The sequence below is a fragment of the Streptomyces sp. NPDC029956 genome (genome assembly GCF_055574655.1).
This window is the reverse complement of the sequence record NZ_JBVHZJ010000066.1, coordinates 1-47,084: the sequence shown is the minus strand read 5'-3', so window position 1 is coordinate 47,084 and position 47,084 is coordinate 1. Positions and strand designations below refer to the sequence as shown.

Annotated in this window: 38 protein-coding genes; 14 read left to right on the top strand and 24 right to left on the bottom strand. The window is 73.1% G+C overall.

All coding sequences use genetic code 11. The features are described from left to right. From ACZ4XX_RS34845 to ACZ4XX_RS34820, 6 genes are all read right to left on the bottom strand, one after another. A partial coding sequence (locus ACZ4XX_RS34845) for a lantibiotic dehydratase C-terminal domain-containing protein (protein WP_468511859.1) occupies positions 1-440 on the bottom strand: 440 nt, incomplete at its 3' end. A gap of 12 nt (positions 441-452) precedes the next feature. Continuing rightward, entirely contained in the window at positions 453-2,012 is a 1,560-nt protein-coding gene (locus ACZ4XX_RS34840; protein ID WP_468511858.1) for a hypothetical protein, read from the bottom strand. Then, positions 2,009-3,949, bottom strand: a complete 1,941-nt coding sequence (locus ACZ4XX_RS34835) for a TOMM precursor leader peptide-binding protein (protein ID WP_468511857.1) — start codon at positions 3,947-3,949, stop codon at positions 2,009-2,011. The genes ACZ4XX_RS34840 and ACZ4XX_RS34835 overlap by 4 nt, the downstream gene beginning before the upstream one ends. After that, positions 3,939-5,714 (bottom strand): hypothetical protein, encoded by a 1,776-nt coding sequence (locus tag ACZ4XX_RS34830; protein WP_468511856.1) that lies wholly within the window; start codon positions 5,712-5,714, stop codon positions 3,939-3,941. The genes ACZ4XX_RS34835 and ACZ4XX_RS34830 overlap by 11 nt, the downstream gene beginning before the upstream one ends. Then, entirely contained in the window at positions 5,711-8,413 is a 2,703-nt protein-coding gene (locus tag ACZ4XX_RS34825; protein ID WP_468511855.1) for a lantibiotic dehydratase, read from the bottom strand. Before ACZ4XX_RS34825 ends, ACZ4XX_RS34830 begins: the two co-directional genes overlap by 4 nt. Next, positions 8,410-9,648 (bottom strand): hypothetical protein, encoded by a 1,239-nt coding sequence (locus ACZ4XX_RS34820; protein ID WP_468511854.1) that lies wholly within the window; start codon positions 9,646-9,648, stop codon positions 8,410-8,412. Before ACZ4XX_RS34820 ends, ACZ4XX_RS34825 begins: the two co-directional genes overlap by 4 nt. Positions 9,649-9,882: 234 nt before the next feature. On the opposite strand from ACZ4XX_RS34820, the gene ACZ4XX_RS34815 reads away from it, so the two are divergent. Continuing rightward, the gene (locus ACZ4XX_RS34815) at positions 9,883-10,446 is read left to right on the top strand and encodes a DUF7010 family protein (RefSeq protein ID WP_468511853.1); all 564 of its coding nucleotides are present in this window, start codon (positions 9,883-9,885) and stop codon (positions 10,444-10,446) included. A 129-nt stretch (positions 10,447-10,575) separates the two neighbouring features. Here ACZ4XX_RS34815 and ACZ4XX_RS34810 read toward each other — a convergent pair whose 3' ends face one another. From ACZ4XX_RS34810 to ACZ4XX_RS34800, 3 genes are all read right to left on the bottom strand, one after another. After that, entirely contained in the window at positions 10,576-10,746 is a 171-nt protein-coding gene (locus tag ACZ4XX_RS34810) for a thiazolylpeptide-type bacteriocin (RefSeq protein WP_015036315.1), read from the bottom strand. 36 nt (positions 10,747-10,782) lie between these two features. Continuing rightward, positions 10,783-10,959 (bottom strand): thiazolylpeptide-type bacteriocin, encoded by a 177-nt coding sequence (locus ACZ4XX_RS34805; protein WP_073912617.1) that lies wholly within the window; start codon positions 10,957-10,959, stop codon positions 10,783-10,785. A gap of 142 nt (positions 10,960-11,101) precedes the next feature. After that, the gene (locus tag ACZ4XX_RS34800) at positions 11,102-12,640 is read right to left on the bottom strand and encodes a SagB/ThcOx family dehydrogenase (RefSeq protein ID WP_468511852.1); all 1,539 of its coding nucleotides are present in this window, start codon (positions 12,638-12,640) and stop codon (positions 11,102-11,104) included. A 524-nt stretch (positions 12,641-13,164) separates the two neighbouring features. Between ACZ4XX_RS34800 and ACZ4XX_RS34795 the strand changes: the two genes are divergently transcribed. Genes ACZ4XX_RS34795 through ACZ4XX_RS34780 form a run of 4 tightly spaced genes read left to right on the top strand, consistent with a single transcriptional unit; the run spans position 13,165 to position 18,540 of the window. Then, positions 13,165-14,625, top strand: a complete 1,461-nt coding sequence (locus ACZ4XX_RS34795; RefSeq protein WP_468511851.1) for a multicopper oxidase family protein — start codon at positions 13,165-13,167, stop codon at positions 14,623-14,625. A 54-nt stretch (positions 14,626-14,679) separates the two neighbouring features. After that, positions 14,680-16,467: a class I adenylate-forming enzyme family protein gene (locus ACZ4XX_RS34790; RefSeq protein WP_468511850.1), complete on the top strand. Its 1,788-nt coding sequence runs from the start codon at positions 14,680-14,682 to the stop codon at positions 16,465-16,467. After that, the gene (locus ACZ4XX_RS34785) at positions 16,464-17,453 is read left to right on the top strand and encodes a 2-amino-3,7-dideoxy-D-threo-hept-6-ulosonate synthase (RefSeq protein WP_468511849.1); all 990 of its coding nucleotides are present in this window, start codon (positions 16,464-16,466) and stop codon (positions 17,451-17,453) included. The genes ACZ4XX_RS34790 and ACZ4XX_RS34785 overlap by 4 nt, the downstream gene beginning before the upstream one ends. Further along, complete coding sequence (locus ACZ4XX_RS34780; RefSeq protein ID WP_468511848.1) at positions 17,425-18,540, top strand: 3-dehydroquinate synthase II family protein; 1,116 nt, start codon at positions 17,425-17,427, stop codon at positions 18,538-18,540. Before ACZ4XX_RS34785 ends, ACZ4XX_RS34780 begins: the two co-directional genes overlap by 29 nt. Before the next feature lie 95 nt (positions 18,541-18,635). Here ACZ4XX_RS34780 and ACZ4XX_RS34775 read toward each other — a convergent pair whose 3' ends face one another. Both ACZ4XX_RS34775 and ACZ4XX_RS34770 read right to left on the bottom strand, forming a co-directional pair. Further along, entirely contained in the window at positions 18,636-19,241 is a 606-nt protein-coding gene (locus ACZ4XX_RS34775) for a response regulator transcription factor (protein WP_030320420.1), read from the bottom strand. Positions 19,242-19,390: 149 nt separating this feature from the next. Continuing rightward, the gene (locus ACZ4XX_RS34770; protein WP_468511847.1) at positions 19,391-19,918 is read right to left on the bottom strand and encodes an SDR family NAD(P)-dependent oxidoreductase; all 528 of its coding nucleotides are present in this window, start codon (positions 19,916-19,918) and stop codon (positions 19,391-19,393) included. Positions 19,919-20,067: 149 nt separating this feature from the next. Between ACZ4XX_RS34770 and ACZ4XX_RS34765 the strand changes: the two genes are divergently transcribed. After that, positions 20,068-21,051, top strand: a complete 984-nt coding sequence (locus ACZ4XX_RS34765; RefSeq protein ID WP_468511846.1) for a helix-turn-helix transcriptional regulator — start codon at positions 20,068-20,070, stop codon at positions 21,049-21,051. A 61-nt stretch (positions 21,052-21,112) separates the two neighbouring features. On the opposite strand, the gene ACZ4XX_RS34760 is transcribed toward ACZ4XX_RS34765, so the two are convergent. Next, positions 21,113-21,373 carry a hypothetical protein gene (locus ACZ4XX_RS34760; protein ID WP_468511845.1) on the bottom strand — a complete coding sequence of 87 codons (261 nt, stop codon included), beginning with the start codon at positions 21,371-21,373 and terminating at the stop codon, positions 21,113-21,115. A gap of 687 nt (positions 21,374-22,060) precedes the next feature. Next, positions 22,061-22,276: an EF-hand domain-containing protein gene (locus ACZ4XX_RS34755; protein ID WP_468511844.1), complete on the bottom strand. Its 216-nt coding sequence runs from the start codon at positions 22,274-22,276 to the stop codon at positions 22,061-22,063. 73 nt (positions 22,277-22,349) lie between these two features. On the opposite strand from ACZ4XX_RS34755, the gene ACZ4XX_RS34750 reads away from it, so the two are divergent. Then, positions 22,350-22,988, top strand: a complete 639-nt coding sequence (locus tag ACZ4XX_RS34750) for a GNAT family N-acetyltransferase (protein WP_468511843.1) — start codon at positions 22,350-22,352, stop codon at positions 22,986-22,988. A gap of 18 nt (positions 22,989-23,006) precedes the next feature. On the opposite strand, the gene ACZ4XX_RS34745 is transcribed toward ACZ4XX_RS34750, so the two are convergent. The 6 genes from ACZ4XX_RS34745 to ACZ4XX_RS34720 form a co-directional block, all read right to left on the bottom strand. Next, positions 23,007-24,290, bottom strand: a complete 1,284-nt coding sequence (locus ACZ4XX_RS34745; protein WP_468511842.1) for a YncE family protein — start codon at positions 24,288-24,290, stop codon at positions 23,007-23,009. Further along, the gene (locus tag ACZ4XX_RS34740) at positions 24,290-25,054 is read right to left on the bottom strand and encodes a polysaccharide deacetylase family protein (protein ID WP_468511841.1); all 765 of its coding nucleotides are present in this window, start codon (positions 25,052-25,054) and stop codon (positions 24,290-24,292) included. Before ACZ4XX_RS34740 ends, ACZ4XX_RS34745 begins: the two co-directional genes overlap by 1 nt. Positions 25,055-25,537: 483 nt before the next feature. Continuing rightward, the gene (locus tag ACZ4XX_RS34735) at positions 25,538-26,044 is read right to left on the bottom strand and encodes an ATP-binding protein (protein ID WP_468511840.1); all 507 of its coding nucleotides are present in this window, start codon (positions 26,042-26,044) and stop codon (positions 25,538-25,540) included. 80 nt (positions 26,045-26,124) lie between these two features. Further along, positions 26,125-26,892 carry an enoyl-CoA hydratase/isomerase family protein gene (locus ACZ4XX_RS34730; RefSeq protein WP_467718165.1) on the bottom strand — a complete coding sequence of 256 codons (768 nt, stop codon included), beginning with the start codon at positions 26,890-26,892 and terminating at the stop codon, positions 26,125-26,127. A gap of 85 nt (positions 26,893-26,977) precedes the next feature. Then, positions 26,978-28,240, bottom strand: coding sequence for a L,D-transpeptidase (locus ACZ4XX_RS34725; protein WP_468511839.1), 1,263 nt, complete (start codon positions 28,238-28,240; stop codon positions 26,978-26,980). A gap of 195 nt (positions 28,241-28,435) precedes the next feature. Beyond that, a complete protein-coding gene (locus tag ACZ4XX_RS34720) occupies positions 28,436-29,674 on the bottom strand; it encodes a L,D-transpeptidase (protein ID WP_468511838.1) in 1,239 nt (412 codons plus the stop codon). A 143-nt stretch (positions 29,675-29,817) separates the two neighbouring features. Between ACZ4XX_RS34720 and glgX the strand changes: the two genes are divergently transcribed. Next, the gene (glgX, locus tag ACZ4XX_RS34715; RefSeq protein WP_468511837.1) at positions 29,818-32,019 is read left to right on the top strand and encodes a glycogen debranching protein GlgX; all 2,202 of its coding nucleotides are present in this window, start codon (positions 29,818-29,820) and stop codon (positions 32,017-32,019) included. Between the two features lie 106 nt (positions 32,020-32,125). Here glgX and ACZ4XX_RS34710 read toward each other — a convergent pair whose 3' ends face one another. Genes ACZ4XX_RS34710 through ACZ4XX_RS34695 form a run of 4 tightly spaced genes read right to left on the bottom strand, consistent with a single transcriptional unit; the run spans position 32,126 to position 35,728 of the window. Beyond that, the gene (locus ACZ4XX_RS34710; RefSeq protein ID WP_468511836.1) at positions 32,126-32,767 is read right to left on the bottom strand and encodes a response regulator; all 642 of its coding nucleotides are present in this window, start codon (positions 32,765-32,767) and stop codon (positions 32,126-32,128) included. Further along, complete coding sequence (locus ACZ4XX_RS34705) at positions 32,764-34,062, bottom strand: sensor histidine kinase (protein WP_468511835.1); 1,299 nt, start codon at positions 34,060-34,062, stop codon at positions 32,764-32,766. The genes ACZ4XX_RS34710 and ACZ4XX_RS34705 overlap by 4 nt, the downstream gene beginning before the upstream one ends. Before the next feature lie 14 nt (positions 34,063-34,076). Beyond that, positions 34,077-34,826: an ABC transporter permease gene (locus tag ACZ4XX_RS34700; protein ID WP_468511834.1), complete on the bottom strand. Its 750-nt coding sequence runs from the start codon at positions 34,824-34,826 to the stop codon at positions 34,077-34,079. After that, positions 34,823-35,728, bottom strand: coding sequence for an ABC transporter ATP-binding protein (locus ACZ4XX_RS34695; RefSeq protein ID WP_468511833.1), 906 nt, complete (start codon positions 35,726-35,728; stop codon positions 34,823-34,825). Before ACZ4XX_RS34695 ends, ACZ4XX_RS34700 begins: the two co-directional genes overlap by 4 nt. A 230-nt stretch (positions 35,729-35,958) precedes the next feature. Between ACZ4XX_RS34695 and ACZ4XX_RS34690 the strand changes: the two genes are divergently transcribed. Then, positions 35,959-37,830, top strand: coding sequence for an ABC transporter ATP-binding protein (locus ACZ4XX_RS34690; protein WP_468511832.1), 1,872 nt, complete (start codon positions 35,959-35,961; stop codon positions 37,828-37,830). Next, positions 37,827-39,734, top strand: coding sequence for an ABC transporter ATP-binding protein (locus ACZ4XX_RS34685; protein ID WP_468511831.1), 1,908 nt, complete (start codon positions 37,827-37,829; stop codon positions 39,732-39,734). The genes ACZ4XX_RS34690 and ACZ4XX_RS34685 overlap by 4 nt, the downstream gene beginning before the upstream one ends. A gap of 171 nt (positions 39,735-39,905) precedes the next feature. On the opposite strand, the gene ACZ4XX_RS34680 is transcribed toward ACZ4XX_RS34685, so the two are convergent. After that, complete coding sequence (locus ACZ4XX_RS34680) at positions 39,906-41,399, bottom strand: MFS transporter (protein WP_468511830.1); 1,494 nt, start codon at positions 41,397-41,399, stop codon at positions 39,906-39,908. Between the two features lie 125 nt (positions 41,400-41,524). Here ACZ4XX_RS34680 and ACZ4XX_RS34675 point away from each other — a divergent pair, with 125 nt between their 5' ends. The 4 genes from ACZ4XX_RS34675 to ACZ4XX_RS34660 all read left to right on the top strand — a co-directional run bounded on the left by ACZ4XX_RS34675 (position 41,525) and on the right by ACZ4XX_RS34660 (position 46,995). Continuing rightward, positions 41,525-42,439, top strand: coding sequence for a TetR/AcrR family transcriptional regulator C-terminal domain-containing protein (locus ACZ4XX_RS34675; protein WP_468511829.1), 915 nt, complete (start codon positions 41,525-41,527; stop codon positions 42,437-42,439). 204 nt (positions 42,440-42,643) lie between these two features. Further along, entirely contained in the window at positions 42,644-44,674 is a 2,031-nt protein-coding gene (locus ACZ4XX_RS34670; RefSeq protein ID WP_468511828.1) for a M4 family metallopeptidase, read from the top strand. 127 nt (positions 44,675-44,801) lie between these two features. After that, the gene (locus tag ACZ4XX_RS34665) at positions 44,802-45,458 is read left to right on the top strand and encodes a response regulator transcription factor (protein ID WP_468511827.1); all 657 of its coding nucleotides are present in this window, start codon (positions 44,802-44,804) and stop codon (positions 45,456-45,458) included. Further along, positions 45,451-46,995, top strand: a complete 1,545-nt coding sequence (locus ACZ4XX_RS34660; RefSeq protein WP_468511826.1) for a sensor histidine kinase — start codon at positions 45,451-45,453, stop codon at positions 46,993-46,995. The genes ACZ4XX_RS34665 and ACZ4XX_RS34660 overlap by 8 nt, the downstream gene beginning before the upstream one ends. The last annotated feature ends 89 nt before the right edge of the window (positions 46,996-47,084 follow it).

Sequence of the window (47,084 nt, the reverse complement as noted above, 5' to 3'; positions counted from 1 at the left end):
GCCCCTGGGGGGGAGCTGGCAGGTGGACGGCGGGGGGGCGTAGGGCCTTCAGCGGGGTTTTTCTCTCCTGCCCCCCTTGCGGCGCCGCTCCTCCCGCCCCTGTGGTGGGAGGCGGCGGGGTCGAGCGGCTCCTCGCCCGGGGCGGGCGCGCCGGCGACGGCCAGGCGCTCGGCGAGGGCGGCTTCCACGTGCGCGCGTGCGGCGGTGTCGAGGTCGCCCACGCGGAGCCGCAGATGCGGGCCGGACTGCCAGTACCGGATGAAGAACCACGGCGTGCCGGGGGCGAGTTCGCGGATCGTGGGGCCGATGACATCGGTGACGACCCGGTCGTGTGCCGACCGGGCCGTCGTACCGAGGTGGAGGTGCCAGGCGGTCCATTCGGTCGCCCGCGCCGTGGGGGGCGGGGTCGTGGTCGCCGTCTGCGTCGGGGTCGGGGTCACGGGGACGCTCCTTCAGAGTCTGAGGTCGAGCAGCGCGCCGCCGGTGTCCTGCGGTACTCCCACGACCACGGACAGGACGATCATCTCGTCGGGGTCCAGGCCGAGGACGCGCTGGGTGGGAATCTCCTTGAAGGCCCGCACGGGGCGGGCGAAGAGGCCGGAGGCGGCGGCGGACAGGCAGAGCCCGTGCGCGGCCCAGCCGGCGGCATGCTGGACGGCGCCCCAGCCGGCGGTCCCGAGGCGCTCGAAGAGCTCCCGGGTCCGCACCGACAGGAACACGGTGAGCGGGGCGTCGCGGATGCCGCAGCCGTTGACGGGCGAGACGCCGTAGCCGTACTGCTCCTCCAGGCGTTCGGGGGCGGTCGCGTCGGCGCGCAGGAGACGCGTGGCGCCGTCCCGGAGCCGGTGGACGCCGTCGGTCCGCCCTTCGACGCCCTGCACGACGGCGGTGACGTTCAACGCCTCGAAGGCGGTGGCGAGTTCGGGTCCTGGCGGTGGCACGGAGAGCCAGCGGGCCGCGTCGTCGAGCGCCTCGGCGGGGACGTTCCGGCGCCGGCCGCTCATGCCGTGCAGGGCGCGCGGCATGCGTCCGGAGTGGCGCCGCCACAGCAGTTCCGCCCAGTCCGGCACGGTCGCGGAGGGGCCGAGGCCCGCCGGGACGGCCGTGGTGAGCGGGACGGGGGCGCCGGCGTACGTCTGCTCCCGGTTGACGCGGATCAGCTCGACGAGGGCGGGGTCGGTGCGGGCGAGGTGGGCCGGCGGCCCGGCGACGGAGTCCGCGTGCCCTGCCGGCGCCTCCCCTCCGTCCAGTTCCACGACGAGCGGCAGGGACCACGCCCAGGCGTCGTCCAGACCCAGGGCGGGCAGCAGCTCGTGGGCGTCCGGGCCCGGAAGCCGGAGCCGCGCGGGCACGTCGAAGAGTTCGAGTCCGAGGCTCAGCGCCCGCAGTACGAAACCGAGTTCGATGGCGATGAGCGAGCCGCGGAACCACTGGTAGGCGGGCGGCACGGTCGTGTACCGGCCGGTGAGCACGACGTTCCGGGCGGGGGTCGCCGGGTCGCCGGTGAGGGCGTGCCGGTCCGGTTCGAGCAGGCGCCACGGCATGCCCGCGCCCCCGTCCACGAAGGCGTGGACGGGGAAGAGGCAGCGCGGCGAGGCGTACGGCCGGTGGTCGTTGTAGGGGTTCTCGGGCTCTCTGCGCTGCGGTCCGAAAGCGGTGACGAGGGCGCGGCCGAGCCGGTCCTCGACCGGTTCGGCCGCGCCCCGGCCTCGCGCGCCGCCCGGTGGCGGCGCCGGGTAGGGCAGCGCCGCGAGCCGGTCGTGGGTGCCGAGCGGCAGGGCCCTGCGCGGGCCGCCCCCGCGCGGTGGCGGGGGCGGTACGTGCGTGTCGGGCGGCGGTTGCGGCACCCAGGTCCACGGGGGCGCCTCCGGCGCGTCGTCCCCGGCCCCGTACGCGTACCAGAGGGGCTCGCGGGCGATGCTGTTGTCGCCCTCGGGGCCGGGCAGGTCGACCGGGCCGCGCCGGGGCGGGGCGCCGGCGTCCGCCGCGCGCGGGGCGGCCGGGGCCGTCACGGGAACGGGTGGGGGTCGAGGGGGAACGCCCGGTGCTCCTGCCCGGTGCCGCGCAGGGCGGCGGTGAGCCGGGGCAGTCCGGCCAGCCGCTGCTGCGCGTGGCCGAAGCACATCGGGACGATGCCGGGGACGACCGCGCGGGCCACGTGGATGCCCGCGTCGGCGTGCTCGCGGCTGGTCTGGTCGACGAGCACGATCCGGTCGAGCCCGGCGTCGGCGAACAGTCCGCGGACGAAGTCCAGGGCGCCGCGTACGTCCCCGCGGGAGCCGCGCTCCATCCGGCCCGGCCAGTCGGGGAAGGCCTCGTCGAGCGTGACCCGGGGGCCGCCGAGCGCCGCGGTGGCGCGGACGGCGGTCTCGGGCAGCGAGGAGAAGCGGACGTGGTCCTCCAGCTCCTGGACCAGCCACGGGTCCTCGACCATCGGCTCGACGGTCTCGCGGGTCCAGTCGACCGGGTTGGTGACGAGCTGGGCGACCTCGCGCAGGGCGCCGCGGATCGCGGACTGCGGGTCGGCGCCGGAGCCGGCCGAGGAGAAGGTGGCGGGGAAGGGGGCGAGCCGGTTCACGGCGAGCACCCAGACGACGGGGAGGCCGATGTCCTGGGTGGCGACGAGGAGGTGCACGTCGAAGCCGCGCGACTCCATCAACTCGATCATGGCGCGGCTGGTGGGGTCGGTGAGGGAGGAGTTCGGGATGGTCGGCAGCGGCGCGGCCCGGTGCCAGGACAGCAGGAACGCGTCCCGCTCCGCCAGCTCGAACAGCGAGTGCAGGGCGGCCTCTTCGAGGTTGGCGCCGACGGCGCAGCCGCTGGACGACTCGTAGAAGTAGTGCTTGCGGCCGGGCGTCCCGGCGGCGCGGGCGGCCCTGCGGTCGCGGCGGTGGTTGTACTCGTACTGGTAGAAGGCGTGGTCGGCGGGGACGAGCAGGGCGCGCCCGTCGTCGAGGTCGTGGCCCCACACCCAGTCCATCGGGGTGTCCGCGTCGAACGGTGTGGCCCTGCTGGTCGGGTGGGCGAGCTGCTCGGCCGTGTACTGCCCGAGACCGGCCGGGTCGACGGCGTGCTCCGCGACCTCGGCGTACGAGCGGTGGGTGAGGACGGGGATGTCGTACGGGAAGCCCGCGAGGCGTTCGTACGCCTCCAGGATCGCCACGGGTCCGGTCTCGGCGAAGGTCCGGGCGCGGCCGTGGCCCATCGCCGGGGCGTCCGGCACCACGGCCATGCTCATCGCGAACGGGGCGCGGGACTCGCGCAGGAGCGCGCGGACGGGGCCGAAGCGGTCGTCGACCAGGCGGTCCTGGAGCACCCCGCGTTCGACGAGCCGGCTCGCGGCGGTGCGGGTGCAGTCGTCCGGGAAGGCGGGCCGGTCGGCCGGGGTGAGCGGCGGCGGGGTCCCGGTGCCGTCGAGCCGTTCGTCCGCCGGTCCGCAGAGCGGGCAGTGGAAGCTGCGGGCGATCCGGTGCCGGCGCAGGCCGCGCGGCGAGACGGAGAAGAGTTCGCCGGGCCCGAGCGGCCGCCTCACCAGGTGCTCCAGGGTCGCCCGGAGCAGTTCGGGGAGGAGCGGCGCGCCCGGCGCGGGGGCGGCGGTCGCGTGCCGCAGGTCGCCGACGAGCGGGTGGTCGGGGACGGTGCGGTCGCGGACCTCGGCGCAGCCGGCGCAGCCCGCGTCGGTGCCGGGCCGCCAGAGCGGCCCGACGAGGACCTCGTCGCCCAGGAGGCGTACGGAGAGGTGGGCCCGGCCGGCGGCGACGGCCTCGTCGAACCGTGCCCGCTCCCAGTCGAGGTGCCAGCCGCGGTCGACCGCGACGGTTCCCTCGGGGAGGAGGTCCGCGAGGACGTCGAGCGCGGAACGCCAGGCCTCGTCGGCGGGGTGGGCGTCGAGCCCGGGGCCCCGGGCGAGGGCCGGGGCGGGGACGGGGGTGAGCGTGTCAGTGGGCATCGTGGGCCTCCACGGGGCCGTACCAGAGGGGGAGCTCGCCGAGCACGGGGTCGTGGCGGAGGGCCTCGCCCCGGTACGTGGTGCCGGTGCGGGCGGCCAGTCGGGCGCGGAGGGCGTCCAGGGCGGCCCGGTCGGCGAAGAGCAGGGCGTCGGTGGAGAGCGGGTCGACGCTGCCGGGGCCGTCCACGGTCTGGAGGTGGGCGAGCGCGGTGCACAGGGCGTTCCGGGCGGCCTCCGCCGCGTCGGCGCCCCAGGCGCGGCCGAGGGTGGCGCCGTCGGCGGTCACCTCGGCGAGCCGCCAGTCGAGGCCGGGCACGCCGTGGAGCCGTACCTCCGGCTCGTGCGGCAGGAGGGCGCGGAGTCCGGCGAGGATCCGCAGGCCCTCCGCGTCGAGGACCTCGCACGCCACGCCGCCCGCGGCCACGGCGGGAGCGCCCGCCGGGAGGGCCGCGGGCGGCACGTGCGGGGTGGCGGTCTTCGCCGGAAGGGGTGTGGTCTCCTCGGCGAGCAGGCGCAACGCGCCGTCGAGGAGCCAGTGTTCCCTGGTGAGCCCTGCCGCCGGGGTGGGAGCCCCGGGGATGTGGGCGTGCGGGCCGGCCGCCGGGGTGGGCGCCCCGGGGATGAGGGCCCGCAGGGCCTGCAGGGTGGCCGCCACGGTGGCGGTCTCCTGATGGGCGGCCCAGGCGAGGACCGTGGTCGTGGGGCGGCCGGCGGCGCGGAGCTCGGCGGCGCGCAGGGCGAGCGGCATCTGGGGCAGGTCGGCGCCCTCGGTGAGGGCGAGCGGTCCGGTCCAGCGCGCGGCGAGCGGGGTCGCCGTCTCGCGTGCCTCGTCCGGTTCGGGCCGGGGGTCGGCGGGTGCGGTGCCGAGGGTGAACGGGCCCTCGGGGAGGGAGCCCGGTCGGCCGGTCGCGGCCGCCTGGTGGGCTCCCTCGACGGTGACCCGGTCGGAGACCAGGTCCGTCCCGTGCACGACATGGGCCTCGCCCGTGTCCGCCGTACCGGTGAGGGTGTCGATGAGGAGTTGCGCCCCGAGGGCGCCGGCGAGCGCGTCCGCCATGGGGCGGGGCGCGGGCGCGGTGGACTCGGCTGCGGCCCAGGCGCGGGCCCGGTCGTGGAACGCGGCCCGGACGGCCGCCTGTCCGGGGCCGGTGAGGGCGGGTCCGACGAGGGTGACGCCGGTGCCGCCGAGGAGGACGGGGACGACGAGCGGCGCGTCGGCCGTCGTGCCGGACGCCCCGTCGTCCTCGCGGATGTCGAGCACCGCGTCCGGGGTGGCGGCCGCCTCGTCCGTACCGGTGAGGACCGTGCCGACCCCCGCCCGGCGCAGACCGCGCACGGCCGGGCCGGTGGCGGTCGCCGGGCCGGTGACCAGGACCGTCGCGGCGCCGAGCCGGGCGAACGCCCCGTACGGGTCGTCGAGGAGGCCTTCGAGGCGGGCGAGGGACTCGGCGTGCCGCTGCCGTACGCCGACGGGCGGTTCGGGCGCCGTGTGCGCGGCCGGGTCGAGGAGCAGTCCGTTCTCGCGGAGCTTGTCGACGAGGAGGCGGACGGCGGGGCGGGCGCGTTCGGTGCCGATCTCGGCGACGAGCGCGTCCTCGTCGGTGCCGTCCTCCAGGAGCGGGACGCAGCCCTGGGCGACGGCGTGCAGGACCTCGGAGCCGCGCAGCACGAACTGGGCGCGGGCGCCGCTGAAGTAGACCCCGCCGGGGACGGGAGCGTAGTGCAGGTCGGGTCGCGTCCTGAGCGGCGCCGTGGGCGTCGTCATCGCTCCTCCCCCTCGGTCGTCGGGTGGTAGGTGAAGCGGCCGCCGGCGGTCCGGCCGACCTCGACGACCCACTCGGTGGCGTGGGTGCCGTCGACGACGCCGGGCAGCGCCTCCTCCAGGTAGCTGCCGCCGCTGTCGGCGCCGCGGCGCTCCAGCATCCGGGGCAGGACGCGGGCGCCGAGCGCGCTGCTCAGGTCCACGTACTGGGGCTTCTGCTGGAGGCGCTTGGACTGGATGTCGGGGGCGCCGACGGAGAGCGGACCCTCGTCCTCGGGGACGGTCTTGATGACGACCTCCTCGGGGACGCCGTACTTGGCGCGCCAGGCGTTGAGGGCGAGGAGCCGCTCGTGCTCCTCGGGTCCGGCGGCCAGGGCGGTGCCCAGTTCCTCTCCCCCGTACCAGCGGCGGCGGCCGATGAGGACGTCGCCGACGGCCATCCGGGGTGCGATCCGGGTGGTGGCCCGGTCCCAGGGGGTGGCGGCGTGCCAGCTGTTGGGGAGGGCGTTGAAGAGGCGGCCGCTGATGGCGAGGCCGGAGGCGACGGAGAGCGGCGGCGGGAAGAGGCCGGGGTGGCCGGTGCCGAGCGGCAGGACGCGCAGTGGGGCGCCTTCGGCGTCCTCGACGCGCAGGGAGTCGGTCTCGGGGTCGTGGGCGAGCCGCAGTCCGAACCAGTCGTCGGGGGTGAGGCCGCCGGGCAGGATCGGGGTGTGGGCGTTGACGTTGAGGCGGTGCAGGCCCAGGTCCTCGGTGACGCGGGCGCCGTCGTGTCCGTACACCCGGCGTACGTGGTCGGCGAGGCGGGGCAGCGCGCGGCCGCCGAGGCGCCGGTCGGCCTCCAGGAAGCGGGCGTAGAGCATGCCGTGGCCCGGCAGGCCGTCGTTGAGGACGAGGTGGCCGTCTCCGCGCTGGAGCAGGATGCCGTAGATCAGCGGGTCGCGGCGGAAGCGTTCCGGCAGGTCGCCGGTGAGGCCGGCGACCTGGTCCGGGCTGATGCGGAGGGTGTCGTCACCGCGGTCGACGGCCTGGCCGATGAGGGCGTGGAGCGCCTCGGTGACCTCGCGGCGCAGCTCGTAGATGCGCTCGAGGGAGCCGTCGGCGGGGCCGATGCCCTTGAGCGCGGTCGGGTCGCCGGGGCCGTCGGGGCCGTACACGGCGGCCATGGCGGCGGCACGGCGCGACACCTCGCCGACGACGAAGGGGGCGTTGGCGGCGAGGGGGACGTTCGCCCCGGGGCCGAAGCGCTCGACGAACGCGGCGGTCATGAGGACGCGCACGTCGTGCAGCCAGTCGAAGACGGTGAGGAGTTCGACGGCCGGGCCGAGGTCCCTGAGCGACTCCTTCCAGGGTTCCGTGGCCACCTTGAGCGGCGGCATCACGTAGTCCTCCTCGACCGTGACGTGCGCGGGGCGGCCGGCGGCGTGGCTGAGTTCGCCGAGGGCGCCGCGCAGCTCGGCGAGGGCGTCGCCGCGTGCGGCGGCGGGCGCGGCGGTGAAGGCGGGCAGGCCGGCCCTGACGCGGTCGGTGAGCCGCTTCGTCACCGGGCGGGGGTCGTCGGGGGTGAGCAGGACGTCGTAGTCGGTGGAGCCGTCCTCGGCCTCGTGGAAGGTGCAGAGGAGGCCCTGGGCGACGGCGCCGCGGACCTTCTGGTCGGCGTCCTCGGCGGCGATGCCGGAGCGTTCGGCGACATGGGCGACGACGGACGGGAAGGGGCGGGGGCCCATGGAGACCGCGTCGAGGAGGTCTCCGGCGGGTCCGTCGAGGGAGACGGCGGCGCGGCGCATCCCCTCGGGGGCGGGCTTCAGGAAGAACAGCTTCCCGGCCGCGGGGTCGGGCGCGGAGGTCGGCGGAAGGCCGATCCACATGTCCTCGATCGCCCGGTCGGCGGGGTCGGGCAGTCCGCCGAGCACGTAGTTGAGCATCACGCGGTCGAGGCCGGGGAAGGCGGTCGCGCCGCCGAAGCCCGCCTCGTCGGGGCCGGGGGCGGCCGGGTCGGGCTCCGCGATGCCGACGGCCGTGAACCGGGCGAGCGGGCTCGTACGGACCATGGCGCGGGTGACGTACTGGATGAGGCCGCGCTCGGACTTGCGGGACTTGGCGGGGACCTTGCCGGGGGCGCGGACGGCGGCGCGGTAGCGCTCGGCCTCCTGGTGGACCTCGGGTGCGACGAGGGCGAGCGAGCGCAGCAGGTCGGCGTCGCCGAGGAGTTCGGCGAGGACTCCGCGCTCGCGCTCGGCCGCGTCGGGGTAGCCGGCGACGAGCTCCTCGCGGATCCGCTCGCGCTCCCGGCGGGCCTCGAGCCAGGCGTCGATCACGGGGGTCGAGGGCTCGGGTGTCTTCTTCGGGGCCTTGCCGCTGTTCACGGAACGGCGCAGGGCGATCAGTTCACGCCGTTCGGCGTCGTCGGTCGCGGCGCCGATCCGCTCGTACAGCTCGTCGGACGCGGCGGCGGACGCCTCGGCGAGGGTCTGCTCGGCGGCGGTGACGAGGACGAGCTGCCGGCGCAGTCCGGCGTCGGCGAGCCGGGCCCGGCGCAGCGGGTTGACCCGCAGGAACCAGAGGGGCTCGGGGGCGGGTGCCGCGTGCGCGGGCGTCGGTACGTCCACGGGCGCGGGCGTCGGGCCGGGCGTCGGTGCGGTCACCGGCTCGGACGGCGTGTCCCCCCGCGGGTCCGCGGGGATGCCGATCACGGGGGCGGTCATCGAAGGGCTCCCTCGGAGGCGGTGCCCGGAGCGGCGCTCGGGGCGGGGGCGGCGGAACTCGTGTTCCCGGCGGGGGCGTTCGCGGCGATGCGCTCGCGCCAGGTGACGCCGAGGACCTCGTCGACCGTCTCGGCGACGGCGAAGCAGGTGTAGTAGCGCTGCATCGGCGAGACGGTGAGCAGCGGCAGCTGCTCGTAGAAGAGGTTCGTGAGGAGGCGGAAGGAGGCGAACCACGGGGACGGGGCCGAGGTCACGCCGGCCTCGCCGACGGTCCGGTGGAAGTCGCTGTCGGGCTGCTCGCCCTGCGGGACGACGGTGGTGGCGCCGGGCGGCCCCATCTCGGAGCGGTCGAGCCCGGCGGTGGCGCCGTCGAGCAGGTCGAGGGTGAGGGTGCCGGCGGCGACCGCGCTCTCCAGCGCCCCGGCGCCGTAGGCGAGTCCGGTGCGCCAGGCGGCGGCGGTGGCGGAGACCTCGCCGCTCAGCCGCTGCTCGACGACCCGGCGGAGCGCGGGCGCGTCCTGGGCGAGGCGCTGCTGGAAGACGGGGCGTACGTCCTTGGTGGGCGCGGCCCAGGCGAGGAAGGCCTCGACGTGGGAGCGGGGCGAGAAGACCCCGTATCCGAGGCCGAGGGTGTGGGTGTCGGCGAGTGCGACGAAGGCCTCGGCGAGCCGGAGCGTGCCGGAGCCGGGCTCGCCGGCGAGGTCGTCGATCGTCCGCAGCAGCGCGGGGGTCAGGGCCCCGTGCACGACGGTACGGAAGCGGTCGAGGCGCGGGTCGCGGGCGGCGGCACCGGAGGATCCGCCGGGCTGTCCGCCGTCCCGGCCGGCAGGCTCGATCCGCTCGACGGCGCCGTGCTCGCGCAGCGGCAGGTAGGGCGGCTGGACGGCCTCCAGGCGTCCGAACTCGCGGGCCTGGTCGAGGTAGGTCTCCTCGGTGAGGGCCCGGGGCGGGTCGAGCGGGCCGGCGTCCAGGGCCCGGGCGACGCCCTCCCAGTCGGGGCCGCCGCCCGGGACGCCGGTGGCGTCGCGGGCGAGGATGTCGATGTGCGGCCCGTGGAGCCACCCGCGGCGCAGCTGGACGGCGGGAGCGCCCGCCTCGTTCAGCGCGCGGGCGACCGGTACGACGTACCGGGCGAGCCAGGCCGGTGTGACCGGCATCCGTGTGTGCAGCCGCACTCCCGTCAGGCCGTCGGAATCCGGCTTCACGGCAGTGCGCTCCAGCGCATCAACCCCCATGACTTCGCACCTTCCGAGAATTCGAGAACAACGTCCTGGGCTTTCTTTCACTTCCGGCCGCAATCATGTGACGGGGAATTGCGGGGCGATAGGGGGAAGGGATTCGGGCTGACATGTGTCACCCTTTCCGTGACGCTCGGGCCATGACTTGGTTCGAGACGGGTCCGAGTCCGACTGGCTGAAAATAGACAACCCGGTCGGATCATCGCGGAGCGTCGTTGTAAGGTCCGCGCCATGACTACGGAAACCACCGACGCCGAGTGCCTGGCACTCACGCGTAATCTGCGCCGTCGCGGCGCGATCGTCCTCGCCGTCTTCGCCCTCGTATGGGCCTTCGCGGGCGGTTCGGGAATAGCGGCGGTGCCCGTTTCCGTCGCGGTCGGCGTCGTCGCCGCGGTCGTGACCGCCGGCGCGGTGGTGTTCGCCTTCCGGGGCACCGCGGGTCCGGTGACCCGCATGGTCCGCCTGCCGGAGAAGTGGAACCGGGGGGTCGGCCTGGTCAACATGGCCGAGCTGGTGGCGATCTTCGCGGTCATCGCCGCGTCGAACGCCTCAGGTCACCCCGAGTTCATCCCGGTCGGGATCTGCCTGGTCGTGGGCCTGCACTTCTTCCCGCTCGCCCGCCTCTTCGACCAGGGCCAGTACACGTGGACCGCGATCTTCCTGACGGTCGTCGCGGTCGTGGGGCTCGTCGTCCTGGCGGCCGGCACCACCGCGGAGACGATCCGCACGGTGGTGGGTCTGGGCGCCGCGATCGTGCTGTGGGCCTCGTCCTTCCACGTGGCCCTGCGCGGCTGACGGCCCGAAGTCCCCTCAGCGGCGGCGAAGCACACCGGACGCACCGGAACGCACGCGAGGATGCGCCACCCGGCCTGAGCCGGGCGGTCGCATCCTTCGTGCGTCGTGCGTTCAGCCTCGGTTACTCGGTCAGCAGGCCGAGCAGGTGGAGGAGGACGACGACGAGGTGCCGATCGAGCCGCTGGAGGCACCCATCTCCGGGAGGGCCACGCCCTGGGCGACCTCGAGGGTCTCCAGCTCCGCGACGTCGAAGTTGTCGAAGGCCGCGTCATCGCCGTTCTTGATGTCGTCGATGCTCATGGTGTGTTTCCTTTCAGCGTTTCGGTTGGGGGATGTTCAGCAGGCGGAGCAGGTGGAGGAGCTGGAGGACGAGGTGCCGATCGAGCCGCTGGAGGCACCCATCTCCGGGAGGGCCACGCCCTGGGCGACCTCGAGGGTCTCCAGCTCGTCGACGTCGAAGTTCTCGAACGCCTTGTCCGCGTCCTGGCCCTGCTTGATGTCGTCGATGCTCATTCTGAATTCCTTTCCGAATTCTTCTCGGCAACCGTTCGGCTGCAACACCAATAATGCTGACCGACCATCTCCCGCACCAGTCTTTCCGAGCTCCGCCTGACGTTTATCACGCCCGGAATAACCGGCGTCATGTCGGAAGGGCTCAGGGGTTACCGGGAAGGGACCACTCGGGGCTGTTGAGCATCCGCCACCCTTCCCCCGGCTCACCTGCGACGGAGTCGTCCGGGCGCCGGCTGCCGAGCAGGAAGTCGCCCACCGAGGACTCCTGGAGGTAGTCCAGGCCGAGCACCCGCGCGGACATGTCGGCATCGCCGTTGCCCAGCGCGCACGGGGCCAGGCCGAGGGCCGTCGCGACCAGGTACATCGTCTGGTAGAGCACGCCCGTGTGCCGGAGCGTGGTCGCGTAGGCGATGGCCCGGTACTTCCACGACATGCGCTGGAAGCGGGCCGTGACGGTGAGGAGGACGTCGGGGCGCGCCTCCATACCGGTGGCCCGGGAGGCCACGTGGAAGAGGGACTCGCGGTCGGCCTCCTCCTCGTTCCGCAGGACGAGCCGGTGGCCGACGGGGTCGTAGTAGTAGATGCCGGGTGCCAGGCCCTCGCAGCGCCGCACGGTGACGTACAGCTCCAGCTCGTACCCCTGGCCGCCGCTCGGGTAGGGGCGGGAGACGACCTCGTCGCGGTCGCCGCCGGGCTCCGGCGTGTAGTGGGCGCGCACGCGGGCGACGCGGTAGAGGAACTCGCCGAGCTGGCGGGCGGTCATCTCCTGCTCGCCGTAGCCCCGGATGGAACGCCGCGTCTCGATCGCCGTGGTGAGGGACGGGTCCTGTGCGGCGATCTCCTCCCGGGTCGGCCGGTGGAGGGGCACGGAGGGGCCCTCGGGAACGGGACGTACGGCCGGCCGGGGCTCGATGACGCCCCGGTGGGGGTAGACGGCGCCGAACACGTCGTCGTAGCGGCCGGAGCGGATGCGCGAGTGGAAGAGGAGGTCGTGGAAGTCCCACTGGCGCAGGACGGGTTCGCCGTCCGAGGCGAAGACCCCTTCCTCGTCGGCGAGTTCGGCGAACCCGGCGCCGACGAGATGACCGAGGACATCGGCCGTGCCGGCCTCGTCGAGACCGGCGTCCGCGCCGAGGCGGGCGGGGGTGCCGGGCTCGCCGAGCGCGGCGGCCAGGGTCCGGGCGGCGGGGTCGGTGAGCACCGCCCGGAACTTGACCAGCGGCGACTCCAGGACGAGGGCGCCTTCGCGGCTGCGGCAGAACGCGAAGCGGGAGAGCCGTACGGTCGCGTCGACGGGGACGGGGACCGGCTCGTGGGCGGCGTCGCGTGCCACCGGCTCCAGCCGGAGGAGCTCGCGGCTCCCGCCCCGGGCCAGCACGGCGTGGGCCACCAGGTGGCGGGCGCGGTCGAGGACCCGCTCGAACTGCACTCGCTCGGCGGGGCGGAGCCCCTCGTACAGCTCCTCGACGGGCAGGGGCCCTTCGGCGAGGCGCTCCAGGGCGGTCCGGACGCCGTCCCGGACGGGGCGGAGGGCGAGCGAGGTGGCGGGCCCGGCGAGGGTGGCGACATCGCCGTCCGCCGAGGCGAAGAGGACGCGCACGCCTCCGGTGAACGCCGGTACGGAGAGGGCGGGTTCGAGGGGTAGCGGGCCGGTGCCCGAGGGTGTCTGCGTGGTCTGCACGGTGCCTCCGTGGGCGCGAGGAAGACGGTCCGGCGCCGGGGCCGTGCGGCCCCGGGGGCCGGCGGACGGGAAGGCGCCGTACGCAGGGCAGACGCCGGGCACCACTCTCGCGCGGGGAATCGGACCCCGACCGGCGCCCGCCGACATCGGTGACATTTCCCGGGCAGGGCGTGACGGACGGCATTCCGCGGCGTGACTCCCGTCATCCCGGAGTGCCTGATTCCCTGACCCACCGGCGGAAATGACCGAGGTCATCGATCGCGTGACACATGCAAGAAACGGCGCGAACCCGCTCGGAGTTCCGGCCGTTCGCGCCCATGCTCGGAGAGCGAATTCATCACCGTTCCGAAGCCTCACCGTTCCGAGGCACCACTGCTCGGAATCATCACCGCTCCGGAGCATCACCGTTCCGAGGCACCACTGCTCGGAATCATCACCGTTCCGAAGCCTCACCGTTCCGGAGCCCCGGCCGAAGCACCGCCCGAACCACCGTTCCCGGAAAACCGTCACGTTAGGAATCCGCTGTGTTCTCTCGCCGCAACGCGATACGACTCGGACTCACCGCCGGTGCCGTCGGCGCTGTCGGCGCGGCCGGCGGGGTGTTCCAGAGCCTCACCTCCGGTACGCAGGCGGTGGCCGCCGAGCCGCCCGCCGGCCCGCCCGCGGTCACCCCGTTCACCGTGCCGCTGCCCCGGCCCCGGGTTCTCGCCCCGTACCGGCGGACCCGGTCGGCCGACTACTACGCGGTCACCATGCGCAGGGCGCGGGTCGAGATCCTGCCCGGGCTGCGGACCGAGGTCCTGACGTACAACGGCACCTTCCCCGGGCCCACCATCCGGGCCCGCAGCGGGCGCACGGCCGTGGTGAAGCAGATCAACCTGCTCTCCGCGCCGACCTCGGTCCACCTGCACGGCGGGAACAACCCGCAGGACCAGGACGGCGGGATGATGGACCTGATCCAGCCGGGCCGGTCGAAGACCTACGTGTACGCCAACCGCCAGGTGGGCGCCACGCTGTGGACGCACGACCACGCCCACCACCTGGAGTCCGAGCACGTCTACCGGGGCCTCTCCGGGCTCTACCTCCTCGGCGACGAGGCCGAGGACGCGCTCGGACTGCCCTCGGGCCCGTACGAGGTGCCTCTGGTCCTCCGGGACGCGCACTTCGACGCGACGGGGCAGATGCTCTACACGATGGACGACGCGCTCAACCGCACGACCATCCTGGTCAACGGGGCCCCGTGGCCGTACATGAAGGTCAAGGCCCGCAAGTACCGCTTCCGGATGGTCAACTCCTGCAACCTGCGCATCTTCGTGATGGCGCTCTCCGACGGCAGCCCCATCATCCACGTCGGCTCGGACGGCGGGCTGCTGCCGGCGCCGGCGCCCTCGCCGGTGATCGTCCTCTCCCCCGGCGAGCGCGCCGACTTCGTCGTCGACTTCTCGCGGTACGCGCCGGGCACCCAGGTCACCCTGGCGAACATGCTGGGCCCCGGACCGACCGAGCTCGTCGGGCAGATCATGCGCTTCGACGTCGAGGAGAAGGTGACCGACACCAGCCGGGTGCCGGACGTCCTCACCACCCTGCCGCCGCTGCCCACGCCGACCGTGGAGCGGAACTTCGAGCTGCGGATGGACGAGCCGGGCACGGGCCATCTCGCGTACATCAACGAGAAGACCTTCGACCACGACCGGATCGACACCGAGATCGCCTGGGGCTCCACCGAGGTGTGGACGGTCAAGAACACCAGCACGACCGTTCCGCACAACTTCCACACCCACCTGGTGCAGTTCCGGATTCTCGAACGGGACGGAATGCCGGTCTATCCGGCGGAGGCCGGCCTCAAGGACACCGTCCTCCTCTTCCCGGGGCAGACCGCGAAACTCCAGCTGACCTTCGACACCCACCGCGGGGTATTTCCCTATCACTGCCACATGATCGACCACAGCGCCATGGGAATGATGGCGCAGATGCGCATCTCCTGAAGGTCGCCGAATCCTTCCGCACCACCGAACTCCCCCTTTCGGAAAGGAGGAACCATGTACGTACGCCGCATTCTCGACGCTCTCGGAAAGGACCCCGGGCGCGTGGTGATACACCGCGCCGACGAGGCCGTCACCGCCGACCGGCTCGCCGGCGCGGTGCGGGCCACCACGGCCCTGCTGCACTCCCGCGGCGTCCGCCCCGGTGACACCGTCGCCGTGCTGACCGGCCCCAACCGGCCGTCGATGCTCGGCGCCCGGTACGCCGTCCATCTCCTGGGCGCCACCTCCGTGTACGTACGGTCGATGAATCCGCGTACCGACACGGAGACCTTCTCGGTCGCCACCCAGGCCCAACTCCTGGAGGACCTGCGGGTGTCGGTGCTGCTCGTCGACGACGAGAGCGCCGAGCGCGGCGACTGGCTCACCCGCCGCGTCCCGGCCGTCACCGCGCTGCCCCTCCCCTGGGGGGCGGCGGCCGGACCCGCCGGACCGCTGCCGGCGCGACTCCCCGAGCCGCGCCCGGACGACCTCGCGACCGTCGAGTTCACCAGCGGGAGCACCGGACGGCCGAAGATGGTCGCCCAGCGGTACGACACACGTGAGGAGCTCGTCAGCCGCCTCGCCCATGGCCTCGATCCCCGGGGACCCGCGACGCTGCTGTCCGTCACGCCGATCAGCCACACGACCGCGCCGATGGCCGACGCGGTGCTGGCGAGCGGCGGACGGGTCGTGCTGCACGACGAGTTCGAGGCGGGCGACGTCCTGGACGCCTTCGAGCGCCACGGGGTCACCGACGTCTATCTCGCCGTCCCGCACCTCTACCGGCTCCTGGACCATCCGGCCGCCCCGCTCACCGACCTGTCGTCGCTGCGCCGCATCACCTACAGCGGCACCCCGGCCGCGCCGGCACGGGTGGCACGGGCCGTCGAGCTCTTCGGCGACGTGCTCATCCAGGTGTACGGGACGACCGAGGCGGGTGGCATCAGCAGCCTCAACCCGCTGGACCACCGCGAGCCGGAGCTGCTCGGCTCGGCGGGTCGTCCGTTCCCGTGGGTGCGGGTGGAGATCCGCGGCACGGGCGGCGGCCCCCAGGTGGAGCGGGGGGTGTCGGGCGAGATCTGGATCAGTTCGCCGACGGTCACGGCCGGCTACCTCGGCGACGAGGAACGCACCGGGACGGTCTTCCGCGACGGCTGGCTGTGCACCGGCGACCTGGGGCACTGGGACCGGTACGGCTACCTCCGGCTCGACGGCAGGGTGGGCGACGTGATCAAGCACGGCGGGCTCAAGCTGGACCCGGCGGCCATCGAGGAGGCGCTGATGCGCCATCCGCAGGTGCGCCAGGCCACGGTGTTCGGGGTGCGGGACCGCGACTGGGTGGAGCAGGTGCACGCGGCCGTCGAGCTGCACTCCGGGGCCGGACAGACCTCCTGCGACCTGCGGGGATATGTCGCCGCGGCGCTGACTCCGGAGCACACTCCGGTACGCGTCTCGGTCTGGCCGCGGCTGCCGCTCACCCCCTCGGGCAAACCGGACCGCGCCTACCTGCGCTCCGTCTCGCCGCCGGACCCGGCCGCGTCGACCGCCCACGCCGCCGCAGGAGGCGCGCGGAACGGTACCGCCGGTGGCGCCCGGAGCGGCACCGCCGCACGCGCTCCGGCCGTCTCCGGCGCAGGCGCTCCGACCGCCACCGCCCTCCGCGGCGCCGGCGCCCCGCGCGCCGGCGGGCCGGCCCTCAGCTCCCCGCGCGGAGCCACCGCGCGGGACGACCCCGTCCGCGTGAGCGGCGCGGGTCACCAGCCCGATCACGCCTCCTCGCGAACCAGAAAGGGCGTTCCATGACCGGTTTCGGCCACTTCGCCCGGTCGCTGCGGCTACGGCGGCTCTACCGCCACAGCACGGCCGGCCTGATGATCACCCCTCTCGACCATTCGATCCACGACGGTCCCGTGGTGCCGAAGGGCACCACGCTCGACCAGCTCGCCGCCCGGATCGCGGCCGGCGGCGCCGACGCCGTCGTCGTGCACAAGGGCAGCGTCCGGCACATCAGCCCGGAGCGGTTCGCCGCGATGTCGCTGATCATCCACCTCAACGCGAGCACCAGCCAGGCGCTCGACCCCAACGCCAAGTACGTCGTCGCCGGCGTCGAGGAGGCCCTGCGCCTCGGCGCGGACGCGGTCAGCGTCCACGTCAACCTCGGCTCCGACGACGAGCGGCAGCAGATCGGCGACCTCGGCAGGATCGCCGACGCCTGCGACCGCTGGAACCTGCCGCTGCTCGCGATGGTGTACCCGCGCGGGCCGCGGATCAGCGACCCCCGGGACCCCGCGGTCGTCGCGCACGCCGTGACGATCGCCGCGGACCTGGGCGCGGACCTGGTCAAGACCGTCTTCCTCGGATCCACCGCGGAGATGCTCGACCTGACCGCGGCCTGCCCGGTGCCGGTGCTCGTCGCCGGCGGACCCGCCCTGGAGAAGGAGGAGGACGTCCTGGCGTACGTCAGGGACGCCATCGCCGGAGGGGCGGGCGGGGTGGCCATGGGCCGCAACATCTTCCAGGCCAAGGACCCGCGCGCACTGGCGGCCAAGGTCGCCAGGATCGTGCACCACTTCCCCGAACAGCACTTCACCACCGGCCCGTTCAGCGAGTCGGGCGGCCGGGAGCGGCTTCACAGCGAACGCCTCACCCCCGACCACCTCGACGGCACACCGCTCGACGACCAGCACCACGACGACACCCACCTCGGCGGCCCGTCGCTCGACGGCCCGTCTCTCGACCATCTGACAGGAGGTCCGCATCATGACGGACGCCAAACTGTGCTGGCTTGACATCCGTGAGGCCGGCGCCGCCACCGCCGCCGTCCTCGAGGAGGCCCTGCACCAGAAGATCGACGGCATCGTCGCCGCCGACCCGGCCGTCTTCGTCGGCCTGCCGCCCACCCTCCGCAAGGTCCTGCTCTTCGAGGACGGCGCCGCCACCGTGCCCGCCGACCTGGGCGACGCCGACGTCGTGATCGTCCCCGGTCCGAAGGACGGCCGCGCCGAGCTCGAAGCGGCCCACCCGGACGTGCAGTTCGGGCGGTACGTGGAGATCGTCGACGCCGACACCCTGGAGGACGCCTGCCTGGCGGCGCGTCTCGAGGTGTGGAGCGTCCTCGACTTCCGCGACCCGACGAAGATCCCGCTGGAGATCGTCATCGCGGCCGCCTCGGGCGCGCCCGGTTCGATCGTGACGACGGCCGCCGACACCGAGGAGGCCGAGATCCTGTACGGCGTCCTGGAGCACGGCTCGGACGGGGTGCTGATGCGGGGCCGTACGGTCGGCGACGCGACGGCCCTGCGGACCGCGGCGACCGCGCACGGCGGGGAGATCTCCCTGGTCGAGCTGGAGGTCACGGCGACCACGCACATCGGCATGGGCGAGCGTGCCTGCGTCGACACCACGACCCACTTCCGCAAGGACGAGGGCATCCTGGTGGGGTCCCACTCCAAGGGCATGGTCCTGTGCGTCAGCGAGACCCACCCGCTGCCGTACATGCCGACCCGTCCGTTCCGCGTCAACGCGGGTGCCCTGCACTCCTACACCGTGGGGCAGAACGGCCGCACCCACTACCTGAGCGAGCTGCACGCCGGCAGTTCCGTTCTGGCGGTCGACGTCGACGGCCGTACGCGGCCCGTCAGCGTCGGCCGGGTGAAGATCGAGACGCGTCCGCTGATCTCCATCGACGCGGTCGCGCCCAGCGGTCAGACGGTCAACCTGATCCTCCAGGACGACTGGCACGTGCGGGTCCTCGGCCCCGGCGCCTCGGTGCTCAACAGCACCGAACTCAAGCCGGGCGACCGCATCCTGGGTCACCTGCCGACGGCCGACCGTCATGTCGGCTACCCGATCAACGAGTTCTGCCTGGAGAAGTAGGAGCGCACGGAGCGCCCTGCTCCACCATGTCGTGAAGCCCCGCCCCGGCACGCCTCGTGCCGGGGCCGGCGCGCGTCCGGGCTCCGCCACCGTCCTCACAGCAGCCCGCATTCCGCCGCGATGCGCGCCGCGTCGAACCGGTTGCGCCCGCCGAGCTTCTTGATCGCCGCCGAGGTGAGGTTCCGTACCGTCCCCGCCGCGAGGTAGAGCTCGCCCGCGATCTCCTTGACGGTCGCCCCGCCGGCGGTCAGCCGCAGGACGTCCGTCTCCCGGACGCTGAGCACCGTCTCCCCCGCCGTCGGCGTCCTGAGCAGTCCCGGGTCGACGGTGAGGCAGCCTCCCGCGACCCCCACGAGGGTGGTGATCAGCTGGGGCAGCCGGGCCGTCTTCGGTACGACTCCGAGTGCTCCGGCGGCCACCGCCCGGTCCACCACGGACGGGGTGGCCGAACCGACCATCAACGCCACTCCGCAGCTCGGGTGGTGCGAGCGCACCTCGGTGGCGGCGTGCAGCGCCTTGCCTCCCATGGTGCTCTCGCCGAGGAGGAGCACCGTGGGCCGGTGCCGCTGGACGGCCGGGAGCACCGCCTCGAAGGTCGTGGCGAGCCCCACCACGTCCAGACCGTTGGTGCCGTTCAGGGTCTCGGCGAAGGCCTCCAGGACCAGTTGGTGGTCACCGGCCACGACGACGCGAATGGACATCTCTCTCCCCGTGGTGACTTCTGTGGTGCCTTCTGAGTGCGGAGTGGTGACTGCTCTGTGTGACTGCTCTGTGTGACTGCTCTGTCTGAGTGCTCTGCGTGACTGCTGTGCTGTGAGTGCCGAGTGCGGGCCCTCGCGGGCCGTCGGTCTCAGCGGTTGGTCGCCCGCGCCGCGTCGGAGGCCAGGCCGTCGACGACGGAGCGGAGCCAGCTGCGGTCGCCTGCCGTCGTCGTGCCCGGTCCGGCCGCGCCGGCCGGGGTGTGCTCGATGTGCCGGGCACCGGGCGGCAGTGTGGCCGCGAGGGCGGCCGACACGGCCCGGAAGGCGCGCAGCAGCTCACCGCGGGCGTCCGGCGCCGGCAGCACGACGACGGCGGCGTTCACCGGTCCCGCGTCGGCGGCGATCTGGTCGGGCAGCCGGCCCGCCTCGTCCGGATCACGGATGTCGATGCGGTACGGCAGGGCGAGCAGACCCGCGTCGTTGAGCGCCTTGCAGAGGAAGGCGGCGTTGGTGGCGGCGTCGTCGCCGCGGTCCGGGTGGCCGGCGCCGACGACGGCGACGATCGCCCCCGCGGCGCTCAGCCGTGTCGCGAGCTCCCGGCCGATGCCCGTGGTGGCGTCGACGACGAGGACGACAAGACCGTCGAGCCGCGGTGGGGAGGAACCGGTCTGGAGCACGGGACGTCCCTTTCGAGGAGATCGTCGAACGGGTAGCGTGATGATCGTGTGAATGGGGTGAATCGGGTCGCTCGGGCGATGGAGCGCGGAATCCGGTTCAGAACTCCGCCCCGAACGACCCTGGGGCGGTACGGCCATTGGGGGACACCGTGGACGAGGTCTCGTCGCTCGACCAACACACGCTGGGCGTGTACCGCGCGATCCTGTTCCACAAGGAACACGATCCCGAGCGCCTGGCGAAACTGCTGGACTGCACGACCGACCAGGTGGAGGAGGCGCTCGACCTGCTGACGCGGCTCTCCCTGCTCGCGCCGTCCCGGGACAGTCCGGGCCGGATGCGCGCGGTGAACCCGTCGCTCGGTCTCAAGGTGCTGCTCCAGCGGGAGGAGCGCGAACTCGCCTCGCGGCAGCAGCGGATCGAGCAGAATCGTGCCGCCCTCGCCGCTCTCGCGGCCGAATACACGGCATCGGGCCGCTCGGGCGGTCTCGACGGGGCGGAGCACCTCGACAACGTCGACGACATCCGTACCCGCCTGGAGGCCCTCGCCGAGTCCTGTACGCGCGAGTCGCTCGCCTTCCATCCCGGCAAGGCCCTCACGGAGGAGTCCGTCGAGGCCGGCCGGCCCCTGAACGAGCGGGCGATGGAGCGGGGCGTCCGCTTCCGGACCATCTATCTGGACAGCGTCGCGGGTGACCGGGTCACCCGGGCGCACGCCCAGTGGATGGCGGAGCACGGCAGCGAGATCCGTACCTCGCCGACGCTTCCCATGCGGCTGCTCATCGTGGACACGGCGGCGGCGGTGGTCGCCGGGCTGCCCGGTCAGGCCCAGCCGTCCGCGCTGCTCTTCAGCAGCCAGCCGGTGGTCATGGCCATGCGCGCCCTGTTCGAGGCCTACTGGGAGCACGCCTCCCCGTTGAACGGCCCGGGCGACGCCCTGCCGGGCGGGCTCACCCCGCAGGAGCGCAAACTGCTCCAGCTTCTCGCGAGCGGTCTCACCGACGAGGCCGTGGCCCGGGCGCTGGGCATCGGGGTGCGGACGGAGCGGCGGATCGTGGCCGACCTGATGGAGCGGCTGGGCGCGTCGAGCCGGTTCGAGGCGGGGGTGCAGGCGACCCGCCGGGAGTGGATCTGAGGCCGGGAGCGGAGCCGGAAAGGGGCGGCTGCCGTAGCGGCGGTCGTGACGTGCATGGGGGTCAGTCCCTGGGGGCGGTCGGCCAGACGAAGTCGTCCGGGAGGTCGATGACGCAGGGCAGTCCGGGGAGCGTCGGGACGCAGGGGAAGTCCGGCATCTGCGGGTGCGGCGGGGTCGGCCAGACGAAGTCGTCGCCACCCTGGGCCACGCTGTGCGGGGCGGTGGGGGCGGCCTCGGCCGGGGAGGCGATCACCAGACCGCCGAGGACGGCGGCGGCGACGGCGGCGAGGACACTGCTTGCGCGGCGGGAGCGACAGGACATGTGGGTCTCCGTTCCAGATGCGGATGCGGTACGGGTGCGGCGTACGTGCGTGTCAGGAGGTCCTTGGCGTCCGGTGGCTTTTCAGCCGTCCCGGCCGCACACCTAGAGGAAATCACCGCGGGGCCCCGGCTGTCCGCTTCCGGACAGGCCAGGAAGCTGCCTGGCAATGAGCTGCCTCACGACCTGCGGGAAAGTACGGGGGCAGGCCCTGGGCGGACCCGCTTCTTCCGGCCAAAAGGCCAGGTGGGGGGCGCATCCGAGAGCGTTCGTGCGCTGGCAGGGATCCGGCCACGGGCATGTGATGCAGCGAGTTGCCGGCGGCACGGGGCGGCCGGGGGCCGGACGCCGCCCCGCCGGACGGCCGCCGGCGGACGGGCGGGAGGCATCACGAAGGCGACCGGGGAAACGCTCAGGGGACGAGGAGCAGCTCGCGCAGGGTCGTGCCGGTGACCGCGAACGCGGCGTACAGCCGGGCGGCCGTACCGGACGAGGACCGCCCGCTCGCCGCGGCGCAGCCGCACGGTGCGGAGCCCGTACGGGAACGTGCCCGCCCAGCGGGAGGCGGCGGTGAGGCGGCCGAGGGTGAGCTCGGGGAGCAGAGGGGTCCGGGAAGCGTCACCGGACGGTCGTCACCGAGCCCCGGACGGGCGGCAACTCAGCGTTGCGCCGCCCGTCGGGGCGGGCGGGTCAGGCCTTGTTGTAGTGCGCCCAGAACTCGTCCCAGGAGAGCACGCCGTCGCCGTTGTCGTCGCGCTGCTTGATGAGCACCTCGGCGACCGACTCGGTGACGTGGAAGTCGCCGTGCTGGGCCATGAGGCTCTTGTACTCCGCGGCGGTGATGAAACCGTCCCCGTCGGCGTCGAACCTGTTGAATGCCGTGCGTGCCGAGTCGATGTCCGCCACTGCTTCCGCCCCTTCATGGTGCTTCTCTGACGGGCTCAGATTAGCTGGCCCGGGGCCGGCGGATGATGGGGGTATGAGCGACGAGGTGGCACGGATCCTGGCGGCGGCGGCGCGCGGGGAGTTCCCTCCCCCGGACGGGACGACGACGGTCGTGCCGCCGCCCGGCCCCCGGGACGCCGGGGTGCTCGCCTTCACCGCCCACTCGGTGGTCTTCACCGACGCCGACCCGGAGTGGGTGCGGGCGGCGCTCGCGGCCACGTCGAGCGACCCGCTGGCGGCGAGCATGAACCCGGGTTTCCTGATGGCACTGATGACCCGCACCGGCCGGCACATGAACACGATCGACCTGCTGACCGTCGCCGACGCCCTGCCGGGCGATCCTCCGCTGGAGCTCCGGGAGATCGTGGACCCGGACCACCCCCGGGTCGCGCGGGCACTGAAGTTCCGCGACGAGGTCCGGGTGTGGGCGGCGGACGGCGGTCTCGTGGTCCTGGGCCGTGGGGTGGCGGGCCGCTGGGAGGCGGCGATCGAGGTCGAGGAGGAGGTGCGTCACCGGGGCCTGGGCCGCGCCCTGGCCACGGCGGCGCGTCATCTCACGCCGGACGCCGTGGTCTGGGCGCAGCAGTCCCCGGGCAACGCCCGCAGCGTCCGCGTCTTCCAGGCGGCGGGATACCGCCCGGTGGCCTCGGAGGCCCTCCTGGTCGCGGGCTGACCGCGCCGCTCACCGGGTCTACCGGAAGACGCCCGTGTGGCCGAGCGAGTAGCGGCCGGGCTGCGGGTAGACGGCGAGGCCGTGGGGTCCGCCGCCGACCGGGATGCGGGCCAGCTGCTTCCCGGTCGCGGTGTCGACGGCGTACACCTCGGAGTCGTAGCGGCCGGAGAGCCAGAGGACCTTGCCGTCGGCGGAGACGCCTCCCATGTCGGGGGATCCGCCGTCCGGCAGCCACCACTTCTTCGTCAGCCTGTTCTTCTCGAAGTCGAAGACGGAGATGGAGCCCTCGCCGCGGTTGGGGACGTACATCTCGCGGGAGTCCCGGCTGATGTAGAGCCCGTGGGCGCCCTTGCCGGTGGGCATCAGGGCCGGGGTGGTGAACTTCTCGCCGTCGAGGACCCACATGCCGTGGGCCATCATGTCGGCGATGTAGAAGGTCCTGCCGTCCGGGGAGAGCTTCACGTCCTGCGGCATGGCGCCCTCGAAGGGGAGTTTCTGCTGTCCGATCACCTCCATCTTCTCGGTGTCGACCTTGAGCAGCTCGCCGGAGAACTCGCAGGAGACGACGAAGTAGCGCCCGTCGGCGGAGAAGTCGGCGTGGTTGACGCCGTAGCAGCTGACCGGGACGGTCTTCTTCCGCGCCATGGTGTGGGGGTCGCGGAAGACGAGTTCGCGGTCGAGCGAGGCCATCACGATGGCGTACTTGCCGTGGGGCGTGAAGTAGAGGTTGTACGGGTCGTGGACCTCGACGGGCTTGCCGGCGACGCCGGTGGCGGGGTCGATGGGAGTGAGGGTGTGTCCCCGGTTGTTGTTGACCCAGAGGGTCTTCATGTCCCAGGAGGGCACGACGTGCTGGGGCTGGTTGCCGACGGGGATGGTCTCGACGACCTGGTAGGTGGCCGGGTCGATGACGGAGACGGTGTTGGAGTTGGTGTTGGGGACGTAGACCCGGGAGGGGAAGTCCTTGACGACCGGGGAGAGCTTGTCGGGCCGGTCGGCGGCGTAGACGTCCTTCGGGTCGAGCAGGGGCGGCATTCCGGGGAGCCCGGCGGGGACGGCGGCGGGCTCGGGTACGGCGGGGGCGGCCTTCTTCACGGGGGCGGCGCCCTCCTCCGGGTCCCCGCCGGCGCAGCCGGCGAGCGCGGCGAGGAGGGCGGCGGCGAGGAGGATCCTGGTCCGCCTCGTGAGGGGGCGCCGAGTGAACGGGGGCTGCGGGAAGGGGTGCTGCGGGAGGGGTCCCTGCGGGCGGTGTCCCCGGGTGCGGTGTCCCTCGGTGCGGTGTCTCTGCGTGCGGTGTGCCATCAGGTCAGCAGCTCCGTGGTGGTGACCGCGCGCAGTCCGCGGCGGTCGAGGTCGGCGAGGAGGAGGGGCAGCGCGGCGGCGGTGACCGGGTAGCCGAAGTGCAGGCTGACGACGGATCCGGCGCGGACGGATCCGGTGACGTTGCGGACGACGGCGGTGGCGCCGGGCGAGGTGAAGTCGAGGGAGTCGACGTCGTACGACAGGACGTGCGGGTATCCGGCGCGTCGGGCGGCGCGCAGGACGGCGGGGGCGGCGTGCTGGGTGCGGGAGGGCCGGAACCAGGTGCCGATGGAGCCGGTGAGCCGGCGCAACCGGGTGGCGCAGGCCTGGATCTCGGCGAGGGCCTCGGTCTCGGTCATGGCGTTGACGTCGATGTGGCGCTGGGTGTGGTTGCCGAGGTCGTGTCCGCCGTCGAGGACGCGGCGGGCCAGGTCGGGGTGCTGGTCGAGCCAGCTGCCGACGGCGAGGACGGTGACGCGGGCGCCGGCCTTCTCGGCCTGGCCGAGGAGCGTCCGGGCGAGGGCGGGGTCGCCCTGGCCGTGGAAGGTGAGCGCGACCCGGGGCCGGTCGCGGGGGCCGTGGGTGACCTCGGCGGGCTGTCCGGGGAGGTGCCGGGGGGCGGGGGCCGCGACGGGTGCGGCGGCGGGGCGGCGGGGCGCGGGCGCGGCGGGGCGGGGGGTCGTGTCGCAGGCGGTGGTGAGGGCTCCCGCGAGGGCGGCGGCCGCACCGGCCCGGAGGGCTCCGCGGCGGTCGATCGGCTTCACGCGACCATTTAAGGGCGATAGCGCCCGATTTATTACGATTAGGCCAATTCAGGACGTTTACGGCCCTCGCGGAGACGTCCAGCATGCGGACGACCCCGAGGAACAATCACGGAACCGCATAGTCATTCATTGTTTGCAAGGTGAGTGCCACACGTCACCAACGATTCACTATTAAAGTGTCCGCTTTTAGTGCAGTTTGCCCCACTAGGGACTTTTGGCGGTATGGCCACCTGTCTGCCATAGTCGATGGCACGACCCCCATTGACCCGGGCCAGGTCGACATAGCAGCCGTGGATACACCCCCCCGTCCACGGCGCACCACACGAAAGCCCCCACGCGCCCCACTACGGCGCACGGGGGCTTCCGTGCGTCCGGGGGCTTTCCGCGCGTCCGGTGCGTCCGTGCGTCCGTGCGTCCGTGCGTCCGTGCGTCCGTGCGTCCGTGCGTCCGTGCGTCCGTGCGTCCGGGGACGGTCGCCGAGCCTCAGGGGCGGTCGGCGACCCGCATCTCGAACCAGGTCGTCTTGCCGCGGGGAGCCAGGTCCACGCCCCACCGGTCCGAGAGCTTGTCGACGAGGAAGAGCCCCCGGCCGCTCGTGTCGAGCTCGTGCACCGGCATCAGACACGGCAGCCCGCGCGAGGGGTCGCGCACCTCGATCCGGATCCAGCCCCGCCGCCGCTGCAACCGCAGCGCGAAGACCCGCGCACCGGTGTGCCGGACCGCGTTCCCGACGAGCTCCGACACCAGGAGCACCGCGTGCTCGGCGATCTGCGGGCCGAGTGCCCACTGCCGCAGCACGACGTGCTGGGTCAGCCTGCGGGCCACCCACGCGGATTCGGGCCGGGACGGCAGCCGGACATCCTCCTCCGCCGGATTGCCGTACAACTCCACTGCGTCGGCGGCCTGTTCGTCGTCCGCGGCCGGTGACCACCGCGCTGCGGCGGCGCCAGTGCGCTGCCACGGTTGTTCCCTACCCTCCAGGCCCGCCATGCCCCCCATCATGGCCGCACGGAGCCCGTCGCGGGGGCCGTTCCGGTGGAATCGGCCCCCACGAAGGGACGTCTGTCACCTCAGGCGAACTTCGCCTTCCCCGGCCCCTCCTCGACGAAGCTGCGCATCCCGTTCTCGCGGTCCTCGGTCGCGAACAGGCCCGCGAACCAGTTGCGCTCGATGGCGAGGCCGGTGTCGATGTCGGCCTCCAGGCCCTGGTCGATCGCCTCCTTCGCGGCCCGCAGCGCGACGGCCGGGCCCTGCGCCAGCTTGGCGGCCCAGGCGTGCGCCTGCTCGTACACCTCGGCGGCGGGGACGACCCGGTCGACCAGACCCAGCGTCAGGGCCTCGTCGGCCTTGACCATCCGGCCGGTGAAGATGAGGTCCTTGGCCTTGGAGGGGCCGACGAGCCGGGCCAGCCGCTGGGTGCCGCCGGCGCCGGGGATCAGGCCGAGCAGGATCTCCGGCTGGCCGAGCTTGGCGTTGTCGGCGGCGATCCGGTAGTCGGCGCAGAGCGCGAGCTCGCAGCCGCCGCCGAGGGCGTAGCCGGTGACGGCCGCGACGACCGGCTTGGGGATGCGGGCGACGGCGGTGAAGGAGTCCTGGAGGGCGCGGGAGCGCTTGACCATGGCCACGTGGTCCATGACCTGCATCTCCTTGATGTCCGCGCCTGCCGCGAACACCTTCTCGCCGCCGTAGATGATCACGGCCCGCACGTCGTCGCGGTCGGTCGCCTCCTGGGCGAGCTCGCGCAGCCGGTCCTGGGTGGCGATGTCCAGCGCGTTCATCGGGGGGCGGTCGAGGCGGATCGTGCCGACGCCTTCGGCGACTTCGAGGTTCACAGTCATGGGAGGAAGGTTAGTGTCCGTTAACGCCGGGGGGCCCGGTGCTGTTGCTCACAGCACCGGGCCCCTCGGACGTACGAGCGGTGGATTACCTGATCCACTCCGACCAGTCCATGTTCCAGCCGTTGAGGCCGTTCTCCGGCTGGATCTGCTTGTCCTTCGAGTTCTTCACGACGACCACGTCACCGATGATCGAGCGGTCGTAGAACCAGGCGGCCGGCATCGAGCTGTTGCCCGCGCCCCGCGCGTCCTGGAGGCCGACGCAGCCGTGGCTGACGTTGGCGGAGCCGAACGTGCCGGCCGAGGCCCAGTAGTTGCCGTGCACGAAGGTGCCGGACTGGGACAGCCGCATGGCGTGCGGGACGTCCTTGATGTCGTACTCGCCGCCGAAGCCGACCGTGGCCCCGTTCATGCGGGTCACCTTGTACTTCTCGCTGATGACCATCTGACCGTTGTACGTGGTCGTGGACGGCGCGCCCGCGGTGATCGGGATCGTCTTGATGATCTTGCCGTCGCGCTCGATCTTCATCGTCTTGGCGCTCGCGTCGACGGTGGAGACCTGACGGCGGCCGATGGTGAAGGTGACCGTCTTCTTCTGCTTGCCGTAGACGCCCGGGCGGCCCTCGACGCCGTCCAGGTTGAGGTTCACGGTCACCTTGGTGCCCGCGGCCCAGTAGTTCTCCGGGCGGAAGTCGAGGCGGTCGTTGCCGAACCAGTGGCCCTCGATCGGCACGGACGGCACGGCCGTCACCTTGATGGCCTTCTCGACGGCCTCCGGGTCGGTGATGCCCCGGGTGAAGTTGATGGACACCGGCATGCCGACGCCGACGGTCGAACCGTCCTCCGGCGTGTACTGGCCGATGAAGGTGTTCTTCGGGACGAGGGTGGTGAAGGTGGTGTCCTTCGCCGACTCGCGGCCCTCGGCGTCCTTCGCGATCGCGTGGACCTTGTACTGCGTGGACGCGGCCAGGTGCGCGGTCGGCGACCAGCTGGCCCCGTCCGCCGAGATCTTGCCCTCGACCGCGGTGCCCTTGGAGTCGGCGACCGTGACCGTGGTCAGCTTGCCCTGCGCCGCGGTGACCTTGAGGACCCCGCTGGTGGCGACCGAGTCGGCGCCGTCCTTCGGAAGGATCGTCACGACCGCCTGGGAGGCCGCGTTCTCCTGCTTGCCGCCGCCCTGGGCCGCCGGCCCCTGTCCGCCCGTACCGCCGTTCCCCGTGTCACCGCCGCCGCAGGCGGTGAGCACCAGCATCAGCGCTCCCGCCGCCAGGGCCTGCAGCCTGACGCCCCCGCGTCGGCCGCGCCGCCCCGTCGCTCCGACCGATGCCCCCGATATCGGCTGCCCGTTCACTGTGGTCTTCTCCCCTCGCACGGCCCGGCACCGCCCGGCCCCACCCCCGTGCGCATTCACTCGCGCACACGGCGCTAGATAATCACACCGCAGGACACGAAAGATCCTCGTGAATGTCACCGTTCCGTCCCGATCGACCTGCTAAGACAACGAAAGAGACCGAAAGGGCCGGGCGGTACGAGGGGGGCGAGGGCGTCAGCTCAGCGCGGAGCCTGCCTTCCACGCGTTCCACTCCATGTTCCAGCCTCCGAGGCCGTTGTCGGGAGCGACCTTGCGGTCCTGGGAGTTGACCACCTCCACCACGTCGCCGATGAGGGTCCGCTCGAAGAACCAGCCCGCCGGCGAGTCGGCGCTGCCACCCTTGTCGTCCCGGAGCCCGACGCAGCCGTGGCTGACGTTGGCGGAGCCGAAGGTGCTCGGATCGGCCCAGTAGTTCCCGTGCAGGAAGGTGCCCGAGTCGGTGAGGCGGATGGCGTGCGGCACGTCCTTGATGTCGTACTCGCCGCCGAAACCGACCGTGGCCCCGTTCATCCGGGTCACGTCGTACAGCTCGGTGACGACCATCTTCCCGTTGTACGTGGTGGTCTTCGGCGCCCCCGCGGTGATCGGCACGGTGGCGAGGACGTCGCCGTCCCGCCTGACCTCCATGGTGTGGGCGGCGGCGTCGACCAGGGACACCTGGGAGCGGCCGACGGTGAACCCGACGGTCCTGCGCTGGATGCCGTAGACGCCGGGGGCTCCCTCGACGTCCCGCAGGCCGAGGTCGACGGTGACGCGGGTGCCCGGCCGCCAGTACGCGGCGGGGCGGAAGTCGAGCCGCTCCTTGCCGAACCAGTGGCCGACGACCTCCACCGGCGGCACGGAGGTGATCCGGATGGCCCGCTCGACCTCCGCACGGTTCTCGATCGGCATGTTGAAGCCGAAGGAAACGATCATGCCGGTGCCGACAGTGGAACGGTTCTCCGGCTTGAAGTAGCCGATGAAGCGGCTCTCGGGCACCACGGTGGTGAAGGTGGTGTGCCGGGCGGAGCGGCGGCCGTGCGCGTCGAGCGCGACCGCGTCCACGCTGTACTTCGCGGCCAGCGCGAGCCGGGTCTCCGGCCGGGGACGCCAGCGCAGCCCGTCGGCGGAGATCTCCCCCGCCACCTGGGTCCGTCTGCCGTCCTCCACCTGGGCGACGCTCACCCGTTCGAGTCGCCCGCTGTCCACCTTCACCTCGACCGGGCCCTCGGCCGGCAACCCCTTGGTGCCGTCCTCCGGGCTGACCCGGATGACGTCCCCGGGGGCCCGTGCCTTGCCCGGCAGGCTGATGCCGATCCCGCCTTCACCGTCCGGCGCCGTGCAGCCCACGAGGCCCGCCAACAGTCCCGCCACCGCGAGGGCGTACCTCGCCCGCTTCCATACAAGTGTCACGCTCGGCCCAACGACAGCCACCCTCCAGGGGAAACGTGCGTGCGGGTCATGTTGGGACCCGGGCGGTTCGGGCAGAACAGGGGGAGAACCACGCGCGGGAGCGGCGGCCGGGACGCCGCCGCTCCCCCGGGTGCGGGCCCGACGAGCCGCTGGAGGCCGGGACGGTGACGAGCGCAGCCGAGCAGGAGGCGGTACCTGAGCATGCCCCGGAGCGGGCCGGGCCGCCCGTGTGGCCGGGCACGCCGATGCCACTCGGGGCCCGCTGCCGGGTGGGCCCCGACGGGGTGACCGGCACCAACTTCGCCCTGTGGGCGGGCGGGGCGGAGGCAGTCGAGCTCTGCCTCTTCGGCCCGGACGGAACGGAGCTGAAGCTGCCGCTGACGGAGCTGACACACGAGATCTGGCACGGGTTCGTGCCGGGGATCGGGGCCGGGCAGCGGTACGGCTACCGCGTGCACGGCCGCTGGGACCCGTGGACCGGGGCCCGCTGGAACCCGGCGAAGCTGCTCCTCGACCCGTACGCGCGGGCCGTCGACGGCGACTTCGCGCTACCGCCCGAGGTGTACGGGCACGTCCGGGACTGGCCGCAGCAGCACGTGGCCGACACCGTCCGCGACGAGCGGGACTCGGCGCCGCACGTCCCGAAGGGGGTCGTCGTCCAGGACGACGACGACTGGTCCGACGACCGCAGGCCCAAGACGCCCTGGCAGGACTCGGTCATCTACGAGCTGCACGTGAAGGGCTTCACCCGGCTCCACCCGGGCATCCCCGAGCATCTGCGGGGCACGTACGCGGGCCTGGCGCACCCGGCGGCCGTCGAGCACCTCGCCGGCCTCGGCGTGACGGCGGTGGAACTGCTGCCGGTGCACCAGTTCGCGCACGAGGACCACCTCCTCCGGCGCGGCCTGCGCAACCACTGGGGCTACAACTCCATCGGCTACTTCGCCCCGCACGCCGGCTACTCGTCCTCGGGGACCACCGGCCAGCAGGTCGGCGAGTTCAAGCGGATGGTACGGGCGCTGCACGCGGCCGGGATCGAGGTCATCCTCGACGTCGTCTACAACCACACGGCGGAGGCGGGCGAGCTCGGCCCCACGCTCTCCCTGAAGGGCATCGACAACCGCGGCTACTACCGGCTCCAGTCCGACGCCCGCCGCTACGCGGACTACACGGGCTGCGGCAACACCCTGCACGTCGTGCAGCCGCAGGTCCTGCGGCTCATCACCGACAGCCTCCGCTACTGGGTCACGGAGATGGGCGTCGACGGCTTCCGCTTCGACCTGGCAGCCGCCCTGGCCCGCTCGATGCACGACGTCGACATGCTCTCCCCGTTCCTCGCGGTCATCGCCCAGGACCCGGTGCTCCGCCGGGTCAAGCTCATCGCCGAACCGTGGGACGTGGGCAACGGCGGCTACCAGGTGGGGGCCTTCCCGCCGCTCTGGACGGAGTGGAACGACCGCTACCGGGACGCCGTACGGGACTTCTGGCGCGGCGCGCTGCCCGACGTCCGGGACCTCGGCTACCGGCTCTCCGGCTCCAGCGACCTGTACGCCTGGGGCGGGCGCCGGCCGTACGCCTCCGTCAACTTCGTCACCGCGCACGACGGCTTCACCCTGCGGGACCTCGTCACGTACGAGCGCAAGCACAACGAGGCCAACGGCGAGGGCAACCGTGACGGCACCCACGACAACCGCTCCTGGAACTGCGGGGTGGAGGGCGAGACCGACGATCCCGGCGTCAACACCCTCCGCCTCCGCCAGCAGCGCAACCTCCTCACCACCCTGCTCCTCTCCACCGGCGTCCCGATGCTCGTCGCCGGCGACGAGATGGGCCGCACCCAGGGCGGCAACAACAACGCCTACTGCCAGGACAACGCCACCGGCTGGCTCGACTGGACCCTCCCGGACGCCCCCGGCCGGGCCCAGCTCCTCGCCCTGACGCGCCGGCTGCTCGCCCTCCGCCGCGACCACCCGGTCCTGCGCCGCCGCGCCTTCTTCTCCGGCCGCCCCCAGGGCGCGGACGGGCTGCGGGACCTGGCCTGGTTCACCGCCGAGGGCACCGAGATGACCGAACCCGACTGGTACGCGCCCACGGCCACGCTCGGCCTCTACCTGTCGGGCCGCGACATACCGGGCCGGGACGAGCGCGGCGCACAGATCACCGACGACAGCTTCCTCGCCGTCCTCCACGCCGGCCCCCGCCCCCTGGAGTTCCGCCTCCCGGGCCCCCCGTGGGCGGAGACGTACGAACTGGTCGTGGACACCGGCCGCGAGGACCAGTCGGCGCCGCCCGGCACCGCACACGCGGGCGGCGGGACGATCACGGTGGAGGCCAGATCGGTGGTGCTGCTGCGGGTGCGGACGTGAGGGGCCGGTTCCGGGCCGCGGCCCCGGCCCCGTGCGGGTCCCCGGCCGCCGCTCGGGGCGGCCGGGACCCGCGGAGCCGCTCGCCGTGGAGGTCCGGTGCGGCCGCTCAGCCGCGCCCGAGGATCCCCCGGTCGTAACCGGCGGCGACCGCGGACGCGCGATCGCTCACGAGCAGCTTGGCGTAGATGTGGGTGAGGTGGCTCTTCACGGTGGCCTCGCTGATGAAGAGCTCCGCCGCGATCGCCCGGTTCGCCGTGCCCTTCGCGACGAGCGCCAGGATCTCGGCCTCACGGGCGGAGAGCACACGGTCGGCGGCGGCCGGGGCGCGGACCGCCGTGACCAGACGCGAGGCGACGGCCGGGGAGAGGACGGTACGGCCCTCGGCGGCGGCCCGCACCGCCGCGAACAGCTCCTCCCGGGGCGCGTCCTTGAGGAGATACCCCGTGGCGCCCGCCTCGATCGCCGGGAGGGTGTCGGTGTCCGTGTCGTACGTGGTGAGGACGAGGACACGGGAGCGGGCGCCGCGCCGGGCGAGTTCGGCGATGGCGTCGACACCTCCGCCGCCGGGCATGCGCAGGTCCATCAGGACGACGTCCGGGTCGAGTTCCAGGGCGAGTTCGACTCCCCGTACACCGTCGGGGGCCTCACCGAGGACACGGAAGCCCGAGCCCTCGGCGGCGAACATGCCGCGCAGGCCGTCCCGCACGACGGGATGGTCATCGACGATCAGGAGCGTGATCTCGGTCATGGCGCCCCCAACGGTACGCGAGCGGAGATCGCCGTGCCCTCGCCCGGAGCGGTCTCCACGGCGACGGAGCCGGCCAGACGCTCGGCGCGGGCCCGCATGCCGTCGAGGCCGAACCCTCCGCCGTCGCGCCCGCGTTCGGGGCGCACCAGCGGGTCGAAGCCCCGGCCGTCGTCCCGTACGTCCAGGGTGATCTCGTCCCCCATGTAGGAGAGGGTGACGCCGGCGCGGGCGGCCCCGGAGTGACGGGCCGCGTTCGACAGGGCCTCCTGGGCGATCCGCAGCAGCGTGGCGGCGACCTCGTCGTGGAGCGGCTCCTCGGCTCCCGTCACGGTGAACCGGGTGTCGACGCCGGTGCGTTCGGCCCACTCGGCGACCGTCTTGCGCAACGCCTCCGGAAGGGCGTCGTGCTCCAGAGCGGCCGGGCCCAGGTTCCGCACGGAACGGCGGGCCTCGCCGAGGCTGTGCCGCGCGAGGTCCGCGGCCCGCCGGAGGTGCGCATCGGCGCGCTCCCCGTCGGGTGCGGCGTTCGCCGCCTGGAGCTGGGTGATGACCCCGGTGAGGCCCTGGGCGATGGTGTCGTGGATCTCGGCGGCGAGCCGCCGCCGCTCGTCGGCGATCCCGGCCTCGCGGGCCTGGAGGAGCAGCTGGGCCTGGAGGGCGGCGTTCTCGGCGAGGGCCTGTTCGAGCCGGCTGTTGGCGCGGCCGAGTGCGGCGATGGTGGCGGCGCGCTCGGCGGCCTTCTCCGCGTCCTTGGTGGCGAGGTGCGAGAAACCCATGGCCAGGCAGGCGTTCAGGGCGAAGAGCCCGCCGAAGCCCACCCACTGCATGAGGGAGGCGGGCGGCAGTCCGCCGGACTGGGAACCGGCCATCGTCACGGCGGTCACGAGGAGACCGGCGTGGGCGAGGCGGCGGGGCAGCAGATGAGTGGCGTCGAAGTAGCCGACGCAGGCGTAGATCGAGAAGAAGGGGTTCAGCCAGGTCAGCGCGAAGGCGAGGGCGGTACGGAGGGCGAAGTGGACGACGGAGGCCGGCCCCGGCGCCCCCGGCACCAGGACGGGACCGCAGTCGTCCCGCTCCGGCTCCCAGCCGGTGGCCGCGGCCACCCGGCGGCAGCGACGGTCCCACACCACCTGGAGCAGGAGCACCGCCGCCAGCAGGACACCGGCCGTCACCTTCTCCGTACGGTCCATGAACACGTCCGCCGACACCGCGGCGATCGCCACGGCCACTCCGAGCAGTCCGTACGGCCCCCAGCGGAAGAACTGGCGCCAGCGTTCCTCGACGGTGGTGGGCACTCCGCCGCCCCCTCTCACTCCCAGCGGAACCAGCGCACCGAGGCACCGGTCAACACGACCGTCCACAGGGCCGGCACCCCGAGCTCCATCCAGCCGGGCCAGGCGCCCGAGGCGGCCGCGTCGAGGGCCTGCGAGGCGGCGCCGAACGGGCTGAGCCCGACGATCCGCTGCAGCGTATCCGGCATGGCCTGGACCGGCACCCAGACACCGGCCGTGAACATGGCGGGGAAGGCGGCGGCCGAGGCGAGGGCGTAGGCGATGCCCTGGGTCCGGGAGACCGCGCACACCGTGGCGCCGAGGGCCAGACCGCCCGCCACGGTGAGGAGCAGGGCGAGGACGTATCCCACGAGGTTTCCCGGCAGGGCGACGCCGAACGCGAGCCGCCCCACCGTGAGCACCAGCACCGAGGAGAGCAGGGTGGCCGCGGCGTACAGCGCGACCTGGGCGGCGAGCAACGTCGCGGGCCGGACCGGGGTGGTCGACATGCGGCGCAGGATGCCGCGTTCGCGGTAGCCGGCGAGGACCGTGGGCATGGACTGGACCGCGGCCATGATGAGGGCGAAGAGAACGGAGACGGGGACGTAGAGGTCGATGACGCGACGACCGCCGAGGTCCGCGGAGACCTCCCGGAAGGAGGGGATCAGACCGAGGATCACGAGCAGCACGGTCGGTGAGGCCATCACCCAGAACAGGGCGCCCGGTTCGCGGGTGAAGAGGCGGACCTCGGTCCGCAGGACGGCCACGGCAGGGCGGGTGGTGCTCATCGGAGTTCGGCTCCCGTCAGGTCGAGATAGGCGTCGTCGAGGGTGGCGTCGGTGACCCGGAGCTGCCCGGCCGTGACGCCCCGGCGGGCGAGGAGGGACACGAAGGCGGCGACGGTCTCCTCCGTGCCGCTGACGACCGTCCGGCGGTCCTTCGTCGCGACGGCGACGGCCCCGGGCAGCGCCCGCAGCTCCGCCGGGTCGAGCGGGGTGCCGGCGGCGAAGGAGATCTCCTTGGCGGCTGCGGACCGGCCGATCAGCCCCTCCGGGGTGTCGAGCGCGGCGATCCGGCCCCGGTCGAGGACGGCGATCCGGTCGCAGAGGCGCTCCGCCTCCTCCATGAAGTGGGTGACGAGCAGGACGGTCACCCCGCTGTCCCTGATCGATTCGACGAGCTCCCAGACCTCACGGCGGGCCCGCGGGTCGAGGCCGGTGGTGAGCTCGTCGAGGACCACGACCCGGGGATCTCCGAGGAGCGCGAGGGCGATGAAGACCCGCTGCTTCTGTCCGCCCGACAGCTTCCCGAACCGGGTCCCCAGCCGGGGCAGCAGCCCGAGCCGCTCGGCGAGCGCGTGCGGGTCGGCGGGCCGCTCGTAGAAGGAGGCGTACAGGTCGAGCGCCTCACGGACGGTCAGCTTGGGCTGGAGCTCGCTCTCCTGGAGCTGGACCCCGAGGACCCGGGTGAGCTCGGAGCGCTGGGTCGTGGGGTCGTAGCCGCAGACCCGCACCCGCCCCTCGTCGGGGGTCCGCAGCCCCGCGACACACTCCACCGTGGTCGTCTTGCCGGCGCCGTTGGGCCCGAGGATCCCGAAGATCTCGCCCTCGCCGACCTCGAAGGAGACCCCGTCGACGACCTTCCGGCCGCCGTACGCCTTGTGCAGTCCCTGCACCTCGATCGCTGTCATGCCCCAAGGCTGTCGGCCGGGGCGCGGCACGGGTATCGGCCATCTCGCTCGTCATGCCCATCAACCGATCGGCTGATGGCCGGTACGACTCGGGGCCGCCCCGCAGGCCCGGCACGCCACCGGCCCGGAGCGCGTCGGGCGGGTGCACGTCCGGAGCTCGCCGGGCGTGCCCCCGCAAGGCCGGAAAACAGGATGAGACGTGTCAGTGGTGAACCGTATGGTCGGACCTGATGCCCGAGAAACCTGCCGCCCCAGAGCCCCCCGCCCCCGACTCCCCCGCACCCCCCTCTTCCCGCGCCTCCCGCGCCTCCCGCGACGAGCACGACGACCACGACCGCTCCTCGGTGCGGACGCTGCTGCGTCTCCGGCCGTACGTGCGGCCGGTGCGAGCGCGGTTGCTCACGGCCGCGATCGTCGCGATCGTCGCGTCCTGTCTGTCGCTCGTCATCCCGCTCGTGCTCAAGTGGCTGGTCGACGGGCCGGTCGCGGACCGGGACCCGGGCGGCGTGTGGCTGGGGGCGCTCTACCTCCTGCTGCTCGGCATCGCCGAGGCGGTGCTCTTCGGGTACCGGCGGTGGCTGGTCGCCCGGCCCCTGTCCGGGGTGGAAGCGCGGATGCGGGCCGATCTGTACGGCAGGCTCCAGCGGCTCCCGATCTCCTTCCACGACCGGTGGGCCTCGGGCCAGCTCCTCTCCCGCGGCACGACCGACCTCATGCTGGTCCGGATGTTCCTGGCCTTCCCGCTGACGTTCCTGCTGGTCAACGGCGTCACGATCATCGCGGGTTATGTGCTGCTGCTCGCCCAGGACTGGTCCCTCGGACTCGTCCTCCTCACGCCGGTCATCCCCCTCGTCATCGTCTGCTCGGTCTTCGAGGGCCGGTACGGGGTGGTCGCCCGGCGCGCCCAGGACCAGGTGGGCGATCTGACGACGGTCGTCGAGGAGAGCGTCCTCGGCATCCGCATCGTCAAGGGCTTCGGCCGCCACCGCAGCCAGGCGACGGCATTCCGGGAGCTCTCCGGCCGGCTGCGCGGCACCGAGCTCGTCAAGGCCCGGCTGCTCGCGATGATCTGGGCGGTCATCACCTTCGTGCCGGAGCTGGCCATCGGCGCGGCCCTCGTCCTCGGCACGATCCAGGTGGCGGACGGGGGCCTGTCGGCGGGCACGCTCGTCGCGTTCCTGTCGACGGCCCTGGCCCTGCGCTGGCCGGTGGAGTCGATCGGCTTCCTGCTGGCGATGAGCCAGGAGGCGGCGACCGCGACGGAACGGTACTTCGAGGTCATGGACGCCGAGGAGGAACCCGACACCGCCCCGGCCGCCCCCGGTACCAGGGGCACGACGGCCGACGGCCCCGGCGGGGTGCGGTTCGAGGGCGTGTCGTTCCGCTACCCGGACGCCCCGGCCGGCTCCCCGCCCGTCCTGGACGGCATCGACCTGCACATCCGCCCCGGCGAGACCCTGGCCCTGGTCGGCGGCACCGGCTCCGGCAAGACCACGCTCACCGCCCTCGTACCCAGGCTGCACGAGGCGTCGGGCGGCCGCATCCTCCTGGACGGCGAGGACATCGCCCTGATGGAGCGGGACCGGCTGCGGTCCCTGGTGTCGATGGCGTTCGAGGAGCCGACCCTCTTCTCCGCAAGCGTCGGCGAGAACGTCCTGATGGGCGCGGGCGGAGCGGCGGGCGAGCCGGAGCTGCGCCGCGCCCTCGGCGTGGCGCAGGCCGACGGCTTCGTCGAGCGGCTGCCCGAGGGCGCCGGGACCCAGGTCGGTGAGCAGGGCCTGAGTCTGTCCGGCGGACAGCGTCAGCGGCTCGCCCTCGCGAGAGCGGTCGTCGGCCGCCCCCGCTTCCTGGTCCTGGACGACCCCCTGTCCGCACTCGACGTCCACACGGAGGCCCGCGTGGAGGCGGCCCTGCGGGAGGTCCTGCGGGACACCACGGCACTCGTGGTGGCGCACCGCCCGTCGACGGTGATGCTGGCCGACCGGGTGGCGCTGCTCTCCCGGGGCCGGATCACGGCCGTGGGCACCCATCACGAACTGCTGCGGAGCAGCGAGGAGTACGCCTGGCTGATGTCCGGCGAAGGCGAGGGCGGACCCCGATGACGGAACAGACGGAACAGACCGAACAGACAGCCCCGGCGGAACCGGCGGCTCGGAAGGCGCAGAAAGCACCGACCTCTCAGAAGGCACCGGCTGCACCGGCTGCACAGCAGTCCGGCGACCCCTTCGACCGCGACGACCTTCCGGCACCCCCCGGAGCGACGGGCACCCTGCTCCGCTCGCTCCTCTCGGCCCACCGCGTACGGGTCGCGGTCGCCGCCCTGGTGCTCCTCGTCAAGGAGGGCGCGGTCCAGGCCGGCCCCCTCCTCGTCGCGTACGCCATCGACGAGGGCGTCCCCGCCTTCCGCGCCGGCGACCACGGCCCCGTCCTCGCGGTGGCCCTCGGCTACCTGCTCTGCGCGGCGCTCTCGGGCGCCCTCCAGTACGTCTTCGTCCGCGGCGCGGCCCGCGTCAACCAGGACGTCCTCCTCGATCTGCGCGGCCGCATCTTCCGGCACGCGCAGATCCTGAGCGTCGACTTCCACGAGCGGTACACCTCGGGCCGGCTCATCTCCCGCTCCACCACCGACGTCGAATCCCTCCGCGAGCTCCTCTCGGAGGGCCTGCAGGAACTGATCGGCGTCGTCCTCTCCTTCGTCTCGATCTCGGCGATCCTCCTCTACCTCGACCTGGGCATCGGCGCGGTGGCGGTGGCGTCCTTCCTGCCCCTCACGTTCCTCGTACGCATTTACCGGCGCCGGGTCGGGGCGGTGTACGCCGAGCGGTCCACGGCCATCGCGGGTGTCATCGTGAAGTTCGCGGAGACGATGAACGGCATCCGTCCGGTCCGGGCGTTCCGCCGCGAGCAGGTCAACGACGCCGAGTTCGCGGCGCTCAACCACCGGCACGAGCGGAGCAACGGCGACGCGCTCCTCGAGATGGCCCGCTACGTCGTGGGGTCCCGGCTCGTCGCGAACACGGCGGTCGCCGGCATGTGTCTCTGGGGCGCCTACCGGGTCGCCTCCGGCTCCCTCGAACTGGGCGTCCTCGCGGCGGCGGTCCTGTACATGCGGCGCCTGTACGACCCGATCGACCGGCTGGGCATGTTCCTCAACTCGTACGAGTCGGCGGCCGCGTCCCTGGCCAAGATCGCGGGCCTCCTCGCCCAGGAGCCCGGAGTCCCGGAGACGACGACCCCCGTCACCCTGCCCGCCCGCACGGGCTCCCCGGGGCGCGAGGTCACCTTCGACAAGGTCCGCTTCGCCTACCGCACGGGCGGCGAGGTACTCCCCGTCTTCGACCTGACCATCCCCGCCGGCCAGACGGTCGCGGTGGTCGGGGCGACGGGCGCGGGCAAGTCCACCCTGGCGAAGCTCCTGGCCCGCTTCTACGACCCCACGGACGGCGTGGTGCGCCTGGACGGCGTGGACCTCCGCGACCTGACCACCCCGGACCTCCGCCGGGGCATCGTCATGGTCACCCAGGAAGCGTTCCTGTTCTCGGGAACGGTCGCCGAGAACATCGCGATCGGCCGGCCGGACGCGACCCGCGAGCAGATCGAGGACGCGGCCCGTGCGATCGGGGCCCACGACTTCATCAAGGGCCTCCCGGACGGCTACGACACGGACGTGCGCAAACGGGGCGGCCGCATCTCGGCGGGCCAGCGCCAGCTGGTCGCCTTCGCGAGGGCCCTGCTCGCGGACCCGGCGGTCCTGATCCTGGACGAGGCCACCAGCTCGCTGGACGTCCCGGGCGAACGGGCGGTGCAGCAGGCCATGGACACGGTCCTGGCGGGTCGTACGGCGGTCGTCATCGCCCATCGCCTGTCCACGGTCGAGGTGGCGGACCGGGTCCTGGTGATGGAGGCGGGCCGGATCGTGGAGGACGGTGCGCCGTCGGACCTGGTCACCGACGAGGGCCACTACGCCGGTCTGCACCAGGCCTGGCGGGAGAGTCTGGTGGGCTAGCCGACCGCTCTACGCAGTGGGGGACGTGGAGGGGGTCGCGTTCGGGACGTAAAACGTGACGTGATTTGTGGCGCGACCAGAGCGTTCAGCAAGAACTGCTCCCGATGCGCCGTAAATCATGAGTCCCGAATGCGGCCCCCGGAACGGCCCCCACGGCACCACCCACGGGTGTCAGGCCCGCACGCGTCGCAGCAGCACGAGCGACAGCACCGCCGACGCCGCCATCAGTGCCGACGCCCCCACGGCCACCGCCCCCATCGCCTCCACGAACGCCGTGCGGGCCGCTTCGATCACCTCGGGCCCGGCCGTCAGCGCACCGCCCAGGGTCTCGCGGGCTGCGGCCGGCGTGTCCGCGGGCATCGCGCCGGTGTAGACCGCCGCTCCCAGGGCGCCCAGGAGCGCCATGCCGAGCGCTCCCCCGAGCTCGGCTCCCGATTCGAGCACGGCGGCGGCCGAGCCGGCCCGCTCGGGCGGTGCGGCGCCGAGCGCGAGCTCGTTGGCGAGGGTCATCGCGGAGACCAGCCCACCGGCATAGACGGCACTGGCCACGATGACGACCCACAGGGGCGTGGCGCGGTCGATGCCCGCCAGCCAGACGAAGCCGGCGGCGGCGACGAGGAACCCGCCGGCCATCACGTACGCCCGGTCCGTCCTCCGGGCCAGCGCCGCGGCGGTGGGCGCGGCGGCCAGCACGCCCGCGGTCGGCACCAGGCTCCAGAGCGCCGCCTCGAACGGGCTCTGGCCCAGGACGGACTGCAGGTACTGGGTGAGGAAGACGGCGAAGCCGACCGTCGCCGCCATCGCGAGCAGGTTGGCGAGGACGGAGCCGCCGTAGGCCCGGTTCCGCAGCAGGGCGAGGTCGACCATGGGGTGGACGAGCCGTGCCTGCCGGCGGACGAAGACCAGTCCGACGAGCAGCCCCACGGCCGCGCCGCCCGCGGGAAGCGGCGCCCAGCCGTCCTCGGCCAGCTCCTTGATGCCGTGGATGAGCGGCAGCAGCGCGCCGAGCGAGAGGGCGGCACTGAGGACGTCGAACCGTCCGGTGACGTCTCCCTTGGACTCGGGCAGCAGCAACGGCCCCAGGACGAGGAGCAGGGCCATGGCCGGCAGGTTGACGAGGAAGACGGAGCCCCACCAGAAGTGCTCGACGAGCGCGCCGCTGACGACGGGCCCGAGGGCGATGCCGCTCGCCATCACCGAGGTCCAGAGGGTGACGGCCTTCGCGCGCTGCGCCGGGTCGGAGAACAGCACCCGGATCAGGGCGAGCGTGGCGGGCATGAGGCAGGCCCCGGCGACGCCGAGCAGCGCGCGGGCGCCGATCAGGGCGCCGGGGCTCTGCGCGTGGGCCGCGGCCACGGAGGCGGCACCGAACAGCGCCGCACCGCCGAGCAGGACCTTGCGGCGCCCGACGCGGTCCCCGAGCGCGCCCATGGTGACGAGGAGCCCGGCGAGGACGAAGCCGTAGATGTCGAGGATCCAGAGCTGTTCGTTGGCTCCCGGCCGCAGGTCGGCGCTGATGGAGGGAATGGCGAAGTAGAGGACGGACACGTCCATGGAGACGAGGAGCAGCGGCAGCATGAGGACGCCGAGGGCCGTCCATTCACGGCGGCCGGCGCGGGCGGGGCCGGGCCCGGTGGCGGGCTCCGGCTGTGCGGTGAGTGTCATGGGGAGGAGGGAAGCAGCGGTGTGCGTACGTCGCCACTCCCGCCCTAGTGCACCTGGACTCGCGGGAAGGGGGCGGCAGTTCAGGGGCGTGTACGCCGCTTCCGGTGCACTAGTACGCTCCCGTCATGACGACGCAACCGCCCTACCTCGCGATCGCCGCCGAGCTCCGTCGCCGTGTGCAGGTGGGCGAGTTGGGTCCGGGGGACCGGCTTCCGTCGACGCGGGCGATCACCCGCGAATGGGGCGTGGCCATGGCGACGGCCACGAAGGCGCTCGCGGTGCTGCGTCAGGAGGGCCTGGTCCGGCCGGTGGCGGGGGTGGGCACGGTGGTCGTGCCGCCGGTGAAGGACTCCCGGGGCGGGGACCGGACGACCGCTCCCCTCGCCCGCGGGGAGATCGTCACCGCGGCCCTCGGGCTCGCCGACGCGGAAGGGCTGCACGCCCTGACGATGCGCAGGGTGGCGACGGTGCTCGGCGTCTCGACGATGGCCCTGTACCGCCACGTCCCGGGGAAGCCGGAGCTGATCCGGCTGATGACGGACGCGGCCTGTGGCGAGGTGCCGCTCGGTCCGGTGCCGGCGCACTGGCGGACGGGTCTGGAGCAGGGTGCGCGCTGGCTGCGTGACGTGTACGCCCGGCATCCGTGGCTGGCGCACGCGATGGCCTCGTACACGCGGCCCGTGGCGACGCCGAACGCGATGGCGTACACGGAGTGGGTGCTGCGGGCGATGCGGGGCACACCGCTCACCCGCACGCAGAAGCTCCACACCCATCTGGTGCTCTTCGCCTACGTCCAGGGCATGTCGATGGCGGACGATCTGGAGGAGCAGGCCCGACAGGATTCGGGCATCTCCGACGGCGAGTGGATGGAACAGAACGAGCCACGATTCGACGCGATCCAATCGGCTGGCTCCTACCCGGAGTTGGCCTTGGTGACAAGCGGCGGCGGGTTCGGTCTCGATCTGCGGACGCTCTTCGAATTCGGGCTCGGGCGAACATTGGACGGCATCGCGTCCTTGATCGATGAAACGTCCGCTTAACGAACACGGCCTTACGAGCAGCGAACGATTTCCGGCCAACTTGCCGACGCACTCCTGACAGGTCCTCGTCATTCCTGTCACTCTCTCCCCGGCTCTTCGCACCAGAGTTCGCTGCTTCACCCGAACGTGCTCCACAGCTCTGCTTGCTCCGCCCGGATGGGCCGACCCAGTCCGCCGGTACCCCCCTCGCAAGAAGGAGTCTGCGTGAGATCCACGCCCAGCCGTCGCGCCACCGCGACCGGCGCTCTGATCGCTGCCGCCGCCATGCTCGCCGTGAGCGTCCAGACGGGCGCCGCCACCGCGGCGGACGCCCCCTGGAGCATCGCCCCGAAGGCCCAGCAGGGCACCTCGGCGAACCCCGGCAAGCTCCCGGCCGACCTCACCCCCGCCGAGCGCACCGCGCTCATCAAGGCGGCCGACGCCGACAAGGCCGCCACGGCCAAGGAACTCGGCCTCGGCGCCCAGGAGAAGCTGGTCGTCCGTGACGTCGTGCAGGACCGCGACGGCACGACCCACACGCGCTACGAGCGCACCTACGCCGGACTGCCCGTCCTGGGCGGCGACCTGATCGTCGCCGAGACCAAGGCCGGCGCCACCACCGGTGTCACCAAGTCCACCCGCGCGGAGCTCAAGAACATCCCCACCTCCGCCACCGTGGCCCCGGCCGCCGCCGAGAAGCAGGCCGTCGGCCTCGCCCAGGCGGACGGCTCGGACAAGGCCAAGGCCGACCGCGCCCCGCGCAAGGTCGTCTGGGCCGCCAACGGCAGCCCCGTCCTCGCGTACGAGACCGTCGTCGGCGGCCTCCAGCACGACGGCACCCCGAACGAGCTGCACGTCGTCACCGACGCGAAGACCGGTGCGAAGCTCTTCGAGTGGCAGGCCATCGAGACCGGCACCGGCAACACGCAGTACAGCGGCCAGGTGACGCTCGGCACCGCGCCCTCGTACACGCTGACCGACACCGGCCGCGGCAACCACAAGACGTACAACCTCAACGGCGGTACGTCCGGTACCGGGACGCTGTTCAGCAACACCACCGACGTGTGGGGCAACGGCACGCCGCAGAACAAGGAGACGGCAGGCGCCGACGCGCACTACGGCGCCGCGCTCACCTGGGACTACTACAAGAACGTCCACGGCCGCAGCGGCATCCGCGGTGACGGCGTCGGCGCGTACTCCCGGGTCCACTACGGCAACGCCTACGTCAACGCCTTCTGGTCGGACTCCTGCTTCTGCATGACGTACGGCGACGGCGCGGGCAACACCAAGCCGCTCACCTCCATCGACGTGGCCGCGCACGAGATGACGCACGGCGTCACCTCCAACACCGCCGGCCTGGTCTACAGCGGCGAGTCCGGCGGCCTCAACGAGGCCACCTCGGACATCTTCGCGGCGGCCGTCGAGTTCTACGCGAACAACGCCAACGACCCGGGCGACTACCTGGTCGGCGAGAAGATCGACATCCGCGGCAACGGCACCCCGCTGCGCTACATGGACAAGCCGAGCAAGGACGGCTCGTCCAAGGACGCGTGGTACTCGGGCCTCGGCGGCATCGACGTCCACTACTCCTCGGGCCCGGCGAACCACTGGTACTACCTGCTCTCCGAGGGCAGCGGCGCCAAGACCGTCAACGGCGTGAACTACGACTCGCCGACCTCCGACGGCCTGCCCGTCACCGGCATCGGCCGTGACAAGGCCTCGCTGATCTGGTTCAAGGCGCTCACCACCAAGTTCAGCTCGAACACCAACTACGCCGCGGCCCGCACGGGCACCGTCGCGGTGGCCACCGAGCTGTACGGCGCCAACAGCCCCGAGACGCTCGCGGTCCAGCACGCCTGGGCGGCCATCAACGTCGGCACCCGCCCCGGCGGCGGCGAGCCGCAGCCGGGCAAGGTATTCGAGAACACCGCCGACGTGTCCATCCCGGACAACGGCGCCGCGGTGACCTCGACGGTCAACGTCACGGGTGTCACGGGCAACGCGCCCTCCACCCTCAAGGTGGACGTGAACATCGTCCACACCTACCGCGGTGACCTCGTCGTCGACCTCGTCGCCCCGGACGGCTCGGTCTACAGCCTGTCCAACCGGTCGGGCGGCAGCGCCGACAACATCGTCCAGACCTTCACCGTGAACGCCTCCTCCGAGGTCGCCAACGGCGCCTGGAAGCTCCGCGTCCAGGACAAGGCCTCGATCGACACCGGCTACATCAACAGCTTCAAGCTCACCTTCCCGTAGGCCCGCGAGCGGGTCAGGGGGTGAGTGGGTAACCCCGAGTCACAAGTGCCGGACGCCCGGAGGGATCTTCCCTCCGGGCGTCCGTGCGTCCCGGGGCCCGCAACAGGCCCTCCGTACCCTGGGACCCATGATCAAGGTGCTGCTGGCCGACGACGAGACGATGATCAGGGCCGGGGTGCGGGCCATCCTCGCCACCGACCCCGGGATCGAGGTGGTCGCCGAGGCCGGCGACGGCCACGAGGCCGTCGCACTCGCCCGCGAGCACCGCCCCGACGTCGTCCTCCTGGACATCCGGATGCCCCGGCTGGACGGACTCGGCGCGGCCGAGGAGCTGCGCGGGGCCGTCCCGGACGCGGCCGTCGTCATGCTCACCACCTTCTCCGAGGACGCGTACATCGCGCGCGCCCTCGGCAGCGGCGTCAGCGGCTTCCTGCTCAAGTCGGGGGACCCGCGCGAACTGATCGCCGGGGTCAGGGCCGTGGCCGGCGGCGGCGCCGCCCTCTCCCCCACCGTCGCCCGCCGGGTCATCGACACCCTCGGCGGCGAGCGCCTCACCCGCGCGGCCGCGGCGCGCGCCCGCCTCGACCGGCTCACCGGCCGGGAGCGGGAGGTCGTCGCCCTGCTCGGCGCCGGGCTCTCCAACCAGGAGATCGCGGACCGCATGTACGTCGTCGAGGGCACCGTCAAGGCCCACGTGAGCGCCGTCCTCGGCCGTCTCGGCCTGCGCAACCGGGTGCAGCTCGCGGTCCTCGCGTACGAGGCGGGCCTGGTCACCGATGCGTGAGGGACCGCGCGACCCCGTCCGCGAGCGGCTCTTCGACCTCCTCCTGTGGCTGCTGCTCTGTGTGCCCGTCCTGCTGAAGTCGGACCCGAACGACGGCGGCAGCTGGACCCGGGTCGCCGTGGGCGTGGTGGTCCTCGCGGGCTGTGTCGCGGTCAGCCGGAGGTGGCCGCTGGTGTCGCTCGCGGCCACGGTCGCGGCCAGCCTGCCGGCCACCCTGGAGCTGTTCACCCCCTCGTACAGCCTGGCCCTGGTCGCCTTCGGCTACCTCGCGGGGAGGCGCCAGGAGCACACCCGGGCGGCGCTCTGGCTGTTCGGCGCGATCGCGGCCACGGGTCTCGCCCTCACCTGGGTCACCCGTACCTCGCTCGGCCAGTGGTTCACGCTGCTGCTCGCGCTCGCCCTCGCCGTCGTGGCGCCCTGGCTGATCGGCCGGTACGTGCGCCAGTACGACCGTCTCGTGCAGAGCGGCTGGCAGCTGGCCGACCGGATGGAGCGCGAGCAGGCGGCGGTCGCCGACCGGGAGCGGCTGCGGGAGAGGTCCCGGATCGCGGGCGACATGCACGACTCGCTCGGCCACGACCTGGCCCTGATCGCGATCCGCGCGGGCGCCCTGGAGGTCTCCCCGGACCTCGGACCCGACCAGCAGCGGGCGGTGGGCGAGCTGCGGCGCGCGGCGGCGGACGCGACGGCGCGGCTGCGCGACATCATCGGGGTGCTGCGCGAGGAGGACGACACGGCGCCGACGAGCCCGGCAGGCGAGACGGTCGAGGAACTGGCGGCCCGCGCCCGCGCGTCGGGGCTCACCGTCACGCTGGCCACGACTCCGGTGCCCACGCTGCCGGGGATGTCGGGGCTCGCCCTGCACCGGGTCGTGCAGGAGGGTCTCACCAACGCGGCCAAACACGCGCCCGGCGCGGCGGTCTCGATCGCCGTCACCCCGGAGGGCGACGAGGCGGCGACGGTACGGGTCGAGGTGGTCAGCGGTCCCGGCACGGGCGGGCCCTCCCACGGGTCCGGCTCCGGTGGCACCGGTCTCGTCGGCCTCGGTGAGCGCGTCCGCCTCGCCGGGGGCACCCTCGCCCACCGCGCCACCGAGGACGGCGGCTTCGCCCTGGCCGCCGTGCTGCCCCGCAGGGCCCCCGCGCCGCTGCCCGCCGCCCCCACCTCGGCCAGGGAACTGGACCTGGCGCGCCGTGAGGTCCGCAAGGGTCTGGCGCGGGCGATCTGGATCCCGCTCGCGCTCCTCGCCGCGCTCGGCGCGCTGATGCTGGGGGTCGCCGCCTGGACGCAGGCCCAGTCGTACCTGGAGCCGGACGACTACGCGAGGATCCGGATCGGTCAGACGCCCGCGCAGCTCGACGAGACCGTCGACGACTGGCCGGAGCATCCGCTGGACGGCCCCCCGCAGGTGGCTCCGCCGGAGCCGCCCGGGATGGACGAGTGCCGGTACTACCGCTCGACGATGCTGGCCGCCGTGCCGGTGTACCGGCTGTGCTTCGTCGGCGGGCACCTCGCCGACAAGGCCGAGGTGCCCTAGTCTTCTGAGTCAGGAATTCTGTTCAGATAAGAGGCGAGGCGTTCCAGGATCTCGTCTGCGGTCTTGGTCCAGACGTAGGGCTTTGGATC

Bases quoted from the DNA above. Each gene is read 5' to 3' on its own strand.
- ACZ4XX_RS34835 (WP_468511857.1), bottom strand. From the start codon at position 3,949: ATGCCCACTGACACGCTCACCCCCGTCCCCGCCCCGGCCCTCGCCCGG.
- ACZ4XX_RS34830 (WP_468511856.1), bottom strand. From the start codon at position 5,714: ATGACGACGCCCACGGCGCCGCTCAGGACGCGACCCGACCTGCACTAC.
- ACZ4XX_RS34825 (WP_468511855.1), bottom strand. From the start codon at position 8,413: ATGACCGCCCCCGTGATCGGCATCCCCGCGGACCCGCGGGGGGACACG.
- ACZ4XX_RS34820 (WP_468511854.1), bottom strand. From the start codon at position 9,648: ATGGGGGTTGATGCGCTGGAGCGCACTGCCGTGAAGCCGGATTCCGAC.
- ACZ4XX_RS34815 (WP_468511853.1), top strand. From the start codon at position 9,883: ATGACTACGGAAACCACCGACGCCGAGTGCCTGGCACTCACGCGTAAT.
- ACZ4XX_RS34810 (WP_015036315.1), bottom strand. From the start codon at position 10,746: ATGAGCATCGACGACATCAAGAACGGCGATGACGCGGCCTTCGACAAC.
- ACZ4XX_RS34805 (WP_073912617.1), bottom strand. From the start codon at position 10,959: ATGAGCATCGACGACATCAAGCAGGGCCAGGACGCGGACAAGGCGTTC.
- ACZ4XX_RS34790 (WP_468511850.1), top strand. From the start codon at position 14,680: ATGTACGTACGCCGCATTCTCGACGCTCTCGGAAAGGACCCCGGGCGC.
- ACZ4XX_RS34785 (WP_468511849.1), top strand. From the start codon at position 16,464: ATGACCGGTTTCGGCCACTTCGCCCGGTCGCTGCGGCTACGGCGGCTC.
- ACZ4XX_RS34780 (WP_468511848.1), top strand. From the start codon at position 17,425: ATGACGGACGCCAAACTGTGCTGGCTTGACATCCGTGAGGCCGGCGCC.
- ACZ4XX_RS34775 (WP_030320420.1), bottom strand. From the start codon at position 19,241: ATGTCCATTCGCGTCGTCGTGGCCGGTGACCACCAACTGGTCCTGGAG.
- ACZ4XX_RS34760 (WP_468511845.1), bottom strand. From the start codon at position 21,373: ATGTCCTGTCGCTCCCGCCGCGCAAGCAGTGTCCTCGCCGCCGTCGCC.
- ACZ4XX_RS34750 (WP_468511843.1), top strand. From the start codon at position 22,350: ATGAGCGACGAGGTGGCACGGATCCTGGCGGCGGCGGCGCGCGGGGAG.
- ACZ4XX_RS34745 (WP_468511842.1), bottom strand. From the start codon at position 24,290: ATGGCACACCGCACGCAGAGACACCGCACCGAGGGACACCGCACCCGG.
- ACZ4XX_RS34735 (WP_468511840.1), bottom strand. From the start codon at position 26,044: ATGGCGGGCCTGGAGGGTAGGGAACAACCGTGGCAGCGCACTGGCGCC.
- ACZ4XX_RS34730 (WP_467718165.1), bottom strand. From the start codon at position 26,892: ATGACTGTGAACCTCGAAGTCGCCGAAGGCGTCGGCACGATCCGCCTC.
- ACZ4XX_RS34710 (WP_468511836.1), bottom strand. From the start codon at position 32,767: ATGACCGAGATCACGCTCCTGATCGTCGATGACCATCCCGTCGTGCGG.
- ACZ4XX_RS34700 (WP_468511834.1), bottom strand. From the start codon at position 34,826: ATGAGCACCACCCGCCCTGCCGTGGCCGTCCTGCGGACCGAGGTCCGC.
- ACZ4XX_RS34695 (WP_468511833.1), bottom strand. From the start codon at position 35,728: ATGACAGCGATCGAGGTGCAGGGACTGCACAAGGCGTACGGCGGCCGG.
- ACZ4XX_RS34690 (WP_468511832.1), top strand. From the start codon at position 35,959: ATGCCCGAGAAACCTGCCGCCCCAGAGCCCCCCGCCCCCGACTCCCCC.
- ACZ4XX_RS34685 (WP_468511831.1), top strand. From the start codon at position 37,827: ATGACGGAACAGACGGAACAGACCGAACAGACAGCCCCGGCGGAACCG.
- ACZ4XX_RS34680 (WP_468511830.1), bottom strand. From the start codon at position 41,399: ATGACACTCACCGCACAGCCGGAGCCCGCCACCGGGCCCGGCCCCGCC.
- ACZ4XX_RS34675 (WP_468511829.1), top strand. From the start codon at position 41,525: ATGACGACGCAACCGCCCTACCTCGCGATCGCCGCCGAGCTCCGTCGC.
- ACZ4XX_RS34665 (WP_468511827.1), top strand. From the start codon at position 44,802: ATGATCAAGGTGCTGCTGGCCGACGACGAGACGATGATCAGGGCCGGG.
- ACZ4XX_RS34660 (WP_468511826.1), top strand. From the start codon at position 45,451: ATGCGTGAGGGACCGCGCGACCCCGTCCGCGAGCGGCTCTTCGACCTC.